Below are 57,671 nucleotides of genomic sequence, written 5' to 3'. Positions count from 1 at the left end.
TGCAATGGAAGTTACCAGCACTGGGGATTTTGTCCTCTTGTTGGTGATGAAAGTACCTATGTATGCAGCTCTGGCACTGCTCACCTGGAAACTATCCAGCGGAGTCAACTTAATATCCAGCCTCACTGCAAATCTGATTTATTGCGGACTGGTAGTACTTTATCTATTGGACGCACGAAAAACCTACAGTATTAATCGGGAGGTACTCAGTAACCCTCCTGCACCTGTGCACCGTTATAAATTCAAGCAGGTCGCTGTTTTGAACCTACTCTACTTTGCAACATTCGGTTCTGAGCTGGCCGTGGTCTCCATGTTACCCCTGTTCTTCTCCGAGACTTTTACCCTGGATCCGGTAAAGGCTGGCTTATTGGCTTCCGCCTACGCTTTTATGAACCTGATGTCGCGCCCAGCGGGAGGACTGATCAGTGATCGCTGGGGACGTAAGCCGACTCTGCTGATACTGACTGCAGGCCTCGCTTTGGGTTACTTCGCCATGAGTTTGATCGATGCAGAATGGCCACTGTACCTGGCCGTTGCGGCTGCTATGGCCTGTTCCTTCTTCGTACAGGCTGGTGAAGGGGCCGTATTCGCTGTTGTTCCTCTAATCAAGCGTCGACTTACCGGGCAGATCGCCGGAATGACAGGGGCTTATGGCAATGTGGGAGCAGTGTTCTACCTTACAGTGCTAAGCATGGTGTCCTACCAGACTTTCTTCCTGGTCATCTGCGCCACGGCAGTACTCGGTTTTACTGCCCTGTTAATGCTGGAAGAACCAGAAGGACAAATGGCGGAAGTACTTCCCGATGGCAGCGTATCCATGATCGATGTCGCATGACAGCGGTATAAAAATAACTGCGGGACTGAAAGGTGACAGTCCCGCTACCACAAACTGTAGGCGGGGCAATTACTATGGTGCCTTGCAGCTGTTTAGTGCCTCCTGTGCCGGTCTTCGGCAGCATAATGATGACGCCTGCGCGGTCAGGCTTCCGGAAGGAGCCGAGCTACAGCGCCACGGCAGCCTCGCAGCGCTCGCTGATGGAGTTGCCAATGCAGAGGCTGGCGGCGAGGCAGCTCGAGCCGCTATCAATGGTTTTTTTTCTGACTACTACAGTACTCCGGAAACCTGGTCGACCAAACACGCCGTCGCACGTGTATTACATTCCCTCAACAGCTGGCTTTTCCGTCAGAGTGGCGGCAGCACTGAAATCCAGCGAGGATGGCTGACTACTTTCTCCGCCGTTATATTCAAAGGTACCAGCGCTCACCTGGTACATATTGGAGACTCTAGAATTTATCGTCTGAGAAATAGCAGACTGGAATACCTTAGCCGTGATCACAGCCATACCCTTGGCCCGGGGCGTACCTTTCTAAGTCGCGCATTGGGTATGGATGCGCATATTGACGTGGACTACCGCTGTGAAGCTTTACAAGCAGGTGATGTTTTCCTGCTCAGTAGTGATGGTATCCACGATTTCCTACAGGAAGATACTATTAAGGCGCTGCTGCAGAATTTCTGTGCCTACACTCCGCAACAGCTAATTGATACAGCCTTACAAGCAGGATCCACAGACAACTTAAGCGCAATAGTTTGCAGGGTAAACTCCGTTGGCCTACCCGAGTGTGATGAATTGGCAATGCGCAATCGAGAATTGCCATTTGCGCCGGACCTGCGCCCGGGACAGAAACTCGATAACTTTCAAATTCTACAGGAACTGCACGCCAGCAATCGCAGCCACCTGTATTTGGCACGAGACCAGGACACAGACAAGCTTCGAGTAATTAAAACCCCCTCGGTCAATTTTTGTGATGATCCCCTATATATCGAGCGTTTTGTTGCCGAGGAATGGACCGGACGAAGAATAACTCACCCTGGAATTATTAAAGTTTTCGCTCCCAACAAAGAGCGGCGTTGCCTTTACCATATTCTCGAATATATTGAAGGCCAGACTTTACGGCAGTGGATGCAATTAAACCCACAACCACAAATCCCCCAGGTACGGGATATCCTCGGGCAACTGGTCAGTGCTCTGCGAAGCCTGCAGCGCATGGAAATCGTTCACGGCGATCTCAAACCAGAAAATATTATGATGCGCAATGACGGGCGCCTCGTAATTATTGATCTGGGTGGTGCTGATGGTCCCGGACTCAGAGAACAATTACACTTATCCGGCGAATGTGCCCCCGGTAGCAAGAATTACACAGCACCGGAGTTCTTTTTTGGTGATAGCGCCAGTCACCGCTCAGATATATTTTCCCTCGGAGTAATCACCTATGAACTTCTCACCGGTAAATATCCCTATCCAGAGCGTCTCGGCAATTATCACTACCATCTGAAAAGTTACAGCCAGATGCAATTTACCAGGGCTTCCCGGTATCGGGACGATATTCCGCACTGGATAGATGGAGCTTTACACAAAGCCTGTGCGGCAGATCCAAAGAAACGCTACATCGCACTATCGGAATTTATCCAGGATTTGCAGGTTCCAAATCCAGAATTCAAGTTGCCAAATAAGCGCCCACTCCTGGAACGTAATCCTCTGCTGTGTTGGCAGTTACTGGCTCTATTATTACTGCTCTCACATCTGCTCTATTTCTTCTGGCTCTAGCACACAGGATTTGAATAAGCACTTTCAATGCGCAAGAAATTTCCGCATGCACTAATTTGTCGCAGATATCGTAGACAATCGAGCCAAAACGCCACCATTTCTATAAATAAAAGTTGGCATGGAGATTGAATGTATTTAATTACCAACAAAATACTCCCCTATTTCGAGGCAACGGCGCCTGTACTCTTCGGCAGAAGAGGAGGCGCCCTTGCTACTTTTCCTGGGCCTGCCCCTGCCGAACAAACAAATTGAGACGGCAGGAATGTAAATGAGAGTAAATACAGAGAAACAAAAGCTGATCGTGATTGGCAACGGTATGGTGGGACACCATTTCCTTGAACAGCTGGCCAATCATCAAAAATCCACAAGTTTTGAAATTTCCATTTTCTGTGCAGAACCAAGGCCAGCCTATGATCGGGTTCATCTGTCTGAATATTTTTCTGGTCTCAGTACAGAAGACCTGGCTATGGGTAAAACTGAGCAATACCAGCAATGGGGATTTGAGCTTCTGCTCAACGACCGGGTTGAGGAGATTGATAGAAAAAATAAAATGGTCACCGCTGCCAGCGGCATCACTCGCTCCTACGACCAGCTAATACTCGCCACCGGCTCCTATCCATTTGTGCCGCCAATTCCGGGCCATCAGCACGAGCGCTGTTTCGTCTACCGGACCATCGAAGACTTGGATGCAATCCGTTCTGCTGCCATGAATGCCAAAACAGGTGTTGTAGTTGGCGGCGGCCTGCTCGGCCTTGAGGCTGCCAATGCATTAAAGACTCTGGGGCTCGAAGCTCATGTAGTGGAGTTTGCACCGGGGTTAATGGCCACCCAGCTCGATGACGGCGGTTCAACACTGTTACGCAATAAAATTGAAGACCTGGGGGTCCAGGTGCATACCAGTACAGCCACCGAACTCATTGAAGAAGTGGATGGTCGCCTGTGTATGCAATTTAAAGGGGATAGGAAACTTATCACCGATATGATTGTATTCTCCGCCGGTATTCGCCCCCAAGACTCACTCGCAAAATCTTCGGGCCTACAAACCGGAGAGCGAGGCGGCATAGTTATTGACAGCAGTTGCCGAACCTCGGACCCGGATATTTTTGCTATCGGTGAATGCGCCCTGTACGAAAATCAAATATTTGGTCTAGTCGCGCCGGGATATAGTATGGCGCGTACAGCTGTTGCCCAGCTGGTTGGAGAAGAGGAAAATTTCACCGGCGCCGATATGAGTACCAAACTCAAGCTTCTCGGGGTTCAGGTAGGTTCTATTGGTGACGCCCATGGACGCAGTGACGGTGCTGCCGCTATCACTTTCGTCGATGAGCAGAGCGGCATCTATAAACGCATGATTACCGATAGCACCGGGAAACAATTACTCGGCGCCGTAATGGTTGGCGATACCAGTGAATATGATAGCCTGCTGCAATATCACCTGAATAATATCGAGTTGCCCGAACACCCGGAGCAACTAATTTTACCTGCAGCAGAAGGTGCAACTCCTACCCTGGGTGCAGCAGCCCTTCCAGCAACCGCTACAGTGTGTTCCTGTCATAATGTGAGTAAGGGCCAGATCGTCGATGTTATTGCCGGAGGTTGCCACTCCCTAGCTGAAGTCAAGGAAGTAACCAAGGCTTCCACTGGTTGTGGTGGCTGCACCGCCTTGCTGAAGGATATTGTTGACGACGAGCTGGCCGCACTGGGCATGGAAGTAAACAATCATCTCTGCGCTCACTTCCCCTTCTCACGCCAGGAGTTATTTCACATTATTCAGGTGGAGGAAATTAAAACCTTTGCCGGACTGCTGGAAAAACATGGCAACGGTCATGGCTGTGAGGTCTGTAAACCCACCGTAGCCTCCATACTCGCCTCTTTATGGAATGAGCATATTCTCGAGCAGTCCCATGTCGGACTGCAGGATACCAATGACACTTTTATGGCGAATATGCAGAAAAATGGCAGCTACTCAGTAGTGCCTCGTATTCCCGGTGGTGAAATTACGCCGGAAAAGTTGATTGTTATTGGTGAAGTCGCTAAACGTTATAACCTCTATACAAAAATTACCGGTGGTCAGCGTATCGATCTATTTGGTGCGAGGCTGGAGCAACTACCGGAAATCTGGAGTGAACTGATTGACGCAGGCTTTGAAACCGGCCATGCCTACGGAAAGTCTCTGCGTACAGTCAAATCCTGTGTCGGCAGTACCTGGTGTCGCTTCGGAGTGCAAGACAGTGTTTCCATGGCTCTGCTTGTGGAAAATCGCTATAAGGGCCTTCGCTCACCACACAAAATTAAAATGGCGATATCGGGTTGCACCCGTGAATGTGCTGAAGCGCAGAGCAAAGATGTGGGAGTAATCGCCACCGAAAAAGGTTGGAACCTTTTTGTCTGTGGGAATGGAGGCATGCGCCCTCGCCATGCAGATTTATTTGCCACCGATCTGGATAGCGAAACCCTGATCCGTTATATCGACCGATTTTTAATGTTTTACGTACGTACTGCCGATAAATTACAGCGCACATCTGTATGGCTCGAAAATCTCGACGGCGGTCTCGATTACCTGCGTGAAGTCATTATTGATGACAAGCTGGATATCTGTGTGGAGCTGGAGGCGCAGATGAAACGTGTAGTCAATACCTACCAGTGTGAATGGAAAACTGCGGTCAACGATCCCGAAAAGCTCAAACGTTTTCGCCAGTTTGTCAATAGTGACCAATCAGATGAAAAAATAATTTTTGTCAAAGAGCGTGGTCAGCCACGACCGGCAACTGTGGAAGAAATTGTGGAAACCGCAGAGTCCGCATGACACCAACCCGGCAGCTTAACCCACCGGCCCGCAAATGATGAAGACTTCACTTTTTAATCTCTTAAAGTCTTGAAAGGAAATTATTATGAGCTTAGCCGCACTGCAACAAAGCAACACAAATTCAATTGCCATAACCCACCCCCAATGGTTACCAATCTGTCAGCGATCAGATCTGGTGAATAACTCAGGGGTGTGTGCCCTTTGGGGTGATACCTCTATATACCCTACGGAGATGTTCAGTAGAGCCAATAAAATTATTGAACAGAGAAGTATCGCCCTATTTTTTTTACCCGACCAGGAGCAACAGCTTTATGCCGTTGACAACTGGGACCCGATCGCACAAGCTGGCGTAATTGCAAGAGGAATTATTGCGGAAATGGAGGGGGAATTGACTGTTGCTTCCCCACTTTATAAACACCACTTCCGCCTAAGCGATGGAGTCTGCATGGAAGATAGCAATATCAGGCTTGCCACCTACCCACTGGCACTTTATGAGGATAAGGTTTACATCGGCTGCAATAAGATACAGTAATGGCAGTAACGGAATTTTTGAGCGCGCGCCGCTCCTGCACTACCTGCCCCTATTGCGGCGTAGGCTGTGGAGTAACGGTCGACAAGGAAGAGCGCGCGGACACTACGGCTATAAAAGTCAGTGGCGATACCCAACATCCCGCTAATTTTGGCAAACTTTGTGTCAAAGGCGCCGCGCTTGGGGAAACCCTCGGTGAACGTGATAGGCTGCTACGTCCTCGCTTGCACGGAAAGGAGTGTGACTGGGATAGTGCCATGTCCTATGTGGCCGATAGCTTTGCGCAAAATATCCGTGAATATGGTCCAGACTCCGTAGCCTTTTATCTCTCCGGGCAGCTACTTACCGAAGATTACTATGTTGCCAATAAACTGATGAAGGGATTTATTGGCAGCGCTAATATCGATACCAATTCACGTCTGTGCATGTCCTCAGCAGTTGTCGGGTATAAACGTGCATTTGGAGCAGACGCCGTACCTTGCTGCTACGGTGACCTGGAACACACAGACCTTATTATATTAATTGGCTCCAATGCCGCCTGGACCCATCCAATCCTTTTCCAGCGCATGCAGGCAGGCAGTGCAAAACTGGTCGTCATAGACCCTCGTGCGAGTGCTACCAGTGAAATGGCCGACCTACACCTCGCTATTATTCCAGGCAGTGATGCATCCCTGTTTAACGGCTTGCTTAATTTCCTCGCACAGCACAATCAACTTGATCATCAATATATTCAGCAACACACTCAGGGCTTTGAGGATACCCTCGTCGCAGCTCAGCACTGGTCTCTTCAACAAACCGCGCTGGCCTGTGGAATATCTACAGAAAAATTACAGGCATTCTTTCAGCTGTTTGCCGAAACAGAAAAAACAATCAGCTTTTATTCCCAGGGTATCAACCAATCCAGCAGTGGTAGCGATAAAAACAACGCTATCATCAATTGTCACCTGGCTACAGGGCGCATTGGAAAAACGGGAACGGGCCCTTTCTCAATCACGGGACAACCCAATGCCATGGGGGGGCGTGAAGTGGGTGGCCTTGCGAATATGCTCGCTGCCCATATGGAATTCGATATGGATGCCATTGATCGGGTAGGCCGTTTCTGGTGCGCTCCGCAGGTCGCACTGACTCCCGGATTAAAAGCAGTAGATATGTTCCGCGCAGTGGAAAGTGGGCAGATTAAGGCCATCTGGATTATGGCCACCAATCCTGCAGTGAGCATGCCAGAGGCAGACCGAGTGGCAGAAGCGCTGCGCAAGTGTCCGCTGGTAGTTGTTTCCGATTGTATTGCCGATACAGATACCGCACGGTGTGCCGATGTACTGTTACCAGCTACTAGCTGGGGAGAGAAAAATGGCACGGTTACCAATGCAGAACGGCGTATCTCCCGGCAAAGGCCCTTCCAGGAACCAAGCGGAGAGGCTCGGCATGACTGGCAGGCCATTTGTGACTTGGCAGGTCGTCTGGGATTCGAGGACCAATTCAGCTATTCACATCCCGCAGATATTTTCCGCGAGCACGCTCAATTATCCGGCTTTGAAAATAACGGTAGCCGAGCCTTTGATATTTCCCTCTTTGGGAATATCCAACGCAGTGACTACGACAAGCTACAACCGGTGCAGTGGCCGGTCAATACTGCAAACCCCAACGGCAGTGCACGCTTGTTTGGAGATGGAAGATTTTTTACCGAAAGCGGACGCGCTAATTTTATTCCTATCACACCCCGCTCTCCCCAGCAGCAAATTAATAAGGCCTACCCATTGTGGCTCAATAGCGGACGCATGCGTGACCAGTGGCATACTATGACCCGCACCGGCCGCTCACGCAAGCTGCTCGACCACAGCGAAATTGCTGAGGTTCAGATCAATCCGAGAGATGCCAGGGAATACGGTGTTGACGAGGGAGCCCTGGTAGAGCTGCGCAGTGCGCAGGGCAGAATGTGCGGACGCGCAGCGCTAAATGCCGCACAAAAACATGGAGAGTTATTTGCGCCCATCCACTGGAGCCAAACTCTTGCGCAGGAGTCCAAAGTCAGCGCCCTTACCGAAGCAGTTGTTGATCCCCTATCAGGCCAACCCGAGTTCAAACAGGTACCAGTTCAACTACAGCCCCTCGAATGCCACAGTTATGCCACCCTGATCTGCCCTGATCCAGTAGCCAAAAGTCTATGGCAGTGGTTACAAACACATAACGACAGCAACCTCCTGCACTGGTACAGAGTGCCTTGTGATGGTGGTTATCGCTTTGAGCTGGCTCTGTGCCATCCCCTGGATGGCCGCAAGTTAGGTGCAATGCTATTGCAAGATATCCCCGATATTCACTGGCAACAGGTCGAGACGTTAAAGAGTCAGCGCTGGCTGGCCTATAGCGATGAATTCCAACTACTGATTATTGCTAATAACGACTGGCACAACCTACCGGATCGACGGACTCTAGAGCGCTATTTGCAACTCGATATGCCCCAAATTCCAGCTCAACTGCTACACCCTATCCCAGCCGGTGTGCGTATGGTCTGCACCTGTATGCAGATTTCCCGGCCGCAGATCGAGCAAGCAATTGGAAATGGCATCCACTCCGTAGAAGCGCTAGGTCATGCACTCGGGTGTGGAACCCGCTGCGGTTCTTGTAAACCGGAAATATCTTCCCTGATCCGCACAGCGCGGGAAAGTGGTGTTTCCGGACAGGCAGTAGCCGCTACGATGGAGACCGAAGTGGTTAAGTCTGCCAAAAATAAGCACAAAGAACTTAAAGAAAACTACGCAGCTGGCGCCTAGGAAGTCCTTTTGAATTAACAGAAGGGTCCAATTCATCCCCGCAATATCCCCAAGACAATAACTATCTGTGGATGAAATTATTTCCTTTAGAGGCTGACCTGCCGATTTAGAGCAGAAAGGCCTCTATTATGGCGTTGCAAGGGCCCTCTCAAGTTAATATCAACTTTATTCCCTCTACAATTAAGGCCGATATATCTAGCGCGTCATAGCGAAGCTTTTCAATCAAGCACACGGGGTTTCCATGTTCAAAATCGACCATATTGATCACGTGGTTTTACGCGTAAAATCACTAAGCGCTATGCGCGATTTTTATGAAGGAATCCTCGGCTGCAAGATGGAGCGGGAAAATGAAGACCTCGGGCTTTACCAGATGCGAGCCGGCAACTGCCTGATTGACCTGGTTCCGGTAGACCACTCCATTGGTTTAGCGGGAGGCTCAGCCCCAGGAAAAGAGGGACGAAACATGCATCACTTCTGCTTGCGTGTTGATCCTTTTAACCCAAGGGAAATTCACAAATACATGAGTGAAAATAATGTCGAAGCCTCCCCAGTAGAGCAGCGCTACGGAGCCGAAGGCATGGGGCCATCAATCTATATTTCAGATCCTGAGCACAATGTTATAGAGCTTAAGGGCCCGCCAACCACTTAGGGAACCCCGAAACAGCTTGATAATTTTCCAGTCCCGAAGAACAGAAATGTAAAAAACCTGAGATGGCTGATTACTCAGCCAATGAAGATTTTTTAGCAGCTTTCACGGATGGAATAGCAGCATTAAAGAAAAGCCCCTGGAGTATCCCGACATTTTAATCACAAACCACCTATCAAGCTCATTAAAAGCAGTATAACTACATTTTTTTGAAAAAAAGTCATTTAGGGAGCGGCAATTATTCTAGCCAGCTATTGATATACCAAAATCCTGAGTTAGTATCGCAACACAAAATATGATTATCACACAAAAACCACATACAATAGTGCACGCTGGCGAATGGAAATATTGAGCCTCCTATTCAATAATTGATGGCGCCCTGAGCATTAATAAGAGTGTTCACATCTATGGCTTAATATACTTGGGACGATTAGAGGATTATATCTTTATTACGCATCCCGAAAGGCCAAATTAAAGCCCACCATTTCAATATGGAATTCTTTCCTATAGAAAAAATGATTTAACTCACTTTGACCATTTATGAAAAAGCTGTTTTCAATCAACTTGCATGCAGCCCCAAAAAGGCTTTTACTGACGGATATCAATAATTATCAACAGGAAAGCTATATGTCTTTACTTTTAGCTATGTTCGGATTTTCTCTGGCCATGTCGATCACGCCGGGGCCAGTCAACATGGTAATTATTTCTTCCGGCGTCAATTATGGTTTTGGCCGGACAATGCCATTTGTTTCAGGAGCAACAATAGGATTTACCCTCTTATTGGCAGCCATTGGCTTCGGTTTTTATCAATTACTGGCTGTTTATCCCCAGTTTTTACAATATCTGGCCATACTGGGTTCGGCTTATGTGATATATATCGGTTATAAGATAGCAACGGCTTCTGATGCAACTATTGATATTGCAGAGCAGACTAAACCGAGATTCCATGAAGGATTTTTGTTGCAATGGCTTAACCCTAAAGCGTGGGTAGCCTGCATATCTGGAGTTGCACTATTCTCGAGTGCAGAAAGCCACTCCAGTTTAATGACCTTTGTACTAATCTACTTCCTCGTATGCTATACATCTTTGGCAATCTGGGCTCTGGCAGGAGATAGAGCTCGATTACTACTAGGTACCGAACACCGGGTAAAAGTATTTAACGGTATTATGGGGGGGCTTCTGATCCTTTGTGCGCTCTATCTCTTGTATACACAGCTCCTAACTGGACAATCCGGGCTCACCAATTTATAGAGCTCTTCTATTTTTGCCTTTAACCCCACTAATTTAGTGCAGGGTTATTTAAAAAAATTTTGGCCGACCAAAACTATGCAAATCAAGAAATGCTTTCATTATATATCGCCATTGACACCCTTATATAATTTAGTTAGCACTTCTAGCAATTTTTCTTGCTTAATTTCTGCTAGAAGCCCGTCTCTGAACTCACTATTTAAGAATAGCATCCAAATTCAGTATTAAATGAAATGACTTTATTGCTTTGCAGATGACGTAACTAAATATAATGTTTAAGTTCAACAAACGATAGGACTGTGCAATTGGACGCCAAGTAGATAATTTTGGCCTCTATCAGCTCTACACTTGTGTATGTCTGATTGATTTTGTGCCAGTGAATCAACCACTTGGCCTAAAAAGTGCGGCTACTCTGGGTGCTGGAATATGCAATTTACCTTCTTGCAGATCCTTTTTATCCTGGTACCACTCAACAATTTTTGCAATAAAATAACATTCAATCCTCATCTGTAGAGAAAAACTATGATACCGAGGATATGGGTTTTTCAGTATATTTTAATAATCTTGAAGTCAACATTACTAAATTGAAGGCGTTGATTGGCAAAATTATTTAATCAATTATCTCCTATAGAAACTTTGAGATTCAGACATTTTTATCAAGTAAGCTTACAATTTTCTCACAATTCAGGCCCTGAGATTATGGAAAATGAAGTCATAGATTATACGGTAAATGGTGATTCCTTTACCGGTTACCTCGCGTGGGACAGTGGTATTAACGAAAAGCGCCCCGGAGTCATTCTGGTACATGAGTGGTGGGGACATAATGCCTTTGTGAGGGAACAGGCAGACCGGCTGGCCGAACTTGGATACTACGCTTTTGCAGTGGACATGTTCGGTACCGGCAAACAAACCGATGACCCTGCCGAGGCGCAGAAATTCCATGATGAGGCCCTCAAAAGCCCCGTGGTTCTGGAAGCGCGTTTTCGTACAGCACTTTCGCTATTACAACAACACGCCGGTGTTGATCCCAATCGCATTGCTGCACAGGGATATTGTTTTGGTGGCGGCGTGGTATTAGCTATGGCACGCCTCGGCCTCGAGTTGCGTGGTGCCGTCAGCTTTCACGGTGCTCTGACCAGCGATGTTGTCGCGAAAAAAGGCAAGATCCAGGCCGAAATACAGGTCTATACCGGCGGTGCCGATGCCATGATTCCGCCCCAACAGGTCGGTGCTTTTGTTGAAGAGATGCAAGAAGCGGGAGCCAAGCTCACACTGGTGAGTTATCCAGGTGTACTGCACGGATTTACCAATCCCGCCGCAACTGAGCGAGGCGAGAAGTTCGGCCTACCACTCGCATATAACCAGGAAGCGGCAATGGATTCCTGGCAGGGCGCCCTGGATTTCTACCAAAAAATCTTCAACTGACAATGTTTGTGCCCGGTAAATTTACTACCGGGCACAAATCGCCTTTTAAATTTCAGAACTCTAATCTTCACTCAGATAGAGAGCACCTCTACCCTGCTCTGCCGCCTGGTCCCCTGGGTTGCGTAACGGGCAGTTATCCATAGAAAGGCACCCACAGCCTATACAACCTTCCAACCGATCGCGCAGCTGGGTCAGCTGGCGAATACGCTGGTCGAGGTCCTCACGCCAGCCTGCCGAGAGCTTGGCCCAATCTTTAGCTGTCGGCGTGCGTCCATTCGGAAGGGTTGCCAACGCCTGACGGATTTCGGCCAGTGGGATACCGGTACTCTGTGCCACCTTGATAATGGCCACACGCCGCAATACATCGCGGGAGTAGCGCCGTTGGTTACCACTGGTGCGCCAACTGCTAATCAGCCCCTTACTCTCATAAAAGTGGAGAGCGCTTACCGCTACATCACAGCGCTCTGCCACCTCTCCAACAGTCAACTCACGCCGGATACTTTGCCCCGGTTGGATAGCAGCTTTGTCATTTTTCGCCTTAGTCACCTAAAGGCCTCCCAAAACCATTGACCTCAATATTACTTGAGGTTTTACACTGCGCCGCGATCCAATGCAAGTAAAGGAAGGAAAGTGATGAACTGGAATCGTAAACAACCGAATCCGACTCTCCAGACACAGTCAGCACCGGGCTTCTTTCAACTGATGGTGGCAGCACAGAGCCTGAGCATCAGCCTGGTCAGAGAAACCAAGCAGCAAGAAAGTCCATCGGCTGCCAATACCGGGATCGGGTTGAATGCCTGCAAGGTCGGGGGCCAGTCATGAAAACTGTTGCTGCGATTGCAGTACCTGGTAATTTTACGGTTCCCACACCCCAGCGGCTGACGTTATTGTGCCTCGCAGCACTCACAATTATGTCCGGCGCTACTGTGGCGCCATCCCTGCCGGCCCTGGAAAACTATTTTTCCCAACACCCAGATAGTGCACTGCTGAGCCGGCTGGTTTTGAGTTTGCCCGCCCTGATGATCGCCATATTTGCACCTCTGGCCGGGATTATCTCAGACCGCTACGGAAGGCGCAGACTACTGCTATTGGCGGTAGGTCTGTATGGCTTTGCCGGGACTTCCGCTTTATTGCAAAACAGTCTGGAAGGAATTCTCGCCAGCCGCATTCTTCTGGGGGTGGCCGTAGCCGGCACAATGACCTCTGTCACTGCCTTGGTAGGAGATTATTTCACCCCCAGAGAGAGGCAGGTTTACATGGGGCAGCAAGGCGCTTTTATCAGCCTCGGGGGAGTTGTCTGTCTACTGGCCGGGGGATTACTGGCAGATCTGCATTGGCGTGGCCCTTTTGCCATTTACGGGGTTGCGCTGCTGTTGATTCCCGCGGTGCTGATCTACCTTCCTGAACCCAAACGCAGCTATACACTCAAAAAATCAAAAAGCATTGCAGAAAAAAAAATCTACTGGCTGGGATTCTCCGCCTTGCTCGGTGCTGCCATGCTGAACAGCCTGGCTTTTTTCCTGATCCCAACACAGCTGCCTTTCCTGCTGCAAGAGATCGGTGCCAGCTCTCCCAGTCAAGCCGGAGTAGCCATTGCTGCGGGTAATCTAATGGGCGCTCTCGCTTCGCTGACTCTGTTCCCACGTGCACACAAAATTTTTGGCAAATTTGGAATTTTCGCCTTCAGTTTTACCGTTATGGCCACCGGCATGGGGTTGATTTCCATAGCAGAATCTTTCTCTGGAATCATTATCGCCATGGCAATCTACGGTAGTGGTATGGGAACACTCATACCACATATTTTTTCTACAGGGTTGGAGTCAGCTACAGAAAATATGCGCGGGCGCATTTCGGGAGCGCTGACCGCCAGTGTATTTATTGGGCAATTTTTATCTCCTTTTCTCAGTCAGCCATGGGTTAATCACTTTGGTCTTGCAAGTGCCTTCTCTACAGTGGCTCTAGGGCTATTGTTACTGGCAGTTATAGCCCTGATAACCCACTGGCTTAAAACAAAAACATCCACTGAAATTAAATTGCGGTAGGATGTAGACCCGCCCGACAACGCAACGCCAAAGAAGTAACCGTAACTTTGGCAAGGAGAGAAAGTGAAACCTATTATTTCGATCCAGGGCCTCGGCAAAACCTATGCTGGAGGATTTACCGCCCTAAATAATGTCGACCTGGAAATTCAGCGTGGGGAAATCTTTGCCTTGCTTGGCCCCAATGGAGCTGGCAAAACCACCCTGATCAGCATTGTGTGTGGCATCGTCAACGCCAGTCAAGGCAGTATTCGCGTCAACGGGTTTGACATTCAGTCAGACTACCGCAAGGCCCGCAATGAGATCGGTTTGGTGCCGCAGGAAATTTCCACCGATGCCTTTGAAACCGTATGGGCTGCTGTGAAATTCAGTCGTGGCCTGTTCGGAAAATCCCCGAATCCCGCCTATCTGGAAAAGATTCTGCGGCAATTGTCTTTATGGGAAAAAAAGGACAATAAAATTATTACCCTGTCTGGTGGCATGAAGCGCCGCCTGATGATTGCTAAAGCGCTTTCCCATGAGCCGAATGTCTTATTCCTGGATGAACCCACCGCAGGTGTAGACGTAGAGTTGCGCCAGGATATGTGGGAGATGGTACGCGGACTAAAGGATTCAGGCGTCACCATTATCCTGACTACACACTATATCGAGGAGGCCGAGGAGATGGCCGATCGCGTCGGCGTCATCAATCATGGTGAACTGGTATTAGTGGAGGAGAAAAAAACCCTGATGCAGAAAATGGGTGAGAAGGAACTCAGCCTCAACCTGCCCGAGCCATTACAGAGAATTCCCGATGCCCTTGCCGACTTGCCTCTAAGCCTAAGCGGAGATGGCAGCCAACTGGTATACCGTTTCGATGTCAAAAGCGAAGACACTGGCATTGCGGAGTTTTTGCGCCGCCTCAATGCAGCCAGTATCGATTTTCGCGATCTACATACCAGAGAGAGTTCCCTGGAGGAAATCTTTGTCAACCTGGTGCACGGTGCGCGCAGGGAACGAGAGGAACAGCTAAGCAAGGAGACCCAGGAATGAACTGGTACGGAATCGCGGCGATTTACAAGTTTGAAATGGCGCGCACATGGCGTACTCTGATGCAGAGTATCGCCTCGCCGGTACTCTCCACCTCCCTCTATTTTATTGTGTTTGGCGCGGCCATCGGCTCGCGTATGGGGGACATTGACGGTGTTAGCTATGGAGCCTTTATTATCCCTGGCCTGATTATGCTGGCACTGTTAAGCGAGAGTATTTCCAATGCCTCTTTTGGTATTTTCTTTCCGAAGTTCTCAGGCACCATTTACGAAGTGCTATCCGCACCAGTATCGGCTTTCGAGGTTGTAGCCGGCTATGTGGGAGCTGCAGCATCCAAATCAATTATTCTCGGGCTCTTGATCCTGCTCACTGCACGCTTTTTTGTGGACTACGAAATTGTCCACCCCTTCTGGATGATCGTATTCCTGGTGCTGACTGCGGTCACTTTCAGCCTGTTTGGTTTTATCATCGGTATCTGGGCGGATGATTTCCAGAAACTGCAAATTATTCCGCTAATGATTATTACCCCCCTGACTTTTCTGGGTGGAGCTTTTTACTCCATTAGTATGCTGCCGGAAATCTGGCAGAAAATTACCCTGTTTAACCCGGTGGTCTACCTGATCAGCAGTTTCCGCTGGGCGTTTTATGGGGTTGCCGATGTAAACCTGGGCCTCAGCGTGGGAATGATCCTTCTTTTTCTTCTCCTTTGCCTGACAACTATCTGGTGGATTTTCCGCACCGGCTACCGGATTAAAACCTGATCAGTGAGATTTTAGGGATGGGGGAAATTCACGAGGGTGGCTGTGCCTGTGACGCCGTGCATTTTCGCGCCGCTGGCACTCCTCACCGAGTGAGCCTCTGTTCCTGTAGCTGGTGCCGAAAACGTACCGGCAGTCTAATCGGCGTGTCGGTGTATTTTGACAAGGCCAACGTAGAGTTCATCCGAGGCAAGTTGAAAAGTCACCAGTTAATATCCGATGCGAATCGCTGGATAGAGTGCCAGTTCTGCATCAGCTGTGGCAGTGCCGTTACCTGGACCCTGGAATTTCTGCCTAGGTATCGCGGTATTGCCGGAGGCGCCTTCGACGACCCGGTATTTATTCAGCCAGAACGCTACGTCTACTACCAAAATAAACCGGACTGGCTGGAAATAAATAGAGATATCAGCCGCTGCCCGATGATGGCGGGCCGCACCGACCAATATTAGAAATCAACGGTAACCGCGCATAAACAGTGCCACCGCCTTGCGCACCCGCTCGCGTCGCTCCTCCTCTGCCTGCACCTCACAGCAGCCGATCAATACACGCATATGCCGGCAACCCAGCAATATACCCATAAAGTCCTCAGCGGCCTCGGCCGGGTCCTCCACCCTCAACTTACCCATCTCGGTAGCACGGCGCAGCAACTGCTCAATATCCTTCAGAATTCGCTGAGGACCCGCATCGAAAAACAGCTGTGCCAGTTTTGATTCCTGCGCGGCCAGTGCGCACAAAAGCCGTAACAAGCGAATGCTATCTTCGCTGTCCACCATGCTCAGGAAGGCTTGGCCAATGCGCTCCAGTACTTCTGCCACCGAATCCCCCTCCTCCAGGTCGAAAATAGGCAGGGGCATCATCATCTCGCAGCGGGAAGTGATCGCAGCACTGAACAGCGTCTCTTTATCAGAGAAGTGGCTGTACACCGTCAGTTTCGATACACCCGCAGCAGAGGCCACCGCATCCACACTGGTTGCGGCAAAACCTTTGGTCAGAAACAGCTCCTTGGCTGCATCGAGAATTGCCTGGCGTTTGGCCAGATCCTTGGGACGCCCGCGCTGGGCAGCCGCCTGAGACTGTTCAGACATAGCACTCCATATACTGGACTCACCAGTTTAATAAATTTACTATACTCGCCAGTATAACATTACCGGCCGCCCGGCCATGACTCGTCCACTTCTGGACTTACCTTGTCGCCTCGCCGCCGAGGAAGGGAGCCCCTATGTACCGACCGCTACTCTTCACCGCGCTGTCGTTCAGCCTGCTGTTGTCCGCCTGCGCGCCATCGGAGCCCACCGAACAGCAAGAAAAACCCCGCCCAGCAGTAATGGTCCAACCCCAGGTGGCCAGCGCACAGATGGATGTATATCCCGGCGAGGTACGCGCCCGCTTCGAACCCGCCTTAGCCTTCCGCATCAGTGGCAAATTGCAGCGGCGCCTGGTTAATGTGGGCGACCGCGTTGAGCAGGGGCAGGCATTGGCCGAACTGGATACCGAGGACCTGCTCCTGCAGCTGGATTCTGCGCGCGCACACCTCACCTCTGCCGAAGCCGACCAGCGCTTGGCGAGCAGCGAGTTAGAGCGTCACCGTAAACTATTGGAACGCCAGCTGGTCAGCCACTCACAGTTCGATGCGGTGGAAACCCGCTTCGAAGCCAGCGATGCGCGTCTGCAACAGGCCAGGGCGCAACTGGATGTAGCGCGCAACCAGGCCACTTACGCAGAACTGAAGGCGCCTGAGAGCGGAGTGATCGCCCGCCGTATGGCTGAAGCAGGCCAGGTTGTCGCCGCTGGCCAGGGGGTTTTCGAGCTGGCCGCCGACGGTGAACGCGAGGTGCGCATCGATTTGCCGGAGCAGGCAATTGGTCATTTCCGCGTCGGCCAGCCACTGACCGTGGAACTTTGGTCGCAACCAGGTAAATCCTTTCCCGCCCTGGTGCGTGAGCTATCCCCCGCCGCAGATCCAGTATCCCGCACCTTTGAAGCACGCGTGGCTTTTACCGATAAAACCACCGGCATTGAAATAGGCCAGAGCGCCAGGGTCTTCGTTCCCAAAGCAGCAGCTACCGATGTTTTACAGGTCCCCATGTCAGCAGTGAGCGCCGATGAAGGCAAAGCCTTCGTATGGGTACTGAACCGCGAGCAGCAAATCCTGCATAAAACCGAAATCACTGTGGGGCCCTATGGCCAGGAGTTTGTACCAGTTTTCTCCGGCCTGCGCGCCGATGATTGGGTCGTTGCCGCCGGCACTCACCTTCTACTGGAAGGACAACAGGTTCGCCCAGTGGATCGCATGAACCGCCCAATCGATCCAGACCGGGCCCTCGCGCGCCAGGACTGAGTGGCGGCCGCACTCAGAAAAGAATCTGACCGAGCGCGCAGCAAAAGGCGCTGCTACGAATTTGCCGAAATACGGCTTGCTCGATAGGGCCGTACTTCAACACAGAGAAATTGCCATGGGTTTTAACCTTTCCGAATGGGCACTGAAAAATCGCCCGCTGGTACTCTACGCCATGATCGTACTGGGGCTGCTTGGCGCGGCCTCTTACACGCAACTTGGGCAAAGTGAAGACCCGCCCTTCACCTTCAAGGTAATGGTGATCAATACCCTTTGGCCCGGCGCCAGTGCCGAAGAGGTATCCCGTCAAATTACCGAGCGGGTAGAGAAAAAACTACTGGAGACTGGCGACTACCAACGCATCTCCTCTTTCTCCCGCCCCGGCCAATCCCAGGTGCTGTTTGTCGCCCGCGACGATATGCATTCGCGGGATATTCCCGATCTCTGGTACCAGGTACGCAAAAAGGTCAGTGATATCCGCCACACCCTGCCACCGGATATCCAGGGCCCATTTTTTAACGACGAATTCGGCACCACTTTCGGCAATATCTACGCACTGACCGGCAGCGGCTTCGATTACGCCCTGATGAAAGACTATGCCGAGCGCCTGCAGTTGGCACTGCAGCGGGTCAAGAATGTGGGCAAGGTGGAATTACTGGGTCTGCAGGACGAAAAAATCTGGGTGGAAATTTCCAACACCAAGCTCGCCTCCCTGGGTATTCCCCTCACCGCAGTGCAAAGCGCACTGCAATCGCAAAACCAGGTCGCTGATGCCGGCTTTGTAGATACAGTGAGCGACCGTGTGCGTATTCGCGTGAGCGGCCAGTTTCACTCGGTCGATGAAATTCGCCGCTTCCCCATCACCGCCGGTGGGCGCACCCAGAGGCTGGGTGATATTGCCGAAGTACACCGCGGTTTCAGCGATCCTGCACAACCGCGCATGCGCTTTATGGGCGAAGACGCCATCGGCTTGGCCGTATCCATGAAAGAAGGCGGTGATATCCTCAAGCTGGGCAAACAGTTGGACACTACTTTTGCAGAGCTGCAGGAAGACCTGCCGATCGGCATGCAATTGCGTAAGGTGTCCGACCAGCCTGCGGCTGTAAAACGTGGTGTGGGTGAGTTCCTGCAGGTATTGGCAGAGGCGCTGGGCATCGTCCTATTAGTGAGCTTCTTCTCCCTCGGTACCCGCCCCGGCTTGATAGTAGCGCTATCGATACCATTGGTGCTGGCCATGACATTCGCATTAATGAATTACTTCAATATTGGCCTGCACAAGATTTCCCTGGGCGCCCTGGTACTCGCCCTTGGCCTGATGGTGGACGATGCCATTATCGCCGTGGAAATGATGGCCATCAAAATGGAACAGGGGCTCAGCCGACTAAAAGCGGCCGGCTTCGCCTGGACCAGTACCGCCTTCCCCATGCTCACCGGTACCTTAATCACCGCCGCCGGTTTCCTACCCATCGCCACGGCCGAATCCGGCACTGGGGAATACACCCGCTCGATCTTCCAGGTAGTCACGCTTTCCCTGGTTGTTTCCTGGATTGCCGCAGTAGTATTCGTGCCTTACCTGGGACATTACCTGCTGCCCAATTTAGCTCGCCATGATCACAGCGGTGAGGTTCAGGACCCCTACCAGAAGCCCTTCTATCAGCGCTTCCGCCGCCTGATCACTTGGTGCCTGCGCCACCGCAAAACTGTCATAGTGGCAACCCTGGCGATCTTTATCGGTTCCCTGGCCTTGTTCCGTCTGGTGCCACAACAGTTCTTCCCCTCTTCCGGGCGTTTGGAGCTATTAGTAGATCTCAAGCTGGCCGAAGGTGCCTCACTGAAATCCACCGAGTTCCAGGCCAAGCGGCTGGAAACCCTGCTGGATAAAAACGACCTGGTGGAAAACTATGTGGTGTATGTGGGCACCGGTTCGCCGCGTTTCTACCTGCCACTGAACCAGCAACTTCCTGCAGCCAGCTTTGCCCAGTTTGTAGTGATGACCCGCAGTATTGAGGAGCGCGAGCAGGTTCGCAGCTGGCTGATCGAAACCATGGCGGAGGAATTCCCCACCCTGCGTAGCCGGGTATCCCGCCTGGAAAATGGACCACCGGTTGGCTATCCGGTGCAGTTTCGTATCTCCGGTGAACATATTGGTGAAGTGCGCAGCCTGGCCCGCCAGGTTGCCGAGCGTGTGCGGGAAAATTCCAAGGTTACCAACGTACATCTGGACTGGGAGGAGCCCAGTAAAACCGTCAATCTGAATATCGATCAGGACCGCGCACGCACCATGGGTGTGAACAGCGCCTCGCTTTCCCGTGCCCTGCAAAGCTCACTCACCGGTATTACCGTTAGCCAATACCGCGAAGACAACGAACTGATTGACGTACGAGTGCGCGGCGATGAGCAGGAGCGCTACGCTCTCAGCCAACTGGGCAATCTGGCGGTGCAAACCGACAGCGGCCGCAGTGTCCCCCTCAACCAGATTGCCACCCTGGAGTACGGCTTCGAGGAAGGGATTATCTGGCACCGCGATCGCCTGCCCACGGTCACAGTGCGCGCAGACATTTATGGTGAAGAACTGCCCGCTAATGTTGTAAATGAAGTATGGCCGCGCCTGCAGAATATTCGTGAGCAATTGCCACCGGGCTACCTGCTGGAAATTGGTGGCAGTGTGGAGGAATCCGAGCGCGGACAAAAATCAGTGAATGCCGGTATGCCGCTGTTTGTGTTGGTGGTATTTACCCTGCTGATGCTGCAGCTGCGCAGCATGTCCCTGTCTACGATGGTCTTCCTCACCGCGCCTTTGGGACTGATCGGGGTTACCTTGTTCCTGCTGCTGTTCGGCAAACCCTTCGGTTTTGTCGCCATGCTAGGCACCATTGCCCTGGCCGGTATGATTATGCGCAACTCCGTCATTCTGGTGGATCAGATACAGCAGGATATCAGCCAGGGCTTGAGTGCCTGGGAGGCAATTATTGAGTCCACTGTGCGGCGTTTCCGCCCAATCGTTTTAACCGCCCTGACTGCGGTATTAGCGATGATCCCACTGTCGCGCAGTGACTTCTTCGGCCCCATGGCTGTTGCCATTATGGGGGGATTGATCGTAGCTACCGCCTTGACCCTGATCTTCCTGCCAGCCCTGTATGCCGCCTGGTTCCGGGTGCGAGAGGAGAAAACAGAGACTGAGGTAGAAATTCCAACGGAGTTAAATGGTGCTGAGCCGCAGGTATCCTGATAATCGCTGACACCCTAATAAAAAGACTCAAGTAAAAACCAAAAGAAAAAAGGCCCGGATATTTACATCCAGGCCTTTTTTCATTCAGCAGCTTTTAATCACCACCATCAACATACGATTAAGACTTCTTGGATTTTGCAGCCAGAGAGTCATACACAATACCGGTCCAAATATCCGGGGCCATAAAACCCTGTCCATACTGATCATCGAAATCCTTGGTGGGCTTGGCAGCAATGACTTGATCGCGACTTTGACCACTATCGACCAATTTCTGAATGCGATCCCTCAGGGTCTCCAGCATATCCCGTTGCACTTTTAACTCCGCAGGATTACTCAGAGGACCATGTCCGGGAATGATTTTTGTGTTTTTACCAGAAAGCGCCAATGCGGTGTCCATAGCTTCAATCATGCCATTCACCGAACCACCAGAAGAAAGATCGATAAATGGATAAGTGCCATTGAAATAGATATCGCCCATATGAATCACATCGGCTTTGGCGAAATGCACAATAGAATCACCATCGGTATGGGCTGGGCCGACATGCTGTACCTTAACCTCATCACCATTCCAGTGAAAAGTGGTGGCATCGGTAAAGGTGATTACCGGTAGTGCTGCTGGCGGTGAGGGCTCAACCTTACGCTTAAAAGCCTCTATAAACTGTTCGGTACTCACACGTTTGCGCACATTCTCATGGGCAACGATCAGGGCACCACTTTTACCCAGGTTTTCATTGCCGCCGGTATGATCGCCGTGCCAATGGGTATTGATCACAAAGCGCAGCGGCTGATCTGCCAAACCCGCCACCGCTTTCTGTATTTTTGCAGTGAGTGGTGCATATTGGTCATCCACCATAAAGGTGCCGTCCTCTCCGACCAGTACTGCGATATTGCCACCAGCCCCCTGGAGCATATATACATTACCTGCCACCGGCTCACTGCTAATTTCGATCTTGGCAAAGCGGTCTTCGGCCAATAGCGGGGTGCTGATTAGAGACGCTAACAGCACCGCAATAGCTGCAATCTGCTTCATGAATATTTCTCTGTTTTTATTGTCATATTGCTACAGTGATATTACTCAATTCAGGACGCCTGCTCTAGCTGCTTAGGCTCGCCCTTTGCTTCCTGACCGGACAACATGGCCATTAATATATCAGGGCGGTCGGTAACAATACCATCCACGCCCAGGTCGATGTAGCGTTGTAGATCGGCCCGCCCGTTTGCTGTCCACACAGAAACATGCAGGTTGAGTTTGTGTGCCGCACGCATAGTACCCGCAGTTACCACATCCAATCCAAAGTGGAACATTGGCAACTGCATTGTCTGATAGTGAGGGGCCAGCAGGCCTTCCGCTCGAATCAATTGAGCAAAATACAATAGTGCCGCTTCCCAGGTCACTGCGCCTGTAGCAACATCCGGACTGAGACGCCTGAAGGCACGAACAACTCCATGATGAAAGGAAGAAACAATCACCTGCCCATGCTTTTCCTTCGTCTGTAATACCTCGCTCAAAACCTCTGCGGCAGCGTATTTAGCGCTTTTTAACTCCAGAATCAGAGGAGTATCACCCACTTCCTCCAATGCCTCTTCAATAGTAATAATTGTCAGAGGATTCTCACGATAGGGATAGCTCTCTCCATCGGGGCTCCAATGATAAGCAATATTTAACTCGCGCAACTGGGCAAGGGTCATATCCTCAACAGAACCACTGCCATCTGAAGAGTCTTTCAACTCAGGATCATGTAATAAAACCAGATGGCCATCGGCGGTAAGCCAGAGGTCCACTTCGATACCATCGACACCCAGCTCCACCATTTTTTGTAAATACAACGAGGTATTACCGGGATACAGACCGTTGCTGCAATCATTACCATGGGAAATCACCATAGGGTTACGTGTATGTGTAAGCCGCAATGCCGATTTTTTCGCAGGTCTTGATCTGGCGTAAATCATCAGCACGATCAACAGACCAGCAAAGATCAACAACATAGACATGAATCAATACCATTTATACGCGACAAAGAAACAGTTGCCCTGGCATACCAAACACCGCTTGCAGACACAGTCAATACACAAAATCCAATAAAAGTCCTTATACCACGTAGAATTTCAACCATTGACAGCTGGCTCGGCCATTAGCTCTTCTCCAGCTCTCTCATTATTTTCCGTAGTATTCTCTTTCCCGCCACTGCCCTTATTAGCTCTCTCTTTCCAGTAGTGAAGCAATACATCCTGTAACCACAAAGGAAAAAAAATCACCAAATCATAAAAACGATTTAACAGTATGCCAGTATGCATTACTGAAGTGGCCAAAAGGCGCAGCCCACCACAAAGCAGACGTAAACTGAGCACCAGGCAGGTGCCTATTACAGTACGCGCAGAGGAGATAAATTGCTCCAATGGAATTGCAGTAAAAGCCAGAATTAAAGGAAGGATAAAACCAAGCCCCATCTGCGTCAGAGAAACAGGCCAATAAGTCCCCATTCCCGCCATCATCGGCAAAGCCTCACCTGCACTGGCAGCCAGCAGCTGGTCATACTGTAAAAGTAATTCACGCGTAAATGCCAAGCAGGCCTCTACCATAGAAAAAAGTAGCAACAGTGCCAAAGCAGCCCAGTTCAAACGACGCCGGATATTATCTGACAAGGTATTGATCGCCGGAAACATCCGTGTGACTTGCAAGCATTCCATCACCATGATTCCAAGGCTCACCTGTAAAAAGATAAGTACGTAGGCGACAATATCTGTAACAACAAAACTACCGAGAAAACTATTACCACCCAATATTTCTGCTACCGGGCGCGCGATTAACTGAAAATTAACAGAAATACCAGCCACCGCCACCATTAAAGCCGTGGAAGCAATTAAAAATCGGCCCATGGAAGAGGCTGACAGAAAGCGCACACTACGATCACTTTCCTGCAAAATTTCCTCATAGCGCTCCATGTGTAAGTCCAGGGCTTTAGCACGCCGAATGACCGACTCTACATTTTTATTGATTCTCCCCAGTGTGATTAGCATTGCACGCCAACTGGGCATCATTCGTTTCAGTAACTGATGTCGCTCACGAGTAGATTCCCGATAAGACTCCAGAGCCTTGGATTCCGCCTTTCGCATGGAGTGATTAATCGTTTCCAGCACGTCTGCCACAACAGAATCATCCTGGGCGGGAATTTCTGATACGGAGCGAATAGCACGAGCCCAGTTGGAGGGTTCAGGAGGCACTTCAGCACTGCGTACATAGTCTTCATCGATAGATGTCAGCTGCTCGCACAAACGACGGTGAAGTGTTGGATATTGCGCCAACTCTCTCTTCATTGCCCCTTCTATACGCTCAAATTCCCTTTCGATATGACGCTCTGCCGTCGCCCTGCCAGCTGCCAGCAAAACTTCTCGATTGCGCTCAAGGAGAGTCTGCTCTGCGGTGCCCAATGCACCAGCCGCAAGGCGCAGGGAACGATAACTAAAGCGCGCCAGAGCATATATAGCCCTATGTACCGGCCTCCTGGCAAGGAACATTGCGAAAAGGCCGAATAGGAGCCAAAGCCACAGCGGCAAACTATTGATTAATGGACTCACGATGTTAGCTCCCTAGCGACAATTCAATTGCCCATCCTATCAGCTAGCAGTCACACAATCGCCCAAAATGTCACAGTTTATATTGCTATAAGACGACATCACCCTATCAGAGATAAATCCAGACAAAATGGTACCAGGGTATCTATTTCAACAAGATAAACCGGCATCGAAATAGCATTTGCAGCATTAATGTATTGAATTACCCAATAGTGTTTATTCGCACGCCACACCTTCTCAAATTACAATGCCGACAAATTCTCGGGAAAGAGTCCTCCTCAAATATTCACTAACCAGGCAGTATTCCCAGATAAAAAATGACTCAGGAAATTCTCCAAATATTAAGCACCAATAAAGCGAAGCATTCAGAATAAAAAGAGGTAGGACTGAGAAGCTAAAGACGCAAATGACACAGCAAAAAATCACGACCAGGGAGAAGTGTTTTTGGGAAAATGACACTCAGGGATACATGAGAACAATTTTCACAGATAGTTCCACCAATAAAAAATAACTGCGACATTTTCTTAATGTGGTTTTTTTATAACTGAAAATAAGGCATCTATTTTTCCAAGCCGTCCCACCCCACGTCTACACTCCAAACTAAATTCTCACTGGGTGAGTCATTTTCCCTAAGTACAAAAAGGGAATATGCGTAAGCAGGGATGCCTTCAAAAGAGGCATCAAAAGCCAATCAGGAAACTTATGTAACAGGAGTTGATAGAGGATCTCAAACTCAAATTTGGGAAAGATCTATCTGTATCAAGGAGAGGTACGAGGTATATGCCGGTTCTTTTTTTCAGCAATTCCGGCCTTCAGGGCGATCTTTTATTTTCACTTTTTTCTCAGTCTATTCCGCTCCCATGGGAAAAGGCGAGCATAGGAAAACAGCGCCATTGCCTGCAGCACTATGAGGCAATAATTGTTGACTGTTGGCAAATAGGTATTGCCGCCACATCCAAAGAATTTCTTTCCGACCTGAAAAAGATCAGTCATCCAAAAGCTATCCTTATTAACTTTCCAGTGGACTTACCTTTACATATCTTGGAAAAACTGCGCCAAAGTGGTTTCTACCTCCTCTGTGACAGTAATACCAGCCAGGAAAATTTAATTCAGAGATTAAGTACTGCTATTCACAGCTGTGAAAGCAGGCAGCATGGCAGTACCCCAAATCCTCTTCCTCTAACACGCAGAGAACAGGAAATTCTAGGACAACTGACTACGGGTGAACCCAACAGTGTGATTGCCACCAAACTTCACTTGAGTGAACACACTGTAAAAAACCACATGTATAACATATTCCGAAAAATCGGCGTAAAGAATCGCCTGCAAGCCAGTAATTGGGCAAAACTCAATCTCCAGGAAGAGAAAATATGAGGCTAAGCCTGCTGATATTTTTTCTCTGTATGTCAATTGCCTATGCTCAGGATGACACAACCGTCCCTCCTGCAGACACCGACTCAGGCAAACTAGAGGATGAAATCAGCGGGTTTAATATTGATCGAACAATAACGCGAACCGGGCATGATTTTGCGCGTTATCTGAGTGAATACAGAAATCTGAACTATCCAGATTCAACTTACAACTTAACAGTTTACGAGCGCCCCTCCGCACGGTGGGGCAACCTGATTTGGGTAACCTATAACGACAAAATAGTTTTTCGGCGCTTTATCACCCCAAGCACCAACAATATACACCGGCTGGCCGATGAGGCAGCACAGTATATTCACCAAGCGGTACTACAAGATCGCGTAAGCAGTGCGTTCACAGATAATTTTGATTTGGGAAAGGATGAATTCTAATGCAAATCAGATATTTGATAGTTCCTGCTGCCCTGCCTGTGATTATGTTCCTGTCCAGCAGTGGCTATGCCACAGAATTAATTTACGAACCAGTAAACCCCAACTTTGGTGGCAACCCATTAAATGGCACCTACCTGCTACAAAATGCGCAAGCACAGGACAGCCATGATGACCCCGACAAGCCAGACAGTCTGTATGAGCAGCCCAGCGCTCTGGATCGTTTTACTGACTCCCTCGAAACACGGCTTTTAAACCAGTTGCTTACTGATGTGGGCGATGGCAATAGCGGTGAACTAATAACTGATGACTTTATCGTGCAGATCGTTGACAACGACGGTGTACTGACCGTGTTGATCACTGACCGGAGTACTGGAGATAAAAGCGAAATCGTTGTAAGCGGGCTCAACCCGACTAATTAGCATAGTACCCAACTCCGAAGGAAAACTGGCAATGCGTAATGCAATAAAAAAAGCCATAGTTTTGCCCGCCCTGGCGTTCATATTAACACTAAGCGGCTGCTCCGCATTTAAAAGTCTTGGTGATGCCATTTTTGGCCCAGGTCGTACTGAGGCCATGCTCACACCGCGTATGAACACCTACAGGGATTTACTTAACCTGCCAGAACCAAAGGGTAAAATTCTGGCAGCGGTATACAGTTTTCGGGACCAAACGGGACAATACAAGCCTGCCCCAAACAGCAGCTTCTCTACCGCTGTCACCCAGGGCGGTGCCGCCATGTTGATGGATGTGCTGAATGAATCAGGATGGTTTATTGCGCTTGAACGCGAGGGATTGCAAAACCTACTCACTGAAAGAAAAATTATTCGCGCTGGTCTCAGCAAGCCGGATGCCCCTGCAAACAACAGTGTCCCTCTACCTACCTTAATTGCCGCCAATGTCTTATTGGAAGGGGGAATTGTCGCCTACGACCAGAATATTCAAACTGGTGGCGCAGGAGCCCGCTACTTTGGTATCGGAGCTGATGAGCAATACCGTATTGATCAGGTCTCCGTGAATCTGCGTGCTATCGATATCCGCTCAGGCCGAATATTGCATTCGGTATTGACCTCGAAAACCGTTTACTCAAAAGCAATCAGTGCCGATGTATTTCGCTTTGTAAGATTCCGGCGCCTACTGGAAATGGAAGCCGGAGTGACATACAACGAACCCGCGCAACTTGCTATGCTTTCAGCAATGGAATCTGCGGTAATTCATCTGATCAGTGAGGGAATTATTCACAATTCATGGGCACTGGCGAACCCCGATGATATCAACAACCCCGTACTGCAATATTACCTGAATGACAGCACGGTGATTATGTGATGAATCCACTTGAGACAGGACGAGCTTAAAAGGCTGAAGCAACCATGCCAAGTATTAACAAGCACCACCTCCCCCTGAGCCTTACCGCTGCCCTCTTTCTCTTTTCAGGGGTTTGCAGCGCCACAGACCTGGATTCCAGCAATGAGCTGGCGATCTCCAGTGAACTGAGCGCCGCCAACCTTATTTCTGTTTCCAATCTCACCGTCATTAACCAGGAAGGCGGTGTAAACCATATCAACGTACGACAGTCAGGGCGAACCAACTACACATCTGCTCATCAGGATGGCAATCGAAATAATCTCTCTGTCACCCAGGCTGGCGAAGACAATGTTATTCTATCAAGACAGATAGGAGATCAAAACTTAAGTGGCCTGATCCAAGTAGGCTACGAGAACCTAATTGATATCGAGCAGTACGGCATGGGAAATTCTGCCGGGATTTCCCAATTCGGTACGCAAAACAGTGCCCATGTACAAGAAATTGGCATCTTGCATAAGGTCAATATCTACCAAAGTGGCCATGGATTACACACGTCTGTCACAGTAACAGGCACTGCGACGACCACCTATATCAGCCAATACGATTAAAACTGGTATTTGATCAATTCTCTACTGGCACTATTTTTTATTGGTTTTCTATCACCACCAAGGTCTGTCTCTCATTAAAAATTGCTTTCGGCGCATTTCACCTAAGTTAATAATGATTAATCCTGCACTGATTTCAACTCTGCTATCGATATAGTACATTCAACTCAACAAACCCTGTATATCTGGCCAGTCGCATATTTTGCCGAAATAGAAAGTTCCATAAATTTACCATCTAACGATTCGAACTATTTTCCTAGTTTTTAGAGAGTTACCTCCTATAGCCGTCTCGCAGGATTAGGGCAAAACTCTAAACATATCCGATCACTTGTTGTTTACACCTCTCGGACATTACGTCATGCAGGCATTAGGTTGTTATATAGAGATCATCTTCTCTGGGCCAAACCGGCCCTTCTTTACCAAGGTCCCGAATGTTGTACCTGGGAGTCACTTGAATTTTCAACCTGGCATTAGAGCAGTACCGCCATCTTAATGAAATTTATCTAGCGACAGGGAACGATCAGTCGCTGGTAGCAGTATTCAGTCACGGATCAATAGTGTTTTAAATTCCCCTGCGGGATAAAACCGTATTGCCGTAATTACCCTTACCTGAAAAGGTACGGAAGTAATTCAGCGTAAATTTCGCTGGTTTATATAGCGTCGGAAGAAAAGGAGTATCTCATGAAGACGTTAACCCCTATCGCAGCAGTGGTCGCCATTGCCATAAGCAGTGGCGCACTTGCAGCAAGTAACACCACAATCCAGAATCAGGGAGGCGTTGGCAATATCGCGACTTCCACTCAAGTCGGCCCAGGTGTTGACAATAACCTGGTAATTCAGACTCAAGCTGGCACTGTCAATACATCAACTGCTCTACAAACTCTTGGCAGTGACCTCAATACTATCAACCATCTCCAAACTGGCGCCCTGAACACTGCTACATCCACTCAATCTGGCGGACTCCTGAACACCGCTTCTATTACCCAGGTTGGTAGCGGTAACAGTGGTATAACCACACAAGCCGCCTCGTCATTTGCATCTACAGCACTTATTAACCAGGTCGGTGATTTTAACACTGGCGTGGTTACTCAAACTGCCAGTTCACTGGATCTTGCTTCAATTAATCAAGCTGGCGACTTTAATGTTGCGACTGTTACCCAAACACTCAGCAGCTTAAATACTGCCATTGCCAATCAAGTGGGTGATGTTAACATCGCCACACACATTCAAACAGGTGCACTCCACACATCAACATCCACACAAGTGGGCACCCTCAATGTTGCTACCGTTTTCCAGGCTGGCTTGGGCAGTGATTCTTTCACACTACAGACTGGTTTCGGCAACGTATCCCTTCATGCCCAAACTGGCTTTTTTAACGATGCATTCACCAATCAGCTAGGCACTATCAACATTTCCACCATCACCCAAGCCGGGTTTGGGCACGATGCAATTGTCAATCAGGTTGGCACCGCCAACTTGCATACCATCACTCAATTTGGACTTAACGAAACCGCTGTTGCCACTCAGGTCGGTACTGGTAACGTCGGCATAATAGTGCAGTAGGAATACCGACCAAACCTTTTGAAAATGGATGTCAAATCACTCGTACTAGGAAGTTAGAGGTTTTACCATGAAGAAGTTAGCCCCAATCGCCGCAGCAATTGCCCTCACCGCAACTGCCGGTGCTTTCGCAGCGAACAACACAGCTGTTCAAAGCCAGTTTGGAGTTGGAAACCTGGCCACTGCAACTCAGGTTGGCCCAGGGGTAGATAACAATACCATTACCCAGACCCAGGTTGGCCTGCTTAATCTATCCACTGCATTACAATCTGCGGGAAATAGTTTGAGCACCATCAATCATACCCAGGCTGGTGCCTTTAATGCGGCCACCTCCTTCCAAATTGGTTCCACACTAACTACTGCAAATATTACCCAAGTAGGTGCTGCAAACGTTGGTACAACCACACAGACGGCCCCTTCCATCGGCAGTGTGGCAAATATCAACCAAAATGGATTTGTAAACTTTGCCAGCACTTTGCAAACTATCAGCTTCTTTGATGTTGCCACCGTAACTCAAAACGGTCTGCTCAACCTGGCTCTGGTAGTACAACCACTGGGTGCCTTCAATACTGCTGCAGTTACTCAAACCGGTGTCCTGAACAGCGCATTCCATTCCCAGGTTGGTGCCTTTAACACCACTACCTCAAACCAGCTCGGCGCATTAAACAGCGCTACAGCTATCCAAACCGGTTTCTTCAATGATTCTGGCATCCTGCAAGCTGGTGCCCTGAATTTTGCTCTACATACTCAATTGGGCGCATTCAATGACGCACAGTCAAACCAAGTGGGCCTCTTGAATATTGCCACCAAAACTCAGATAGGTTTGGGCCATGATGCAGTAACAACTCAAGTGGGACTGCTCAATAGCCACTTCACCACTCAGATCGGATTTAACGAAACTGCATTCGCCACCCAGGTTGGCATTGGTAATGTCGGTGTAATTACACAGTAGTTCCTTAGAGAGAGAGAAGCTTGTGGCGGTCATTAAATGACCGCCTTTTTTTAAACCCTGATTTCTCTTTGCTTTTATAACCTCGAGGTACGATTACTTTTTTCTCAACGAAATTTGCGAAGCTAAAAGCTCCTGGAAATAGTAGAGGAGGGTGAAAACCTTAATGTCTAATCCCATGGTGTCACAGATTTATTTACTGTATGGCATAAGTATCGTTAACTTATAAAAAAGCCCACTTTATTCCCAGGTTTTCAAGACTTCTGTCCTATAGCCGTAGAACCGCTCCTCATCAAAACTCTACTCAGCATCAAGATGCTGTTCATGAGGTATCGCAAGGTTGATTTCCTGAATGTCAAAAAATTGAAGTTCTGTCTTCAAATATTGATTGTAAAACTGCCACTTGGAAATACCCAGCAATTTTTACAGTGGGAAAAGCACTTTACAGTACCGAATGATGTTGTTTTATCAATTTTTCCGCATTAAAAAGCTTCTCAAGCTGATCAAGATATCTCTCTAGGAGTACCGATGAACAAGTACACACCCTTAGCGGCAAGTATTTTTCTTGCAATCGCCAGTACCGGAGCCGTCGCTGCAAACAACACTGCCGTACTTTTCCAGAATGGGGCAGGAAACTCAGCTACTGCCGATCAAAGTGATCCAACCGTTAACAATAACTTTATTTTCCAGACCCAAGTGGGAAATAACAATACAGTTTATGCAGAGCAAACAAACGGCAATGGCTTAGGGGTGATTACACAAACCCAAACCGGGGATAATAATAACGCCGAATCTTACCAGGAAGGTAATACACTGGGCACCACGGCCACCATTACCCAGATTCTGAATAATCACAATGCGGTAACCGATCAGGATTTCAATACTGGCGGTGCAGCGGTTATTATCCAGTCTGGAGATATGCAGACAGCCCAAATTGATCAAGTTTCTAACGCACTAACTGTTGGCGCAGCAACACAGAGTGGCTTTAATAATAATGCTTTTGTATTCCAAATCATGAACCTGGCTGACGTGGCTACTGTTGTGCAAGGTGGCACCACAAACCAAGCCAATGTTTTCCAGGTAATGGGTACCGGAGATGCGGCTACTGTCGCCCAGTTTGGAGTAACCAATATTGCCACAGTTGCTCAAACATCGGGCACCGGTAACGTGGCCACTGCTACCCAGATTGGCACAATTAACGTTGCCAATATCACACAAACTGGTGGCTTTGCGAATACTGCCACTCTCACACAAAATGGCACCAACAGTGGCACTCTATTACAGAGTAACAGTAGCTTAAGCTCTATTAATGCAATCCAATCTGGCACATCCAATGGTGTAGTACACAACCAGGTATTGGCAACTAACGCTACATCACTATCAACCCAGGTTGGCACCTTCAACCAGTTTAATATCACTCAACAGGGAGGTGACAACTACAGTGAGCTTTGGCAAGTTGGTGATAACCAAGTTGCTATACACAGTCAAACTGGTGACGATAACTGGGCACTAACCGAGCAATTTAGTAGCTTTAACTTTGCAACAGTCACTCAGCCTGGCAGCTCAAACGACTCCTTCATTTTGCAAGGTGTAGGAACAGGAAATGTCACAAATGTATTGCAGATTGGTAGCTTCAATAGCTCTATTGCAACTCAGGTCGGCAATGCAAATATGATCTCTGTTACCCAGCTAAGTGATGGTAATGTTTCCATAGAAAACCAAATTGGGGATGGCAATATGGCTGTTGTTGTTCAGTAGTTCAAACTTGGGAAAGCCAACCTGACAACAGGTTAGCTTTCCCAGCACTTCAATTCCGATCTCTGGAAACACTAGACACTTGAATCTTTACTACCTCTCCACACCACAAAATTAGATTCTTTTATGTATTACGGTTTCATAGCTGCATCTTCCAAGTAATATTGAAATCCAGCATCTCTGGATATGTAAATGCACAACCAAAGGTAAATACCATACCAACAAGTACCATCAACTGGTTTAAGTATAAGAAAAAAGCATCAGCTGGCACTTTTAAAATCCAATACATCACCCAAGCAAACTAAACGACAATACGATAATTTGCATTTAATTAGGTGCCAAGAAAAATAGATTTAAAAATACACATCAATTGAAAAGACATACCTGCCAAGGCATTTTTTTTACGCTCACTTCAGCTAAAGTTTCCTGTAAGGAAATTTTGTAGGCCCCGGCGATGGCTTCACTTGGAAGAGGCCATCTTCGTGTAAATGGATATGAATGGACTCGAGTACACGGTAATACGCAGGAGTACACAGTGAGGAAGGTTACCGTTCTGCCCCTGGCAATTTTGTTGTCAGCCAGTGGTATTGTAAGCGCTTCAGATAACACCTCAACAATTGAACAGAGTGGTAATAACAATTCCGCCACGGCCGACCAGACGGACATAGGCGCTATCGACAACCACATTGAAGTTAATCAAAGTGGCAACCATCATAGCGCTGAAGCCATACAGACCAATGAGGCTGACAGCACCATTTACCAAATTCAGGAAGGTACCCTGAATGACATGTACAGCCTGCAGATGGGTGGCATCGGAAACAATGTACTGATCTATCAATCAGGAATGGACAATCGAGCCAGTACTTACCAGATTTCGGCACAAAATAATGAGGCTATGATTCGCCAGAATGGAATGGGCAATGAGGCGGAAATCCACCAGCACCTTGGTAGTGATAATGTTTCAGTTATTGAGCAAATTGGCGATATTCATGGCGCTCTGATTGGCCAATATGCAAGCTTTAACTCCGAGGCTTATATACTGCAGGAAGGTTCCTATCACGAAGCCTTAATCAGCCAGGAAGGCAGTGGTCACTACGCCAATATTCATCAGGCGGGTATGTCCCACACTGCTGAAATTGAACAGGCTGATATGTATAACGAAGCTGATATAGTTCAAAATGGTGAAAGCAACCTGACTACGATTGTCCAGGTTTCCTGGTACAACAGCGCTTATGTTAATCAGGATGGATTTATGAACCATGCCACTATTATGCAGTCAGGTGGTGGCGGACTTGGTGGCGGACATATGGTGATAGTGAACCAGTCCGGTGGATTGAATAACGCAACGGTGATCCAGTCTGGGTTTTCTGAGTCAGCAAATATTACCCAGGTGGGCACAGGTAATACCGCCATAGTGCATCAGTAATCCAGATATTTCATGCTGAGGAGATTAATTAGCTCCTCAGCCATTCTTATTTTTTGGAGTTAATTTCCGGTCAATAATTTAATTTCCCTTACCATTTAACTCCCAGCTATTTTTTTGGGGAGCTACCCCCATATAGCCACACTTAATTTCCATTATCCCAGACCTACTAAACCGTAGAATAACTGCAAACGTCATCGAAATTGGATACAAGTAATCACAAGCAGGTCACATAGTAAAAATTTTTTATCCGAAAACTAAATCATCCTTGCCATTCACTCAGTAAACTTTAATTTTTCGATAGCTGTCTGTCGCACTTTGACTCCATTCCGCCCACCCTTATCTGCGCAGATTTTAGATAGCCATATTGAATCACCTGGCAGCGTCGCCAAAATCACTATTTTTCCTCTCTCTATTTCTACAAATAAAACTTTATTCCTAGAGAATTAGAACTTCTCTCCTATAGCCGCATCTCACTACAGCTACAAGACTGAAGAGGACGGAACGAACATTTGGACTCCTAAGCAGTATCAAGGATGCCAATTATCATGTATATGTTTTCCCCTCAACTCGATTTTCCATCGATACGCTATTTCATGCGGCCACCTCCTATTGCTGGCCGTATTCCCGATTTACAGTTGCGCTGACTCTGCCGGGCTAGTGCTTTCGCTGTAAAAACCTCGGCACAGGATGACGTGCCATCCCTATCAGCACTTGAACGCTGACCCCAATCGTGATGCTCATTTTTATGTAGTAATGGAGACACTCATGAAATCTTTGACCCCTATCGCTGCCGCAATTACTCTCGCTATCAGCGGTACCGCTTTTGCGGCAGATAATGTTACCGAGCAACTGCAATATGGAAACGGTAACACGGTAAATTCTTTTCAGGTTGGCGCTGGAAGCCATGACAATTACGTAAAACAAGTACAATATGGTGATCACAATGCCGCTGTCGCTTCACAAGGCGAAGAGCATGACAGCGAAGCCATACAATACCAATATGGTGACGGTAACTTCTCCAACATAACCCAAATTTTTGGGCACGATAACCATGCCACTTCCAAGCAGGTAGGGGACCACAATACTTCAGTAACCCTGCAGGTTAACGAGCACCATAGTAAGTCTTACCATTACCAGGAAGGTAACGGTAATGACGCTAAAACGCTTCAAACTTTTGGTGGGTACAATGTTGCCAAAATTAAGCAGAGTGGCGACTATGGCAAGGCATCCATAACCCAGTTGGGTAGCTACAATGGCGAGGTAATTATCAAACAAAAAGGCGACCATGCTGACACCGATGTTATACAAACCGGCGAAGGGAACTACGTCCATATCTATCAGGGTCATGGTGGCATGAACGATGCCGACGTACACCAGAGCGGTAATCACAACGATGCTCATGTTAAGCAAAAAGGCTGGATGAACGACGCACATATCAACCAGCCGGGTGATTATAACTACGCAAGCATCAAGCAGCGTGGCTATAAAAATGATGCCGAAATTGATCAACATGGCGACCATAATGATGCCAAAACTCGTCAAAAAGGCTGGAGGAATGACGCGGATGTCGATCAATACGCTGATAAAAGCTATGCAAATATAGAGCAGTACGGATATAAAAATGATGCCGATATTCGCCAAGCTTATGGGGAGCATAACGATGCCTCCATTGATCAGAAAGGCTTCTACAACGAGGCGGATATCTCCCAGGCCGGTTACTATAACTACGCCAATGCCAAGCAGATTGGATATGGCAACGACGTCTATCTAGGCCAGATCGGTAGTAAGCATAAGGCGTTAGCAGTCCAGGTCGGCGGATACAATGAAAGCTTGGTCGGCCAGCTTGGCCACTGTGAAACTGCACTGGTTCTTCAGGTAGGCCATGCAAACAAGAGCGTTGTTTTCCAATAGGAAACTATCAGAAAGAAAAAGGGCGGCCTATGGCCGCCCTTTTTTGTGGTGAGGGACCTTATTACAGGTGCTCTACCGTATCAATCTCATACTCCACTGCGCCAGAGGGAGTATGCACCACAACCACGTCTCCCACCTCCTTGCCAATCAGGGCACGGGCAATCGGTGAATTTACTGAGATTTTGTGTTTCTTCACATCAGCCTCATCGTCACCAACAATCTTGTAGGTTACTTCCTGATCATTATCCAGGTGAATAATCGTTACTGTAGTACCGAAAATTACCTTGTCGCTGGGCTCAATCGACTTTACATCGATCACTTGTGCATGGGACAGCTTGGCTTCAATTTCCTGGATACGCCCTTCAACAAAGCCCTGCTTCTCCCTCGCCGCGTGGTACTCGGCATTTTCCTTCAAATCACCGTGTTCTCGCGCCTCGGCAATAGCCTGTACAACAGCGGGGCGTTCGACTTTTTTCAGATTATCCAATTCTGAACGCAGCGCATCTGCGCCTTCAACGGTCATTGGTACCCGGTTCAATGTGGGACCTCCATTATAGTTACTACGAAACCGGGCCGTGTGTTACCACAAGGCCCGGTCGGAACTTACGAATTGTTGTAGATGCTTAGGACAGCTTTACCACACGCTGGTGCAAATCCTGCAGGCGACGAACCTGCAACGGCTGCTCCTGGCGCATGGCCATCGCCATGGCCTGAGCGGCCGCCAGGGTGGTGGTGTAACACACCTGATGGTTCTCGGCACTGCGACGGATATCCGCAGAGTCGCGAATCGCCTGACGACCTTCGGTGGTGTTTACCACTAGTGCAATCTCGTCGTTTTTAATCATATCGACGATATGCGGGCGACCTTCACTCATCTTGTTGACGGTTGTAACGGGAATATCGTTTTCTTGCAAGACCTTGGCGGTGCCACGGCTGGCAATCACCTCGAAGCCCAGCTCCACCAGATCGCGGGCAACGCCCACTGCATCGGCCTTGTCGAAGTCACGCACAGAGATAAATACGCGGCCGGACTCCGGCAGGCGATCGCCAGCGGCAACCAGGCCCTTGTCGAAGGCTTCCGCGAAGGTGGCGCCTACGCCCATCACTTCGCCGGTAGACTTCATCTCTGGGCCAAGAATCGGGTCCACTTTGGGGAACTTATTGAAGGGGAATACAGACTCTTTAACGGAGTAGTAGTCCGGAACGATCTCTTCAGTAAAGCCCTGCTCTTTCAGGCTGATACCCGCCTGACAGCGCGCGGCCACTTTCGCCAGTGAAGTGCCGATGCACTTGGAGACGAAAGGTACGGTACGGGAAGCGCGCGGGTTCACCTCGATCACGTAGATCTCACCGTCCTGGTAGGCCAGCTGGGTGTTCATCAGGCCGACTACGCCCAGTTCGCGAGCCATGGCTTTCACTTCCTCGCGCATACGGTCCTGCACATCCGACGGCAGGCTGTAAGGTGGCAGGGAGCAGGCGGAGTCACCGGAGTGAACGCCACACTGTTCGATGTGCTGCATGATGGCGCCGATTACAACATCCTGGCCATCGGATACCGCATCGATATCCACCTCAATGGCGGCGTTGAGGAAGTGGTCCAGCAGTACCGGCGCTTCGTCGGAAACCTGTACCGCTTCTTTCATGTAAGTGAGCAGCTCGTCTTCTTTGTAGACGATCTCCATGGCGCGGCCGCCCAGTACGTAAGACGGGCGCACAACCAGCGGGTAGCCCACGTCTTTCGCGGCCTGGATGGCTTCGGAGACGGAGCGCACGATAGCGTTCTTTGGCTGTTTGAGGCCGAGACGCATAATCATCTGCTGGAAACGCTCGCGGTCTTCGGCGCGATCGATCTGCTCTGGAGTGGTACCAATAATCGGCACACCTTCGTTGGCCAGGTAGCGCGCCAGGTTCAGCGGAGTCTGACCGCCGAACTGTACGATTACGCCTTCCGGCTTTTCTTTGGCAACGATTTCCAGCACGTCTTCCAGGGTTACCGGCTCGAAGTAGAGGCGGTCGGAAGTGTCGTAGTCAGTGGAAACGGTCTCCGGGTTACAGTTGACCATGATGGTCTCGTAACCGTCTTCGCGCATCGCCAGAGCGGCGTGTACACAGCAGTAGTCGAACTCGATACCCTGACCAATACGGTTGGGGCCACCGCCGAGTACCATAATTTTCTTCTTGTCAGACGGCTCTGCTTCACACTCCTCATCGTAGGTGGAGTACATATAAGCAGTGGAAGTACTGAACTCAGCTGCACAGGTGTCCACACGCTTGTAAGACGGGAATACGCCCAGCTTGTGGCGGAATTCGCGCACACTCTTTTGGCTCACCCCCAGTAAGTCGGCGAGGCGGCGATCGGAGAAACCCTTACGCTTGAGGAAACGCATATGCTCAGCAGTCAACGCTGAGGTAGGCAGTGACTTGAGCGGCTCTTCAATTTTGATCAGCTCTTCGATCTGCACCAGGAACCAAGGATCGATACCGGACAGATCGTAAACTTCGCCGACGCTCATGCCCATGCGGAAGGCGTCGCCCACATACCAGATACGCTCGGCACCGGGTACGGAAAGTTCGCTGCGCAGACGGCTCTCAGCGCCGTCTTTGCCCGGGTCAATCTTGCTTTCCAGACCGAAGCTGCCCACTTCCAGGCCGCGCAGGGCTTTCTGCATGGACTCCTGGAAAGTGCGGCCAATGGCCATTACTTCACCCACAGATTTCATCTGGGTCGTCAGGCGCGCATCGGCCTCGCCGAATTTCTCAAAGGTGAAACGCGGAATCTTGGTGACAACGTAGTCGATGGACGGCTCGAAGGACGCCGGGGTAGCACCGCCGGTGATATCGTTTTGCAGTTCATCCAGGGTGTAACCCACTGCCAGCTTGGCCGCGACCTTGGCGATCGGGAAGCCGGTGGCCTTGGAGGCCAGTGCGGAGGAGCGGGAAACGCGGGGGTTCATCTCGATCACCACCACGCGGCCAGTCTTCGGGCAGACGCCGAACTGTACGTTGGAGCCGCCGGTCTCAACACCGATCTCGCGCAGTACCGCGATGGAGGCGTTGCGCATCAGCTGGTATTCCTTATCGGTCAGCGTCTGCGCCGGGGCAACAGTGATGGAATCACCGGTATGTACACCCATCGGATCGAAGTTCTCGATGGAACATACGATGATGCAGTTGTCGTTCTTATCGCGAACCACTTCCATCTCGTACTCTTTCCAGCCGAGCAGGGATTCGTCGATCAGCAGTTCATTGGTGGGGGAGAGGTCGAGACCGCGCTTACAGATCTCTTCAAACTCCGGCCAGTTGTAGGCCACACCGCCACCGGAGCCCCCCATGGTGAAGGACGGACGGATAATCACCGGGAAGCCGAACTCTTCCGGTACCTTCTTCGCCTCTTCCATGGAGTGGACGATCTTGGCGCGCGGAGTTTCCAGGCCGATCGCCTTCATCGCCTTGTCGAACAGGTCGCGGTCTTCCGCTTTCTCGATAGCGTCTTTGTCCGCACCGATCAGCTCGACATTGAATTCCTTCAGGACACCGTGCTTGTCCAGGTCCAGTGCGCAGTTCAATGCTGTCTGGCCGCCCATAGTGGGCAGGATGGCGTCGGGGCGTTCCTGCTCGATAATCTTGGCTACGGTGCGCCATTCCACCGGCTCGATGTAGGTGGCATCGGCCATGGCCGGGTCGGTCATGATGGTGGCCGGGTTGGAGTTCACCAGGATCACCCGGTAACCCTCTTCGCGCAGCGCCTTACAGGCCTGGGCGCCGGAGTAGTCAAATTCGCACGCCTGGCCGATCACGATGGGGCCTGCGCCGATAATCAGAATGCTTTGGATATCTGTGCGTTTTGGCATCTTTCTTCCGTTCTACTACCGGCTAAGGCCGGCTGCGCTAAATTTCATTCGTTTCTTGTAAGGAGACTCTAAACAACTCCGTGATGCCTCTGGCTTGCAGAGCGATTCACAATCAAGGCGCGGCTTCGCAGGAATGTCTAGACCTTTCAAGAAGTCGCAACGCGGAGTGTGAATCGCTATGCAAGCCCCGAAGGGCGGGCCTTGAAGGCCACAGCTGCTGCGTTGCAGCTCTTGCAAAGGGCTACGGCCATTCGCGGCGAGCTGCGCCTAACATCTGCAGCCTTCAAGGACCCGCAGAGGTATTACGGCGTTATTCAGAGTCTCCTTATAACCGCCGCAAAAGCGGCGGTTGTTTGCCCCACCCTGGGCGGGCTGCACCCTTAGGCGCGCTCTTTCATCAAATCGATAAAGTGGTCGAACAACGGTGCCACATCGTGAGGGCCCGGGCTCGCTTCCGGGTGGCCCTGGAAGCTGAAGGCCGGCTTGTCCTTCAGGTGAATACCCTGCAAGGTGCCATCGAACAGGGACTTGTGGGTAACTTCCACATTGTCCGGCAGGCTGTCGGCGTCCACTTCGAAACCGTGGTTCTGCGCGGTGATCATCACCTTGGTGCTGTTCAGGTCCTGTACCGGGTGGTTACCACCATGGTGACCGAACTTCATCTTGGCCGTTTTACCGCCCACCGCCAGGCCCAACAGCTGGTGGCCCAGGCAGATACCGTAGGTGGGAATGCCCGCGTCGAGGATTTCGCGGATAGCGGTAATCGCGTATTCACAGGGCTCGGGGTCACCGGGGCCATTGGACAGGAATACACCGTTGGGATTCATCGCCAGGACTTCGGAAGCCGGGGTCTCCGCCGGTACTACGGTGATATCACAGCCCCGATCCACCAGCATGCGCAGGATATTGCGCTTCACACCGAAGTCGTAAGCCACCACTTTGAAGGGCTGTTCCGGCGCGGCCTTGTGGCCTTCGCCCAGCTCCCAGGTGCCTTCATTGAAGGGGTAGGCTTCCTTGGTGCTCACTACCTTGGCCAGGTCCATCCCTTTCAGACCGGCAAATTCCTCGGCCTTGGCCAGGGCTTCTTCGCGGTCGATATTGTCACCGGCAACGATGCAACCGCTCTGTGCACCCTTGTCGCGCAGCAGGCGGGTCAGGCGACGGGTGTCGATATCGGCGATACCAACGATATTGCGCTCGCGCAGGTAGTCTTCCAGGGACTGCTCGTTGCGGAAGCTGCTGGCCAGCAGCGGCAGGTCGCGGATTACCAGGCCGGCAGCCCAGATATCAGCGCACTCTTCGTCTTCCTGGTTGGTGCCAGTGTTGCCGATGTGTGGGTAGGTCAGAGTCACAATCTGGCGGGCGTAGGAGGGATCGGTGAGGATCTCCTGATAACCGGTCATGGATGTGTTGAACACGACCTCGCCAACAGAACTGCCGTGGGCACCGATTGCGCGTCCTTCGAAGACACTACCATCAGCGAGCACCAGCAGCGCGGGAGTTGTACTCTGCATAAAGTTGTGGGGCATGAAGGCCTCCGACGTAGGGACAGCTTTAGTCAAGTTGAACTCCAATCTTCAGAACTGCTTCCGGGCGGGGTTTGTGGGCTTTGGAGCACGCGGCTCCTGACTGGCACGCGCATAAAAAAGCGAGATGAAACATCGCAGCTTCATCTCGCTTTAAAAATCTTTTCACGCGCGGCTCTCACAAATTGGCCGATGCTTGCCACCGGCTTTTTAGTGGGCTCGCGCTGCGCGATCAAGCTTCGCGGCACCGGCCCAAATTCGGGCGCAGATTCTACGCGAAATTACCTCTGGACGCTAGTGCAAAAATACGCCAAGCCTGGCGGGGCGCTCTTCTTTACTCTGGTTTCTGCCCCAGGCGGAACAAGCTGTTTCCCATTTTCAGCTCAGCCTTTTCCAGCATGGTCTTGTTCATGCGCAGGGCTACTTCACCACCGCTATCGGCAAACTCAATCATACCGCCAGTTGCAGCAAAGCGCTGGGCATCACTGATAGTGAGAACCGGGAAGTACTCTACAGCCACCAGGGCCTTGAGTAAGCTGGCACGCTCCATGGCACCGAGTACTACGATCTGGCACTTGCGCGCCTGCAGCATCTCTTTCAGGTCAATCTTTTCCAGCTCCACCCGACGACCGTCGATACGCTGGTTCTTAAAACGCTCCGCCAGGGGTTCACCTAAAGAATCGCCTCCCATCAAGCATACCCTGAAAGGCGCGCGCTGATTGGCAAAAGCGTTGACCGGCCACTGCAGGTTGTAAGCGAAGTGCAGAATGTAATCCACCATCACCCTTCTCCCCAAAGGGGTATCGGAAAGGTTCACTGCCGCCTGCACTACTGGCGCAGCAAGTAAGATTAGAAGTAGAGAAAGACAGGAGAGGGTGCGACAGCTGGGAATTTTCACGATCGTTAAAGCCCTGGGGTTGCGCCGTCCGGGGCCACACAATTATCGCCCCAAAACGGTTTTAATCGGCGGAGGCCCACGGTTTGGGACCTACACCGGGGCTCTGGTTGCGCGCCTGCAAAAAGCCCGGCCACCCCTGAAGGTTAGTCTACCGGGCCTGCCAGTGTCGACGCCATTCCCGCTCCAGCGACAACTACACCACCTGCGGACTGCCTCCACTGCCATCGCCTGTTACCGCCGGGCGCCATTTGAGCGCCTTCTCAATAGACATAATCATGGCGCCAGCCACATCCTTACGCGTGGCACTCTCAATCCCTTCAAGACCAGGAGAGGAGTTCACTTCCAGCAACAACGGCCCCTTACTCGAGCGAATAATATCCACCCCAGCCACCTTGAGCCCCAATACTTTGGCAGCCTTAATCGCCAGGCGCTTCTCCTCCTGGGTGACTTTCACTACCGAAGCAGTCCCACCCTGATGAATATTGGCACGAAACTCCCCAGGTGCCGCCTCCCGCTGAATTGAAGCCACCACGCGACCATCAATGACAAATAAGCGCAGATCCTTACCTTGCGCTTCGCGGATAAACTCCTGCACCAATAAATTCGCCTTCAGGGACTTGAACGCGTTGATCACCGACTCCCCCGCTTTGCGGGTTTCTGCCAGCACCACACCGCGCCCCTGGGTACCCTCCAGCAGCTTCACAACCAAAGGTGCGCCACCCACCATTTCAATCAGCTCATTGGTATCCACCGGGGAGTTGGCAAAACCGGAGGTAGGAATACTCAGACCGCTCTGCTGTAACAGCTGAAGGGAAAATAGCTTATCCCTAGACTGGCTGATCGCTGCAGAGCCATTCAGGGCAAACACATCCAGGCTTTCAAAATGACGCGTCAGGGCGCAACCATAGAACGTCTGGCTTGGGCGGATACGCGGAATCACGGCATCCAGGTTATTGAGAATTCGCCCGTCCCGATAGTGCACCTCTGGCTCACTCGGGTCGAGCTTCATGTAGCACTGGCGGATATCGAGAAAGCTCATGCGATGCCCCCGCTCGGCACCGGCTTCCATAATGCGTCGGTTACTGTAGAGATCCGGATTGGATGCCAGTACACCGATACGCAGGCCAGTACCCGCAATATGGTGTTCATCCCGGTAGAATTCATCCAACTGGCTTTGGGGAATCTCACCCAGGCAAAAACTCTCTGAGGGGTCCACCAACATACGCCCCAGCATGGCCTCCCGACCAAGCAACATGCGATACCCCATACTGTCGCGATTAGTCAGGGTCAACTCGATATCCCAGACACTGCCCCCCACAGACATGGATGTGCGAATGACCGGGCGCTTCTCGCTTTCACCTGAGGAGCTCCGCACCAGGCGTTTATCCAGCAGGCGAGCCTCGCAACGCACAGAGGGGCGACGCTGGTGCTGCAATGGATGCGCCTCAAAACTTACCCAGGGTTCACCGTCGCGCTTAAAGGTATGGATGTTGTAAGCGTGCAGACAGGAAGTTTTCGCTCCAGAATCCACTCGCGCCTTAATCGCCGGAATGCCAAGTGCAGGAAATCCGCACCACTCCTCACTGCCGACAATCAGCTTCTTTTCCAATAGCAGTTCCTCAAAAAGGGATTACAGGGTGGTCGACAGGGTGAAAACCCAACGGCCTTTAATAGCTTCGCCCACAAAAATGGCGGGCAAATGAAAATTACAAAATCATCTGGCGGCGCCCCTGCAGGCACCAAAAATATCGGTTCAGGGTGAGATTAGTTCAGCCCCAACACATCGCGCATATCATAGTGTCCAGGTGCGCGCACACTGCCATCACCAGCCAACCACAAAGCAGCCCGAACCGCGCCACGGGCAAAAGAGAGTCGGCTGCTTGCGCGGTGACTGATCTCAACCCGCTCCCCTTCAGCCAGGAACATCACAGAGTGCTCTCCAACCACGTCGCCACCACGCACGGTGGCGAAGCCGATGGTATCGCGCTCACGGGCGCCAGTCTGGCCCTCGCGCCCATAGATCGCCACTTTTTCCAGGTCGCGGCCCAGGGTCTCGGCGACTACCTCTCCCATACTCAACGCAGTGCCCGAGGGCGCATCCACTTTGTGGCGGTGATGCGCTTCAACAATTTCTATATCCGCATCCTCCCCCATTACCCGCGCAGCGGTCTCCAACAACTTGAAACACAGATTTACACCGGTGGAAAAGTTACTGGCCAGGCATAGAGGCACCTTCTCCGTATTGGCCAGCACCTGTTTTTTCTGCTCCGCATCAAAACCGGTAGTGCCAATGACAATGGGACGCCCATGGGCAGCACAATAGGCAGAGTTATCCACAGTTGCCTGCGGCGCAGTAAAGTCAATCAACACATCGAAGTCAGCCTTTTCCAGGCTATCCACAACGGCGATACCATTACGCCCGAGCCCTGCGACTTCGCCGGCATCAGCTCCCACCAGGCTGGAACCCGGGCGTACAATTGCGGCGCTTAATTCGGCATTATTCGCAAGCTGTAGCGCCTCTGCCAGCGCCCGCCCCATACGTCCGCCAAATCCTGTAACCGCTATCTTTACTGCCATTCCCACCGCTCCTGTGTGCACCCTTAAGGCCTGGGATTCTACCCTGCACCCTCAGTGGCGCATAGCGAAATAGACCCCCTTTAAATGAAGAAGAGTGCAGACAATAAAAGCTGCTACCAGGCAGCTAACACACCATGGAAATATCAATGGTAATCTTTATTCCCAAGAGAGAGTTTGCTGCCAAAACGCTCTTGACCACCGCTGCTAGTCTTTATGTGATGGGATAAATGGAGCGCCAATATGCGACTTATGATCCGATCTAACCACCTGCCGCATCTACTTGTGGTGGTTATTTCCCTGACCCTGGCTTTTGGCAGCATGCCGGGCTCAGCCCAGCAACAAGGTGCCAATGCGGATTTTTGGGAGAAATACGATGACATAACAGATTGGGTGACGCTGCGTCTGCAGCTCACCCCTGAACAGGAAAAAGTCGTCTTGCCCATCCTGCAGGAGAGTTTTGCGGAAAAAAAGGCAGTATTGGAAGCCTATAGCTTGTTGAGCGACAAAAAAATTGATTTAACCCCCAAACAACGTGGAGAGATCGGCGCACAAATGGCTGCCATCAGCGCTCAAACGCTGAAGGAATTAAAGGGAAAATTAAATCAGAAACAACTAAAGGAGGCGGGCAGAATTCAGCACGAATTCCTGCGTGAATTTGCTAACAGGTTACGGGTCCGGGCAGCCCAGGAGCGCTGACCCAGTAAAGATATTACTGGGTCATTCCAGTGCTCACTCAGCCAGCTCTAGCAACTGAGGGAGCCAAGTGGAAGATTAAAGCTTCATATCCCCAAAGAAGTTCTTCACACCTTCAAACCAACCGGTCTGGCGCGGTGCATTTTTCTTTTCGCTCAGGGTATTGGCAAATTCCTGCAGCAATTCTTTCTGTTTGCCGGATAGGTTAACTGGAGTTTCCACTACAACCCGACACAGCAAATCACCGGTAGCGCCGCCGCGTACTGGAGTAACGCCTTTGCCACGCAGGCGGAACAGTTTGCCTGTCTGGCTCTCTGCCGGGATCTTCAGCTTCACCTTGCCATCCAGGGTTGGTACCTCCAGCTCACCGCCCAATGCAGCGGCGGCAAAACTGATCGGCACTTCGCAGTAGAGGTTCTTGCCATCACGCTGGAACAGTTCGTGCTCTTTTACCACCACTTGTACATAGAGATCACCGGAGGGACCACCATCGGGGCCTGCTTCACCCTCTCCGGACAGGCGGATACGATCACCGGTATCCACACCGGGGGGAACCTTCACAGATAGGGTTTTGGTTTCTTCTACGCGGCCACGACCGTGGCAGCTGCCACAGGGATCGGAAATGATAGTGCCACGACCGCGACAATTGGGGCAGGTTTGCTGTACAGAGAAGAAACCCTGCTGCATCCGCACCTGGCCAGCACCACCACAGGTGCCACAGGTTTGCGGCGAAGAGCCAGGCTTGGCACCAGAGCCGTGGCAGGTATCACAGGAAGCCAGGGTCGGCACCCGAATCTTGACTGTGGTGCCGCGCACCGCGTCCTCGAGGTCCAGCTCAAGATCGTAGCGCAAGTCGGAACCCCGCGCCGGGCCACCGCGACGGCCACCGCCGCCACCACCGAAAATATCGCCGAACACGTCGCCGAAGATATCGGAGAAGCCACCGAAACCGCCGGCGCCACCACCACCCATCTGGCCCTCTACACCAGCGTGGCCAAATTGGTCATAGGCAGCGCGCTTCTCTGAGTCCGACAGGATCTCGTAAGCTTCGTTAGCTTCCTTGAATTTGTTTTCCGATTCCTTGTCATCGGGATTGCGGTCCGGGTGGAACTTCATCGCCACCCGGCGGTAAGCTTTCTTCAGCTCTGCATCTGAAGCGCCGCGCTCGACGCCCAGGACTTCGTAATAATCGCGTTTCGACATAAAACTATGTTCTCTGGTCCGGCATCAAGAACGGCCAAACTCTTTCTACTTCTCTGTCCCTAACCAAGCTCCGCGTTGCGGAGCACTGCCAAAATAAGAAACATCACTTTTGGCAGCTATCTGAAACAACACAGGGCGCGGGGCCTATTAAGAAGGCGCCGCGCCCCTGAAGTTTTCCGGCAGCCACTGTATAAGCTGGTGCCGGAAATGCAAGCGAACGCTTACTTACCTTCTTTTTTGTCGTCCTTTACTTCTTCGAACTCGGCGTCAACAGCATCGTCGCCAGCGGAAGATTGCTGCTGCTCACCCTGCTGAGCGTCTGCACCAGCGGCACCTTCAGCGCCCGCGGCCTGGGCCTGCTCGGCGTACATCTTCTGTGCAACCGGACCAGAAGCTTCGGTCAGCTTGGTGGTGGCAGCTTCCATAGCGGCCTTGTCATTGCCTTTCACCGCCTCTTCCGCTTCAGTGATAGCTGCTTCGATTGCAGACTTCTCTTCAGCGGTGGCTTTGTCACCGGCTTCTTCCAGGGTCTTCTTGGTAGCAGAGATCAGACCGTCGAGGGTATTGCGGGTTTGCACCAGCTCCTCAAACTGCTTGTCCGCTTCGGCATTCGCCTCAGCGTCCTGAACCATCTTATCGATCTCGTCCTCGGAGAGACCGGAGGAAGCCTTGATCACGATGGACTGCTCTTTACCAGTCGCCTTGTCTTTCGCGTGTACGTGCAGGATACCGTTGGCATCGATATCGAAGGTCACTTCGATCTGGGGTACACCGCGGGGGGACGGCGGAATATCAGCCAGGTCAAAACGACCCAGGGATTTATTCTGGGAAGCCTGCTTGCGCTCACCCTGTACCACGTGAATGGTTACCGCAGTCTGGTTGTCTTCCGCAGTGGAGAAAACCTGGGACTTCTTGGTGGGGATAGTGGTGTTTTTGTCGATCAGCGGAGTTGCAACGCCACCCATGGTTTCGATACCCAGGGTCAGTGGCGTTACGTCCAGCAGCAGTACGTCCTTTACGTCTCCAGACAGTACGGCGCCCTGGATGGCAGCACCCATAGCAACAGCTTCGTCAGGGTTAACGTCTTTACGCGGCTCTTTGCCGAAGAAATCGGTGACTTTCTGCTGTACCAGAGGCATGCGGGTCTGGCCACCAACCAGGATCACTTCGTCTACGCCTGAAGCGGACAGGTCCGCATCTTGCAGAGCGATTTTTACCGGCTCCAGGGAACGGGCTACCAGGTCTTCTACCAGGCTTTCCAGCTTGGCGCGAGTCAGCTTAACCACCAGGTGCTTGGGACCGGTGGCATCTGCAGTGATGTACGGCAGGTTCACTTCGGTCTGCTGGCTGGAGGACAGCTCAATCTTGGCTTTTTCCGCAGCTTCTTTCAGACGCTGCATGGCCAGGGGGTCGCCTTTCAGGTCGATACCCTGGTCTTTCTTGAACTCTTCCGCGAGGTAGTCGATCAGGCGCAGGTCAAAGTCTTCACCGCCGAGGAAGGTGTCACCGTTGGTGGACAGTACTTCGAACTGCTTCTCACCGTCGACGTCTGCAATTTCGATAATGGAGATATCGAAGGTACCACCACCCAGGTCGTATACCGCTACAGTGCGATCGCCACCCTGCTTGTCCAAGCCATAGGCCAGGGCTGCCGCAGTCGGCTCGTTAATGATGCGCTTAACGTCCAGGCCCGCGATACGGCCGGCATCTTTGGTTGCCTGGCGCTGGGAGTCATTAAAGTAAGCAGGTACGGTAATTACCGCAGCTTCTACTTTTTCGCCGAGGAAATCTTCCGCGGTTTTTTTCATTTTCTTCAGGACTTCGGCAGAAATCTGCGGCGGAGCTTTTTTATCGCCTTTCACTTCTACCCAAGCGTCGCCATTGTCAGCTTCGGTGATGGTATAGGGGACCATCTTGATATCTTTCTGTACAACGTCGTCTTTAAACTTGCGGCCGATCAGACGCTTAACCGCAAACAGAGTATTCTGGGGATTGGTCACCGCCTGACGCTTGGCGGACTGGCCCACCAGAATTTCGTTGTCGTCAGTGAAGGCAACAATAGAAGGCGTAGTACGATCGCCTTCGGCGTTCTCGATTACACGCGCCTTGTCACCATCCAGTACCGCTACACAGCTGTTAGTGGTACCCAGGTCGATGCCGATAATTTTTCCCATCTGTAAAATCCTCATTTGATGCGCGCCGCCAGCTCTGTTCTGTATGCAACGCGCGAATAATTCCTGATGTCAGCTATATTGGTGCCGGCCAGCGAAATTCAAGGCCGTTCCACTCATTTGCCGTTACGGGGCCTTACTAACCACAACCATGGCCGGGCGAACCAAACGACCGTTGAGGCGATAGCCTTTTTGAAACACCTCTAGAACCGTATTCGGCTCCACCTCCCCGTTGGGTACCTGGGTCATTGCCTGGTGCAATTCCGGATCAAACGGCTCGCCAGCCGGATCAACTACTTCCACAGAATTTTTCGTCAGGGTATCGACGAAAGACTTGTGGGTAAGCTCAATACCTTCCACCAATGCCTTATTGGATTCATCAGCGTTATCAATGGTGGAAAGAGCCCGTTCCAGGTTGTCCACAACCGGTAACAAATCCTGCAACAATTTCTCTACAGCAAACTTGCGTGCACGATCGATATCCTGCTGGGCGCGGCGGCGGGCATTCTGCTCCTCCGCCTGGGCGCGCAGGGCGATATCCTTCTGCACAACCAGCTGTTCCTGCAGCTTGATAATTTCATCGTGCAGCGCATCGGCACTTTCGGCTTCTTCGTGCAAAGCCTCTTCAGCCTGCTGGCGCTCCGCTGTGGAGGGGTCTTCTATCTCCGCGGAAACCGCCTCGTCTGTAGCTGTTCTGTGCTCGTCCGCCAGCGCTTCCGGCTGCACTCCCTCTGTGATCTGATCTTCTTCGCTGCGCTCTCTGGCCACTGCTTTCTCCGTCGCGTCGACTCTGTCAGTAATGAGTTGGGGCCCGTCCCGCGGGCTCTGGTGGCTATATGGGGCCATCCCCGTACAGTTCAAGTGGTTTTTTACGCTAGCGCACAGTGACAGGGGAATCTGCGCTTGACGCTATAGCTAACCCAAGGTGAATACTGTATAAATAACCACTAATTGGGCATTCATACCCATCCATATAAAAGGATACAGAAGCGATCTCTATATGTTGCTGCACTTGTCTATCAGCCAATTCACCCTGGTGGACCAACTGGAGTTGGAGTTCGGTCCCGGTACCAGCACCCTCACTGGCGAGACCGGCGCGGGCAAATCCATCACTCTGGACGCATTGGGGCTCGCCCTGGGTGGTCGCGGCAGTGCCGAACTGGTGCGCACTGGGGCCAATCGCGCCGATATTTGTGCCACTTTTGATATCTCCGAGCACCCAGCAGCGGGCCCATGGCTCAAATCCCAGGAGTTGGATGCAGGACAGGAAGTTATCCTGCGCCGCACTATCGGCGCAGACGGACGCTCGCGGGCCTATATCAATGGCCAACCGGTTACCCTGCTGCAATTGCGCGCCCTGGGTGAGCAGCTGATCGACATTCACAGCCAGCACGAACATCAATCTTTACTGAAAAAGGACACTCACCGTCGCCTGCTGGACGAGTTTGCCCAAGCCCAGGAGCTGGCTGCTGAAACCCGCAGCCGCTACAAGACCTGGCAAGACCAATACCGCCGCTACCGCACCCTGGCCAACAGTGTTGAAGAGGCCGAGGCACGGCGCCACCTGTTGCAGTACCAGCTCAAAGAGCTTGAGCAACTGGACTTGAGTGAGGGAGAAGTGGAAGCCCTGGAGAGTGAGCAGCGCCAGTTGGCCAATGCCGGTGAAATCCTAAGCGGCAGCTACCAGCTGGCCGCCCTTCTGTCCGGCGGCGAAGGCGATATCGCCGAGCAAATTCACCGCGCCCTGCAGCTGCTATCGGCCATGCCCGAGCAGGCACCGGCACTGGTGGAAGTGGCGCAAATGCTCGACAGCGCTCGCATCCAGGTGGATGAGGCTGCCGGCACTCTATCTCGACATATCGACCGCTTTGAAATGGACCCCGAACGCCTGTCAGAAGTGGAGGAACGCCTCAGCGCTATTTACCAGGCAGCGCGCAAACACCGTGTACAACCCAAAGAACTGCCATCCCTGCAGCAACAGCTGCAAGAAGAACTGGACGATATAGGCTCCGCAGACGCCCTGGAGCGACTCGCAGCGGAATGTGAAAAACTGGAGCAGCAATTCCGCAAAACTGCAGGCAAGTTGAGCAAACTGCGGGCAAAGGCTGCCACAGCGCTTGCCCACGCAGTGAATCAACAACTGGGCGATCTGGCCATGCCCCATGCAAAGGTCGAACTGGCCCTGCAAACCCTGGACAAACCCTGCAGCCATGGGCTCGAGGAGGTGGAAATCCTGATCTCCACCAATCCCGGCCAGCCCCCTCGGGCACTGGGTAAAATTGCCTCCGGCGGTGAACTTTCGCGAGTCAGCCTCGCGATCCAAGTGGTAACAGCACAGACTTCACGCACCCCCACACTGGTATTCGATGAAGTGGATGTGGGCATCGGCGGTGCCACAGGTGATGTTGTGGGGCGCCTGCTACGCCAGCTGGGTGAGACCCGCAATGGCCGCACAGGCCAGGTAATCTGCGTTACCCACCTGGCACAGGTGGCAGCCAGGGCCCATCGCCAGTACCTGGTGGAAAAACACAGTGATGGTGAGCGGGCCTTTGTGGCTCTGCGCGAACTGCTAAACGGCGAGCGCCGCGAGGAAATCGCACGAATGCTCGGCGGTGCTCCCAGCACCCAATCCCTGGCCCACGCAGAAGAGATGCTCTCCAGGACCCACTAATGCAAGGCTGAGCCAAGCAGGTTCTACTTACCTGTTTGGCTGCCACCCCAGAACAGCCTGACCGCACAGACAGACAGGGGCATCCAAAATCCGGCTGTTGAGCAATGAAATCCCGCAGATCAATAAATAACCGCCATACAATCGGGCAAAATAGCCTGCTTGCCGGTGAGATATGCCGTTTTAGGACAAATTGACCAAATATGACTGGGTATGGCGGCAGAAGTCACCATATACTCAGCCGCTTGTTTAACTTTGTTTGAGTAGTATCGGCCGAGTTTATGCAGAGAACGATTTTTAACACCCCCATTGTCACGCCCCTGCTGCGCCAGGTAGCCAAACTGCTCCTGAAATTGCACGGCTGGCGCGTTAATGGCGACCAGCAGTCACTTAAGCTGAAAAAGTACGTATTGATTGGGGCTCCCCACACCACCAACTGGGACGGCTACTACTTTATTCTCGCCGCGCTCAAACTGAAGATGACCCCGCAGTGGATGGGCAAGGACAAACTGTTCAAGTTTCCCCTCGGCGGACCTATGCGCTGGTTTGGCGGTATCGCCGTAGATCGCAGCAAAGCCAATAACCTGGTGGATGCCACTGTTCGCCAGTTCAAACTGCGCAAAGAACTGGTCATCGCTATCCCACCCGAAGGGACACGCGCCGTAGCCGAGCGCTGGAAGTCTGGCTTTTACCATATTGCGCGCAGCGCCAAGGTGCCACTGGTATTGGGCTTTATCAATTTCTCTAAGAAAGAAGTGGGTATTGGCCCGATTGCCCAATTAGGGGAAAACCTGGAAGCCGAATTGGCCAAGTTGAGGGAGTTTTATGCGGACAAGATCGGCAAATTCCCGGAACTCTACACGCCGCCCTGCCAGCCACAGCAATAAGCAGGCAAGGGAATGGGTGCGGCGAAGGCCGCACCTGAAATAACCTACTTTTCTTTCGCTTTCACATAAAGCACCAGACTGTGGCCTGTTAGCTCATAGCCGTGCTCTTCGGCGATCTGGCGCTGCAGCTCTTCGATTTCCTCATTGTGGAATTCGATTACCTTACCGGTATCGGTACACACCATATGATCGTGGTGATCACCGCGATCCAGCTCAAATACAGAGTGGCCGCCATCAAAATTGTGGCGCACAACCAGGCCAGCGCTCTCAAACTGGGTCAAAACCCGGTAAACAGTAGCCAGGCCGACATCCTCACCCGCTTCCAACAGTAGCTTGTAGACATCTTCTGCACTCAGATGCTGCTCACTGGTGCTCTCCAGCAGCTGTAGAATCTTAACCCGCGGCAGAGTGACCTTGAGGCCCGCTTTGCGCAATTCCTGGTTTTCGTTCGACATGAATAAATTTTTCCCGACAGGATTTTATGGATTGTCTTTACTTGTAACAGCCCGCTGCAGAGATCTATACCCGTATAAGACCTCAGAGTTCCGTCTGTCAGCGAACCAACTCTTCGGGTATTATCCCATGCCCTACGGAGTTAGCGGAACCCCGATCACTTCGACAGGGGCAAATCGCGCAAGCGGGGGAACTTTCCTCCTCTCACGGAGCCTATTTCGGTTAACCGTAAAAAATTTGTGCGAGAGGTGCCGTGTGAAAGAACATCATAATGGAGCAATGAATGCCGTCTAGCCTGAGATTTATCGCCATCGCCAGTCTATGCGCCTTATTAGGTGCCTGCACACTGGTTAAGTTTCCCGGCGTACACCGCATCGAAATTCAACAGGGTAATATCATCACCCAGGAAATGGTGGACCAACTCAAGCCGGGCATGACCCGCCGCCAAGTGCAGTTTGTTCTGGGCACACCGCTTCTGGAGGACACCTACAACCCCAACCGCTGGGACTACGTCAATCGCATACGCGATAAGAAGGGCCAGTATACCCAGAAGCGCTTTAGCGTTTATTTTGATGAGGACTCACTGGTTTCTACCAGCGGCGACTGGAAGCCGGCGGGCTGGCCCTGAGTTCAGGACCCCTCCGCATCCTTCTTTTTCTCAGCCAGACGCTTGGCCTTCTCGGCGCGCTGTTTGCGCGCCTCTTTCGGATCTGCAATGAGCGGCCGATATACCTCTACCCTGTCCCCTGGCTGCAATTCATAGCTTTCCGCAGGCGGTAGCCCCTTACTGCCGAGGGGCTGGGCAAATATCCCCATCTTGGCGCTGTCCGGATCTACCTCCGGATACTCATCTGGAATTCCCGAGCGAATCAAAGCTTCCCGCGCAGTAGTTCCCTGCTTTACCAATAGGCGCATCAGGCGTTGCTCGTGAGGCAGTGCATAAACCACCTCCACCGAAATCATCTTTTCTTCTGTCATTGGGGTTTCCCGTAAATCACTTCGGCACGCTCACACATTACTGCCACCATCTGGTTGGCCAGATCACTGAAAAGCTTGCCGGCAGCGGCGGCGATCAAACGGCTTTTCAGGGAAAATGCCAGGGTGAAAGTCACCTTGCAGGCATTTTCAGAAAGCGGGGAAAATTGCCACTGGCCGGTAAATGATTCAAAGGGACCATCCACCAGTGTCAGGGTCATGCTTTGGGGTCGATCCAGTTTATTGCGGGTAACAAAGCTCTGGCGTATACCCGCGCGCGACAATTCCAGCCGCGCCTCCAATGTCTGTTCATCGCTATGCAAAACCTCCGCCCCGCGACACCCCGGTAAAAACTGCGGGTAACTGGCCACATCATTGACCAGGTCAAACATTTGTTCTGCGCTGTACATCACCAACGCGCTGCGTTCAATTTCAGTCATTCCTGCTGCCTAAGCCAGTCCTTCGGGCACAATCGCCCAGGATCGTCGTCTGGCCGCTAATTTTGCCAGCCAGCGCTACTCAAGCAAGACAATTCCTGTAACAATCGCGTTTTTTGCCATCGGGACACCCCCAGTCTCGCTGGAATAACAAAAACGAAAGCTGTATCCGATAAAAAATAATAGCGAGAGTACTATGACCGCCGTGAGAGAGCATTTTGGGTCAAGGCTGGGCTTTATCCTGGCCGCTGCGGGTTCCGCAGTTGGAATTGGTAATTTGGTGGCATTTCCAGTGGCGGCCACCAAGAGCGGGGGTGGTGCCTTCCTGCTGGTTTACGCTCTCTTCGTTTTCCTGATCTGCCTGCCGGTTATGATGGCTGAACTTGCTATAGGGCGCCGCTCCGACAAAGACCCTGTCGGCGCCTACCGTCAACTCTCCAATGGCTCAAATCTGTGGCGTATTCCCGGATGGCTGGCCCTCGCTACACCTTTTATGATCGCGGTTTTCTATTTAGTGGTTACCGTGTGGGTACTCGGTTACTTAATTGAAACCGTCACCGGCAACCTGGCCACACTGGCAACACCAGATTTCTTTATTCACTTTATTAACACCCCTCAGGTATTTATTTACCTGGTGGTACTGATGCTGATCATCAATGCCATTCTCGCTATGGGGGTTAAAGACGGTATTGAACGCGCAGCAAAAACCCTGATGCCGATGCTGTTCGTTATGCTGCTGGGCCTGGTAATTTTTGTATTGACCCTGGATAACGCCATCCTTGGAGTGAAGTACTACCTGGTACCGGATTTCAGCAAGATCGACGGCAACGTGGTGAGTAAAGCCATGGCCCAGGCTTTCTTCTCGCTGTCCCTGGGTATGGGCATCATGATTACCTACGGCTCTTATATGAAAAAGCGGGACTCCATCCCCGGCTCTTCCCGTGCGGTAGCCATTACTGACACCCTGGTTGCATTTACTGCAGGCCTGCTGATCCTGCCGAGCATCTTCCACTTTAACCCGCAGATTGATCCCTCTGAATTGAGCGAGTCTTCCGCAGGCATGATCTTCCTGTTCCTGCCGAAGATCTTCCTCGCCCTGCAGGACAGCATCGGCTATTTCGGCGCAAGTGCCGTAGCTGCGATCTTCTTCTTCCTGGTTCTGGTAGCGGCAATCACTTCCCTGGTTTCCATTATCGAAGTACCCATTGCCACCCTGCGCGACGAGCGCAATATGGAGCGTCAAAAGGCCATTTACGTTGTCGCCGGAATACAGTTTGTACTGGCCATCGCTTGCGCCGTTTCCTTTGGCATGGTCAACTGGCTCACTGAATTTGTACAGTTGGCCGGCGTCAACAAGTCCTTCTTCGATTTAGTGGAGATCATTTTCTACGACACCATCCTGCCCCTGAACGGCCTGCTGGTATGTCTGTTCGTGATCTACAAGTGGAAGAAAGCCAACTTTGACAAGGAGCTTCAGGAAGGCGATGCGGCCTTCGCCGGCTCCTTCTCACAAAAATACATAAACTTCTCCCTGGGCACCTTTATCCCACTGATACTGCTGTTGATCTTTATCAACACCGTGGCCCTGAAGTTTTTTGGACACAGTTTTATCTAGTCATTAGAAGTTTTCATGGCCAAGAAAAAGAAAGCGCAAACATCCAATACCATCGCCCTCAACAAGAAGGCCCGGCACGACTACTTCATTGAAGAGAAGTTTGAGGCGGGCGTTGAAATGCAGGGCTGGGAAGTGAAAAGCTGTCGTGAGGGCAAGGCCCAGCTCACCGACAGCTATGTCATTTTCAAAAATGGCGAAGCCTGGTTGCTGGGTTCCAATATCCAGCCGCTGCCCAGTGCCTCCACCCACTATGTCACCGAGCCCGACCGCACCCGTCGCCTGCTGCTCACCAAACGCGAGCTATCCAAGCTGATTGCCGCCGTGGAACAAAAGGGACACACCGTGGTGGCCACCGCCCTGTATTGGAAAGGTCATCTGGTCAAATGCGAAGTTTGCCTGGCCAAAGGTAAGGCTATGCATGACAAACGCGAAACCGAGAAAAAGCGCGATTGGAACCGCGAAAAGCAACGCCTGATGCGCGCGACGCACAAGTAGTGCACAGAGACAAATAAAAGAATAATTACGGGATTTATCATGAGTGCACCGCGAGGACAGTTCAGCTCGAATATTGGCTTTTTGATGGCCGCGGCGGGGTCCGCCGTGGGCCTCGGCAATATTTGGGGCTTCCCCACCAAAGCCGCCAGTAACGGCGGCGCCGCCTTTGTGGTGGCCTACCTGTTTTTGGCCTTTGCCCTCGCCTACCCGGCACTGATGGCCGAACTCACCATTGGCCGTTACGCACGGCGCAATATGGTACAGGCACTACGCGCTATCTCCACTGGTCCTGTGAGCCGCTTTTTCGGCAGCCTTACCGGCTTTGGCGGTATCCTGGTGGCCTCCCTGATTCTTAGCTTCTACGCCATTGTGGCCGGCTGGATGGTGGCACATCTGGCCGAGCCTTTTGCAGCCCTGTTTGGTGCCCAGGAAGCCGCACAGTGGCTCACCGAAAACAGTACCCAGCGCAATCTGATCTTTACCGCAATTTTCAGTGGCCTCACCATGTTGATTATTGCCAGCGGTGTTGAGAAAGGTATCGAGCGCTGGTCCACCCTGCTGATGCCCTCCCTGATCATCCTGTTGCTACTTTTGATCGCCTATGTACTCACCCAGCCCGGCGCCTTTACCGGCCTGGAGGTGTACCTGATGCCGGACTTCAGTCACTTCACCCCGAAGCTGCTGATTTCCGCCATGGGCCAGGCTTTCTTCTCTCTGTCTCTGGGTGTAGGCACCATGCTGATCTATGGCTCTTACCTGAGCCAGCAGGAGAGCCTGCCGCGCCTCGGTGCCCTGGTCACCCTGATTGATGTTGGTATCGCCTTCACCGCCGGCCTGCTGATCCTGCCCGCCATGTATGTAGCCCAGGAAGCCGGCACCCAGATCTTCGCCGCTGACGGCGCCCTGATTGCCGGGCCCAAC

The 57,671-nt window shown here is 51.3% G+C and carries 50 protein-coding genes and 1 pseudogene (2 of these 51 only partly in view); 33 read left to right on the top strand and 18 right to left on the bottom strand.

Features of this window, described 5'->3' with window-relative positions; all coding sequences use genetic code 11:
* The 8 genes from ABWV76_RS08090 to ABWV76_RS08055 form a co-directional block, all read left to right on the top strand.
* Positions 1 to 835 carry the 3' portion of a NarK family nitrate/nitrite MFS transporter gene (locus ABWV76_RS08090; RefSeq protein WP_020414670.1) on the top strand. It extends 629 nt beyond the left edge of the window, so only the last 835 of its 1,464 coding nucleotides appear in the window; its start codon lies beyond the left edge, outside the window; it ends in the stop codon at positions 833 to 835.
* Positions 825 to 2,606 carry a bifunctional protein-serine/threonine kinase/phosphatase gene (locus ABWV76_RS08085; RefSeq protein WP_353375719.1) on the top strand — a complete coding sequence of 594 codons (1,782 nt, stop codon included), beginning with the start codon at positions 825 to 827 and terminating at the stop codon, positions 2,604 to 2,606. The genes ABWV76_RS08090 and ABWV76_RS08085 overlap by 11 nt, the downstream gene beginning before the upstream one ends.
* Positions 2,607 to 2,874: 268 nt before the next feature.
* Positions 2,875 to 5,412 (top strand): nitrite reductase large subunit NirB, encoded by a 2,538-nt coding sequence (gene nirB / locus ABWV76_RS08080; protein WP_353375718.1) that lies wholly within the window; start codon positions 2,875 to 2,877, stop codon positions 5,410 to 5,412.
* A gap of 85 nt (positions 5,413 to 5,497) precedes the next feature.
* Positions 5,498 to 5,944 (top strand): nitrite reductase small subunit NirD, encoded by a 447-nt coding sequence (gene nirD, locus ABWV76_RS08075; protein ID WP_353375717.1) that lies wholly within the window; start codon positions 5,498 to 5,500, stop codon positions 5,942 to 5,944.
* Complete coding sequence (locus tag ABWV76_RS08070; RefSeq protein ID WP_353375716.1) at positions 5,944 to 8,712, top strand: nitrate reductase; 2,769 nt, start codon at positions 5,944 to 5,946, stop codon at positions 8,710 to 8,712. Before nirD ends, ABWV76_RS08070 begins: the two co-directional genes overlap by 1 nt.
* A gap of 241 nt (positions 8,713 to 8,953) precedes the next feature.
* Positions 8,954 to 9,361, top strand: a complete 408-nt coding sequence (locus ABWV76_RS08065) for a VOC family protein (RefSeq protein ID WP_020414664.1) — start codon at positions 8,954 to 8,956, stop codon at positions 9,359 to 9,361.
* A gap of 537 nt (positions 9,362 to 9,898) precedes the next feature.
* Positions 9,899 to 10,609 carry a LysE family translocator gene (locus tag ABWV76_RS08060; protein ID WP_353375715.1) on the top strand — a complete coding sequence of 237 codons (711 nt, stop codon included), beginning with the start codon at positions 9,899 to 9,901 and terminating at the stop codon, positions 10,607 to 10,609.
* Positions 10,610 to 11,305: 696 nt separating this feature from the next.
* The gene (locus ABWV76_RS08055; RefSeq protein WP_020414661.1) at positions 11,306 to 12,031 is read left to right on the top strand and encodes a dienelactone hydrolase family protein; all 726 of its coding nucleotides are present in this window, start codon (positions 11,306 to 11,308) and stop codon (positions 12,029 to 12,031) included.
* Positions 12,032 to 12,091: 60 nt separating this feature from the next.
* Here ABWV76_RS08055 and soxR read toward each other — a convergent pair whose 3' ends face one another.
* Complete coding sequence (gene soxR / locus ABWV76_RS08050; RefSeq protein ID WP_020414660.1) at positions 12,092 to 12,577, bottom strand: redox-sensitive transcriptional activator SoxR; 486 nt, start codon at positions 12,575 to 12,577, stop codon at positions 12,092 to 12,094.
* Positions 12,578 to 12,664: 87 nt separating this feature from the next.
* Between soxR and ABWV76_RS08045 the strand changes: the two genes are divergently transcribed.
* From ABWV76_RS08045 to ABWV76_RS08025, 5 genes are all read left to right on the top strand, one after another.
* Positions 12,665 to 12,853 (top strand): hypothetical protein, encoded by a 189-nt coding sequence (locus tag ABWV76_RS08045; protein WP_282952495.1) that lies wholly within the window; start codon positions 12,665 to 12,667, stop codon positions 12,851 to 12,853.
* On the top strand, positions 12,850 to 14,073 hold the full coding sequence (locus ABWV76_RS08040; RefSeq protein WP_353375714.1) for an MFS transporter: 1,224 nt from the start codon (positions 12,850 to 12,852) through the stop codon (positions 14,071 to 14,073). The genes ABWV76_RS08045 and ABWV76_RS08040 overlap by 4 nt, the downstream gene beginning before the upstream one ends.
* Before the next feature lie 63 nt (positions 14,074 to 14,136).
* Complete coding sequence (locus ABWV76_RS08035; protein ID WP_282952492.1) at positions 14,137 to 15,102, top strand: ABC transporter ATP-binding protein; 966 nt, start codon at positions 14,137 to 14,139, stop codon at positions 15,100 to 15,102.
* The gene (locus ABWV76_RS08030; protein WP_020414656.1) at positions 15,099 to 15,860 is read left to right on the top strand and encodes an ABC transporter permease; all 762 of its coding nucleotides are present in this window, start codon (positions 15,099 to 15,101) and stop codon (positions 15,858 to 15,860) included. The genes ABWV76_RS08035 and ABWV76_RS08030 overlap by 4 nt, the downstream gene beginning before the upstream one ends.
* A gap of 17 nt (positions 15,861 to 15,877) precedes the next feature.
* A complete protein-coding gene (locus ABWV76_RS08025; RefSeq protein ID WP_020414655.1) occupies positions 15,878 to 16,306 on the top strand; it encodes a GFA family protein in 429 nt (142 codons plus the stop codon).
* A gap of 3 nt (positions 16,307 to 16,309) precedes the next feature.
* Here ABWV76_RS08025 and ABWV76_RS08020 read toward each other — a convergent pair whose 3' ends face one another.
* Positions 16,310 to 16,942: a TetR/AcrR family transcriptional regulator gene (locus ABWV76_RS08020; RefSeq protein ID WP_020414654.1), complete on the bottom strand. Its 633-nt coding sequence runs from the start codon at positions 16,940 to 16,942 to the stop codon at positions 16,310 to 16,312.
* A 134-nt stretch (positions 16,943 to 17,076) separates the two neighbouring features.
* Between ABWV76_RS08020 and ABWV76_RS08015 the strand changes: the two genes are divergently transcribed.
* Both ABWV76_RS08015 and ABWV76_RS08010 read left to right on the top strand, forming a co-directional pair.
* Positions 17,077 to 18,195, top strand: coding sequence for an efflux RND transporter periplasmic adaptor subunit (locus ABWV76_RS08015; protein WP_353375712.1), 1,119 nt, complete (start codon positions 17,077 to 17,079; stop codon positions 18,193 to 18,195).
* 115 nt (positions 18,196 to 18,310) lie between these two features.
* Entirely contained in the window at positions 18,311 to 21,421 is a 3,111-nt protein-coding gene (locus ABWV76_RS08010) for an efflux RND transporter permease subunit (RefSeq protein WP_353375711.1), read from the top strand.
* A 118-nt stretch (positions 21,422 to 21,539) separates the two neighbouring features.
* Here the strand turns inward: ABWV76_RS08010 and ABWV76_RS08005 are convergent, their stop codons facing one another.
* The 3 genes from ABWV76_RS08005 to ABWV76_RS07995 all read right to left on the bottom strand — a co-directional run bounded on the left by ABWV76_RS08005 (position 21,540) and on the right by ABWV76_RS07995 (position 24,997).
* Positions 21,540 to 22,451 carry an MBL fold metallo-hydrolase gene (locus ABWV76_RS08005; RefSeq protein ID WP_353375710.1) on the bottom strand — a complete coding sequence of 304 codons (912 nt, stop codon included), beginning with the start codon at positions 22,449 to 22,451 and terminating at the stop codon, positions 21,540 to 21,542.
* 50 nt (positions 22,452 to 22,501) lie between these two features.
* Positions 22,502 to 23,413: a glycerophosphodiester phosphodiesterase family protein gene (locus ABWV76_RS08000; RefSeq protein WP_353375709.1), complete on the bottom strand. Its 912-nt coding sequence runs from the start codon at positions 23,411 to 23,413 to the stop codon at positions 22,502 to 22,504.
* 114 nt (positions 23,414 to 23,527) lie between these two features.
* Positions 23,528 to 24,997, bottom strand: coding sequence for a hypothetical protein (locus ABWV76_RS07995; RefSeq protein ID WP_353375708.1), 1,470 nt, complete (start codon positions 24,995 to 24,997; stop codon positions 23,528 to 23,530).
* Positions 24,998 to 25,708: 711 nt separating this feature from the next.
* On the opposite strand from ABWV76_RS07995, the gene ABWV76_RS07990 reads away from it, so the two are divergent.
* The 10 genes from ABWV76_RS07990 to ABWV76_RS07945 all read left to right on the top strand — a co-directional run bounded on the left by ABWV76_RS07990 (position 25,709) and on the right by ABWV76_RS07945 (position 36,301).
* Positions 25,709 to 26,368 carry a helix-turn-helix transcriptional regulator gene (locus ABWV76_RS07990; RefSeq protein ID WP_245556716.1) on the top strand — a complete coding sequence of 220 codons (660 nt, stop codon included), beginning with the start codon at positions 25,709 to 25,711 and terminating at the stop codon, positions 26,366 to 26,368.
* Positions 26,365 to 26,793: a CsgE family curli-type amyloid fiber assembly protein gene (locus tag ABWV76_RS07985; RefSeq protein WP_020414647.1), complete on the top strand. Its 429-nt coding sequence runs from the start codon at positions 26,365 to 26,367 to the stop codon at positions 26,791 to 26,793. The genes ABWV76_RS07990 and ABWV76_RS07985 overlap by 4 nt, the downstream gene beginning before the upstream one ends.
* Complete coding sequence (locus tag ABWV76_RS07980; protein ID WP_020414646.1) at positions 26,793 to 27,212, top strand: curli assembly protein CsgF; 420 nt, start codon at positions 26,793 to 26,795, stop codon at positions 27,210 to 27,212. The genes ABWV76_RS07985 and ABWV76_RS07980 overlap by 1 nt, the downstream gene beginning before the upstream one ends.
* 31 nt (positions 27,213 to 27,243) lie before the next feature.
* Positions 27,244 to 28,116 (top strand): CsgG/HfaB family protein, encoded by an 873-nt coding sequence (locus tag ABWV76_RS07975; protein ID WP_020414645.1) that lies wholly within the window; start codon positions 27,244 to 27,246, stop codon positions 28,114 to 28,116.
* A 44-nt stretch (positions 28,117 to 28,160) separates the two neighbouring features.
* Positions 28,161 to 28,703 (top strand): hypothetical protein, encoded by a 543-nt coding sequence (locus ABWV76_RS07970; protein ID WP_020414644.1) that lies wholly within the window; start codon positions 28,161 to 28,163, stop codon positions 28,701 to 28,703.
* A 678-nt stretch (positions 28,704 to 29,381) separates the two neighbouring features.
* The gene (locus ABWV76_RS07965) at positions 29,382 to 30,263 is read left to right on the top strand and encodes a hypothetical protein (protein WP_026305243.1); all 882 of its coding nucleotides are present in this window, start codon (positions 29,382 to 29,384) and stop codon (positions 30,261 to 30,263) included.
* Positions 30,264 to 30,330: 67 nt separating this feature from the next.
* On the top strand, positions 30,331 to 31,212 hold the full coding sequence (locus ABWV76_RS07960; protein WP_026305242.1) for a hypothetical protein: 882 nt from the start codon (positions 30,331 to 30,333) through the stop codon (positions 31,210 to 31,212).
* Between the two features lie 525 nt (positions 31,213 to 31,737).
* Positions 31,738 to 32,967 carry a hypothetical protein gene (locus tag ABWV76_RS07955; protein WP_353375707.1) on the top strand — a complete coding sequence of 410 codons (1,230 nt, stop codon included), beginning with the start codon at positions 31,738 to 31,740 and terminating at the stop codon, positions 32,965 to 32,967.
* Positions 32,968 to 33,499: 532 nt separating this feature from the next.
* On the top strand, positions 33,500 to 34,390 hold the full coding sequence (locus ABWV76_RS07950) for a hypothetical protein (RefSeq protein ID WP_020414641.1): 891 nt from the start codon (positions 33,500 to 33,502) through the stop codon (positions 34,388 to 34,390).
* Positions 34,391 to 35,155: 765 nt separating this feature from the next.
* Positions 35,156 to 36,301, top strand: coding sequence for a hypothetical protein (locus tag ABWV76_RS07945; RefSeq protein WP_353375706.1), 1,146 nt, complete (start codon positions 35,156 to 35,158; stop codon positions 36,299 to 36,301).
* Between the two features lie 61 nt (positions 36,302 to 36,362).
* Here the strand turns inward: ABWV76_RS07945 and greA are convergent, their stop codons facing one another.
* On the bottom strand, positions 36,363 to 36,839 hold the full coding sequence (greA, locus tag ABWV76_RS07940; protein WP_026305241.1) for a transcription elongation factor GreA: 477 nt from the start codon (positions 36,837 to 36,839) through the stop codon (positions 36,363 to 36,365).
* Positions 36,840 to 36,924: 85 nt separating this feature from the next.
* Complete coding sequence (gene carB / locus ABWV76_RS07935; RefSeq protein WP_020414638.1) at positions 36,925 to 40,152, bottom strand: carbamoyl-phosphate synthase large subunit; 3,228 nt, start codon at positions 40,150 to 40,152, stop codon at positions 36,925 to 36,927.
* Positions 40,153 to 40,320: 168 nt separating this feature from the next.
* On the opposite strand from carB, the gene ABWV76_RS07930 reads away from it, so the two are divergent.
* The gene (locus ABWV76_RS07930) at positions 40,321 to 40,536 is read left to right on the top strand and encodes a hypothetical protein (RefSeq protein WP_020414637.1); all 216 of its coding nucleotides are present in this window, start codon (positions 40,321 to 40,323) and stop codon (positions 40,534 to 40,536) included.
* On the opposite strand, the gene carA is transcribed toward ABWV76_RS07930, so the two are convergent.
* The 5 genes and pseudogenes from carA to dapB form a co-directional block, all read right to left on the bottom strand.
* On the bottom strand, positions 40,533 to 41,681 hold the full coding sequence (gene carA, locus ABWV76_RS07925; RefSeq protein ID WP_353375705.1) for a glutamine-hydrolyzing carbamoyl-phosphate synthase small subunit: 1,149 nt from the start codon (positions 41,679 to 41,681) through the stop codon (positions 40,533 to 40,535). The two genes, ABWV76_RS07930 and carA, sit on opposite strands and share 4 nt — an antisense overlap.
* A gap of 331 nt (positions 41,682 to 42,012) precedes the next feature.
* A complete protein-coding gene (locus ABWV76_RS07920) occupies positions 42,013 to 42,576 on the bottom strand; it encodes a YfiR family protein (RefSeq protein ID WP_245556715.1) in 564 nt (187 codons plus the stop codon).
* Between the two features lie 193 nt (positions 42,577 to 42,769).
* A complete protein-coding gene (rimK, locus tag ABWV76_RS07915; protein WP_245556720.1) occupies positions 42,770 to 43,699 on the bottom strand; it encodes a 30S ribosomal protein S6--L-glutamate ligase in 930 nt (309 codons plus the stop codon).
* 84 nt (positions 43,700 to 43,783) lie between these two features.
* Positions 43,784 to 44,185, bottom strand: a pseudogene (locus tag ABWV76_RS07910) (ATP-dependent zinc protease family protein); the annotation flags it as partial.
* 155 nt (positions 44,186 to 44,340) lie between these two features.
* Entirely contained in the window at positions 44,341 to 45,153 is an 813-nt protein-coding gene (gene dapB / locus ABWV76_RS07905) for a 4-hydroxy-tetrahydrodipicolinate reductase (RefSeq protein WP_353375704.1), read from the bottom strand.
* Positions 45,154 to 45,393: 240 nt separating this feature from the next.
* Here dapB and ABWV76_RS07900 point away from each other — a divergent pair, with 240 nt between their 5' ends.
* Positions 45,394 to 45,849 (top strand): hypothetical protein, encoded by a 456-nt coding sequence (locus ABWV76_RS07900; protein WP_020414632.1) that lies wholly within the window; start codon positions 45,394 to 45,396, stop codon positions 45,847 to 45,849.
* A gap of 75 nt (positions 45,850 to 45,924) precedes the next feature.
* Here the strand turns inward: ABWV76_RS07900 and dnaJ are convergent, their stop codons facing one another.
* The 3 genes from dnaJ to grpE form a co-directional block, all read right to left on the bottom strand.
* Positions 45,925 to 47,049, bottom strand: a complete 1,125-nt coding sequence (dnaJ, locus tag ABWV76_RS07895; RefSeq protein WP_020414631.1) for a molecular chaperone DnaJ — start codon at positions 47,047 to 47,049, stop codon at positions 45,925 to 45,927.
* A 221-nt stretch (positions 47,050 to 47,270) separates the two neighbouring features.
* On the bottom strand, positions 47,271 to 49,223 hold the full coding sequence (dnaK, locus tag ABWV76_RS07890) for a molecular chaperone DnaK (protein WP_282952481.1): 1,953 nt from the start codon (positions 49,221 to 49,223) through the stop codon (positions 47,271 to 47,273).
* Between the two features lie 123 nt (positions 49,224 to 49,346).
* Positions 49,347 to 49,988, bottom strand: coding sequence for a nucleotide exchange factor GrpE (gene grpE / locus ABWV76_RS07885; RefSeq protein WP_020414629.1), 642 nt, complete (start codon positions 49,986 to 49,988; stop codon positions 49,347 to 49,349).
* Positions 49,989 to 50,220: 232 nt separating this feature from the next.
* Between grpE and recN the strand changes: the two genes are divergently transcribed.
* Complete coding sequence (gene recN, locus ABWV76_RS07880; protein ID WP_353375703.1) at positions 50,221 to 51,891, top strand: DNA repair protein RecN; 1,671 nt, start codon at positions 50,221 to 50,223, stop codon at positions 51,889 to 51,891.
* A gap of 278 nt (positions 51,892 to 52,169) precedes the next feature.
* Positions 52,170 to 52,775 (top strand): 1-acyl-sn-glycerol-3-phosphate acyltransferase, encoded by a 606-nt coding sequence (locus ABWV76_RS07875; protein WP_020414627.1) that lies wholly within the window; start codon positions 52,170 to 52,172, stop codon positions 52,773 to 52,775.
* A 44-nt stretch (positions 52,776 to 52,819) separates the two neighbouring features.
* Here ABWV76_RS07875 and fur read toward each other — a convergent pair whose 3' ends face one another.
* Positions 52,820 to 53,230: a ferric iron uptake transcriptional regulator gene (fur, locus tag ABWV76_RS07870; RefSeq protein ID WP_020414626.1), complete on the bottom strand. Its 411-nt coding sequence runs from the start codon at positions 53,228 to 53,230 to the stop codon at positions 52,820 to 52,822.
* A gap of 281 nt (positions 53,231 to 53,511) precedes the next feature.
* Between fur and ABWV76_RS07865 the strand changes: the two genes are divergently transcribed.
* Positions 53,512 to 53,856 carry an outer membrane protein assembly factor BamE gene (locus tag ABWV76_RS07865; RefSeq protein ID WP_020414625.1) on the top strand — a complete coding sequence of 115 codons (345 nt, stop codon included), beginning with the start codon at positions 53,512 to 53,514 and terminating at the stop codon, positions 53,854 to 53,856.
* A gap of 2 nt (positions 53,857 to 53,858) precedes the next feature.
* Here the strand turns inward: ABWV76_RS07865 and ABWV76_RS07860 are convergent, their stop codons facing one another.
* Both ABWV76_RS07860 and ABWV76_RS07855 read right to left on the bottom strand, forming a co-directional pair.
* Positions 53,859 to 54,206: an RnfH family protein gene (locus ABWV76_RS07860; protein ID WP_020414624.1), complete on the bottom strand. Its 348-nt coding sequence runs from the start codon at positions 54,204 to 54,206 to the stop codon at positions 53,859 to 53,861.
* Positions 54,203 to 54,643 carry a type II toxin-antitoxin system RatA family toxin gene (locus ABWV76_RS07855; protein WP_020414623.1) on the bottom strand — a complete coding sequence of 147 codons (441 nt, stop codon included), beginning with the start codon at positions 54,641 to 54,643 and terminating at the stop codon, positions 54,203 to 54,205. Before ABWV76_RS07855 ends, ABWV76_RS07860 begins: the two co-directional genes overlap by 4 nt.
* 193 nt (positions 54,644 to 54,836) lie before the next feature.
* On the opposite strand from ABWV76_RS07855, the gene ABWV76_RS07850 reads away from it, so the two are divergent.
* The 3 genes in view from ABWV76_RS07850 to ABWV76_RS07840 are tightly spaced (at most 39 nt apart) and all read left to right on the top strand, a layout consistent with a single transcriptional unit that may run on beyond the window.
* Positions 54,837 to 56,255, top strand: a complete 1,419-nt coding sequence (locus ABWV76_RS07850; RefSeq protein WP_020414622.1) for a sodium-dependent transporter — start codon at positions 54,837 to 54,839, stop codon at positions 56,253 to 56,255.
* Between the two features lie 15 nt (positions 56,256 to 56,270).
* A complete protein-coding gene (gene smpB / locus ABWV76_RS07845) occupies positions 56,271 to 56,750 on the top strand; it encodes an SsrA-binding protein SmpB (protein WP_020414621.1) in 480 nt (159 codons plus the stop codon).
* A 39-nt stretch (positions 56,751 to 56,789) separates the two neighbouring features.
* On the top strand, positions 56,790 to 57,671 hold the 5' portion of the coding sequence (locus ABWV76_RS07840; protein WP_282952477.1) for a sodium-dependent transporter. Its footprint extends 465 nt past the window's final position; the window shows 882 of its 1,347 coding nt (coding positions 1–882); it begins with the start codon at positions 56,790 to 56,792; its stop codon lies beyond the right edge, outside the window.

The sequence above is a fragment of the Microbulbifer sp. NBRC 101763 genome, from assembly GCF_040371615.1.
In the GTDB taxonomy this organism is placed as follows: Bacteria; Pseudomonadota; Gammaproteobacteria; order Pseudomonadales; family Cellvibrionaceae; genus Microbulbifer; species Microbulbifer variabilis.
This window is presented reverse-complemented; position numbering and strand designations above follow the sequence as displayed.

Coding starts and splice junctions, on each gene's coding strand:
- ABWV76_RS08085 (WP_353375719.1), top strand. CDS start 825: ATGTCGCATGACAGCGGTATAAAAATAACTGCGGGACTGAAAGGTGAC.
- nirB (WP_353375718.1), top strand. CDS start 2,875: ATGAGAGTAAATACAGAGAAACAAAAGCTGATCGTGATTGGCAACGGT.
- nirD (WP_353375717.1), top strand. CDS start 5,498: ATGAGCTTAGCCGCACTGCAACAAAGCAACACAAATTCAATTGCCATA.
- ABWV76_RS08070 (WP_353375716.1), top strand. CDS start 5,944: ATGGCAGTAACGGAATTTTTGAGCGCGCGCCGCTCCTGCACTACCTGC.
- ABWV76_RS08065 (WP_020414664.1), top strand. CDS start 8,954: ATGTTCAAAATCGACCATATTGATCACGTGGTTTTACGCGTAAAATCA.
- ABWV76_RS08060 (WP_353375715.1), top strand. CDS start 9,899: ATGAAAAAGCTGTTTTCAATCAACTTGCATGCAGCCCCAAAAAGGCTT.
- ABWV76_RS08055 (WP_020414661.1), top strand. CDS start 11,306: ATGGAAAATGAAGTCATAGATTATACGGTAAATGGTGATTCCTTTACC.
- ABWV76_RS08045 (WP_282952495.1), top strand. CDS start 12,665: ATGAACTGGAATCGTAAACAACCGAATCCGACTCTCCAGACACAGTCA.
- ABWV76_RS08040 (WP_353375714.1), top strand. CDS start 12,850: ATGAAAACTGTTGCTGCGATTGCAGTACCTGGTAATTTTACGGTTCCC.
- ABWV76_RS08030 (WP_020414656.1), top strand. CDS start 15,099: ATGAACTGGTACGGAATCGCGGCGATTTACAAGTTTGAAATGGCGCGC.
- ABWV76_RS08025 (WP_020414655.1), top strand. CDS start 15,878: ATGGGGGAAATTCACGAGGGTGGCTGTGCCTGTGACGCCGTGCATTTT.
- ABWV76_RS08020 (WP_020414654.1), bottom strand. CDS start 16,942: ATGTCTGAACAGTCTCAGGCGGCTGCCCAGCGCGGGCGTCCCAAGGAT.
- ABWV76_RS08015 (WP_353375712.1), top strand. CDS start 17,077: ATGTACCGACCGCTACTCTTCACCGCGCTGTCGTTCAGCCTGCTGTTG.
- ABWV76_RS08010 (WP_353375711.1), top strand. CDS start 18,311: ATGGGTTTTAACCTTTCCGAATGGGCACTGAAAAATCGCCCGCTGGTA.
- ABWV76_RS08005 (WP_353375710.1), bottom strand. CDS start 22,451: ATGAAGCAGATTGCAGCTATTGCGGTGCTGTTAGCGTCTCTAATCAGC.
- ABWV76_RS08000 (WP_353375709.1), bottom strand. CDS start 23,413: ATGTCTATGTTGTTGATCTTTGCTGGTCTGTTGATCGTGCTGATGATT.
- ABWV76_RS07985 (WP_020414647.1), top strand. CDS start 26,365: ATGAGGCTAAGCCTGCTGATATTTTTTCTCTGTATGTCAATTGCCTAT.
- ABWV76_RS07980 (WP_020414646.1), top strand. CDS start 26,793: ATGCAAATCAGATATTTGATAGTTCCTGCTGCCCTGCCTGTGATTATG.
- ABWV76_RS07975 (WP_020414645.1), top strand. CDS start 27,244: ATGCGTAATGCAATAAAAAAAGCCATAGTTTTGCCCGCCCTGGCGTTC.
- ABWV76_RS07970 (WP_020414644.1), top strand. CDS start 28,161: ATGCCAAGTATTAACAAGCACCACCTCCCCCTGAGCCTTACCGCTGCC.
- ABWV76_RS07965 (WP_026305243.1), top strand. CDS start 29,382: ATGAAGACGTTAACCCCTATCGCAGCAGTGGTCGCCATTGCCATAAGC.
- ABWV76_RS07960 (WP_026305242.1), top strand. CDS start 30,331: ATGAAGAAGTTAGCCCCAATCGCCGCAGCAATTGCCCTCACCGCAACT.
- ABWV76_RS07955 (WP_353375707.1), top strand. CDS start 31,738: ATGAACAAGTACACACCCTTAGCGGCAAGTATTTTTCTTGCAATCGCC.
- ABWV76_RS07945 (WP_353375706.1), top strand. CDS start 35,156: ATGAAATCTTTGACCCCTATCGCTGCCGCAATTACTCTCGCTATCAGC.
- carB (WP_020414638.1), bottom strand. CDS start 40,152: ATGCCAAAACGCACAGATATCCAAAGCATTCTGATTATCGGCGCAGGC.
- carA (WP_353375705.1), bottom strand. CDS start 41,681: ATGCCCCACAACTTTATGCAGAGTACAACTCCCGCGCTGCTGGTGCTC.
- dapB (WP_353375704.1), bottom strand. CDS start 45,153: ATGGCAGTAAAGATAGCGGTTACAGGATTTGGCGGACGTATGGGGCGG.
- ABWV76_RS07900 (WP_020414632.1), top strand. CDS start 45,394: ATGCGACTTATGATCCGATCTAACCACCTGCCGCATCTACTTGTGGTG.
- dnaJ (WP_020414631.1), bottom strand. CDS start 47,049: ATGTCGAAACGCGATTATTACGAAGTCCTGGGCGTCGAGCGCGGCGCT.
- dnaK (WP_282952481.1), bottom strand. CDS start 49,223: ATGGGAAAAATTATCGGCATCGACCTGGGTACCACTAACAGCTGTGTA.
- recN (WP_353375703.1), top strand. CDS start 50,221: ATGTTGCTGCACTTGTCTATCAGCCAATTCACCCTGGTGGACCAACTG.
- ABWV76_RS07875 (WP_020414627.1), top strand. CDS start 52,170: ATGCAGAGAACGATTTTTAACACCCCCATTGTCACGCCCCTGCTGCGC.
- fur (WP_020414626.1), bottom strand. CDS start 53,230: ATGTCGAACGAAAACCAGGAATTGCGCAAAGCGGGCCTCAAGGTCACT.
- ABWV76_RS07865 (WP_020414625.1), top strand. CDS start 53,512: ATGCCGTCTAGCCTGAGATTTATCGCCATCGCCAGTCTATGCGCCTTA.
- ABWV76_RS07860 (WP_020414624.1), bottom strand. CDS start 54,206: ATGACAGAAGAAAAGATGATTTCGGTGGAGGTGGTTTATGCACTGCCT.
- ABWV76_RS07855 (WP_020414623.1), bottom strand. CDS start 54,643: ATGACTGAAATTGAACGCAGCGCGTTGGTGATGTACAGCGCAGAACAA.
- ABWV76_RS07850 (WP_020414622.1), top strand. CDS start 54,837: ATGACCGCCGTGAGAGAGCATTTTGGGTCAAGGCTGGGCTTTATCCTG.
- smpB (WP_020414621.1), top strand. CDS start 56,271: ATGGCCAAGAAAAAGAAAGCGCAAACATCCAATACCATCGCCCTCAAC.